Source organism: Streptomyces sp. NPDC005791, from assembly GCF_042871485.1.
Taxonomy (GTDB): Bacteria; Actinomycetota; Actinomycetes; order Streptomycetales; family Streptomycetaceae; genus Streptomyces.
In genome coordinates, this window is sequence record NZ_JBIAIP010000006.1 from 285,695 (window position 1) to 343,365 (window position 57,671).

At 70.2% G+C, this 57,671-nt stretch carries 31 protein-coding genes and 6 pseudogenes (2 of these 37 running past the window's edge); 23 read left to right on the top strand and 14 right to left on the bottom strand.

The features are described 5' to 3' along the window. Nucleotides 1-754 (top strand): annotated as a pseudogene (locus ACFYSH_RS14745) (IS5 family transposase); it begins 97 nt to the left of the window's first position. Here the strand turns inward: ACFYSH_RS14745 and ACFYSH_RS14750 are convergent. Next, nucleotides 724-1,713, bottom strand: coding sequence for a TIGR03620 family F420-dependent LLM class oxidoreductase (locus tag ACFYSH_RS14750; protein WP_388752647.1), 990 nt, complete (start codon nucleotides 1,711-1,713; stop codon nucleotides 724-726). The pseudogene ACFYSH_RS14745 and the gene ACFYSH_RS14750 overlap by 31 nt on opposite strands. Nucleotides 1,714-1,821: 108 nt before the next feature. Between ACFYSH_RS14750 and ACFYSH_RS14755 the strand changes: the two genes are divergently transcribed. Next, entirely contained in the window at nucleotides 1,822-2,427 is a 606-nt protein-coding gene (locus ACFYSH_RS14755) for a TetR/AcrR family transcriptional regulator (protein ID WP_388752650.1), read from the top strand. A 218-nt stretch (nucleotides 2,428-2,645) separates the two neighbouring features. Here the strand turns inward: ACFYSH_RS14755 and ACFYSH_RS14760 are convergent, their stop codons facing one another. After that, a complete protein-coding gene (locus tag ACFYSH_RS14760) occupies nucleotides 2,646-3,230 on the bottom strand; it encodes a hypothetical protein (RefSeq protein ID WP_388752653.1) in 585 nt (194 codons plus the stop codon). A gap of 724 nt (nucleotides 3,231-3,954) precedes the next feature. Between ACFYSH_RS14760 and ACFYSH_RS14765 the strand changes: the two genes are divergently transcribed. After that, nucleotides 3,955-4,155 (top strand): hypothetical protein, encoded by a 201-nt coding sequence (locus tag ACFYSH_RS14765; protein ID WP_388752655.1) that lies wholly within the window; start codon nucleotides 3,955-3,957, stop codon nucleotides 4,153-4,155. A 374-nt stretch (nucleotides 4,156-4,529) separates the two neighbouring features. Here the strand turns inward: ACFYSH_RS14765 and ACFYSH_RS14770 are convergent, their stop codons facing one another. The 3 genes from ACFYSH_RS14770 to ACFYSH_RS14780 are packed head-to-tail and all read right to left on the bottom strand — an operon-like array spanning nucleotide 4,530 to nucleotide 7,994. Beyond that, nucleotides 4,530-5,279 carry a hypothetical protein gene (locus ACFYSH_RS14770; RefSeq protein ID WP_359466589.1) on the bottom strand — a complete coding sequence of 250 codons (750 nt, stop codon included), beginning with the start codon at nucleotides 5,277-5,279 and terminating at the stop codon, nucleotides 4,530-4,532. Beyond that, a complete protein-coding gene (locus ACFYSH_RS14775) occupies nucleotides 5,266-6,831 on the bottom strand; it encodes a substrate-binding domain-containing protein (protein ID WP_388752658.1) in 1,566 nt (521 codons plus the stop codon). The genes ACFYSH_RS14770 and ACFYSH_RS14775 overlap by 14 nt, the downstream gene beginning before the upstream one ends. Next, nucleotides 6,828-7,994: a hypothetical protein gene (locus tag ACFYSH_RS14780; protein WP_388752661.1), complete on the bottom strand. Its 1,167-nt coding sequence runs from the start codon at nucleotides 7,992-7,994 to the stop codon at nucleotides 6,828-6,830. The genes ACFYSH_RS14775 and ACFYSH_RS14780 overlap by 4 nt, the downstream gene beginning before the upstream one ends. A gap of 625 nt (nucleotides 7,995-8,619) precedes the next feature. Here ACFYSH_RS14780 and ACFYSH_RS14785 point away from each other — a divergent pair. After that, on the top strand, nucleotides 8,620-8,862 hold the full coding sequence (locus ACFYSH_RS14785) for a bacteriocin fulvocin C-related protein (RefSeq protein WP_388752663.1): 243 nt from the start codon (nucleotides 8,620-8,622) through the stop codon (nucleotides 8,860-8,862). A gap of 2,806 nt (nucleotides 8,863-11,668) precedes the next feature. On the opposite strand, the gene ACFYSH_RS14790 is transcribed toward ACFYSH_RS14785, so the two are convergent. Continuing rightward, the gene (locus ACFYSH_RS14790; RefSeq protein ID WP_359466610.1) at nucleotides 11,669-12,157 is read right to left on the bottom strand and encodes a CAP domain-containing protein; all 489 of its coding nucleotides are present in this window, start codon (nucleotides 12,155-12,157) and stop codon (nucleotides 11,669-11,671) included. A 269-nt stretch (nucleotides 12,158-12,426) separates the two neighbouring features. Between ACFYSH_RS14790 and ACFYSH_RS14795 the strand changes: the two are divergent. Next, nucleotides 12,427-12,941, top strand: a pseudogene (locus ACFYSH_RS14795) (IS630 family transposase); the annotation flags it as partial. A gap of 883 nt (nucleotides 12,942-13,824) precedes the next feature. On the opposite strand, the gene ACFYSH_RS14800 reads toward ACFYSH_RS14795, so the two are convergent. Together ACFYSH_RS14800 and ACFYSH_RS14805 are read right to left on the bottom strand one after the other, a co-directional pair. Continuing rightward, a complete protein-coding gene (locus tag ACFYSH_RS14800; protein ID WP_388752666.1) occupies nucleotides 13,825-15,282 on the bottom strand; it encodes an NF041680 family putative transposase in 1,458 nt (485 codons plus the stop codon). Between the two features lie 447 nt (nucleotides 15,283-15,729). Continuing rightward, nucleotides 15,730-17,175: an aldehyde dehydrogenase family protein gene (locus tag ACFYSH_RS14805; protein WP_388752668.1), complete on the bottom strand. Its 1,446-nt coding sequence runs from the start codon at nucleotides 17,173-17,175 to the stop codon at nucleotides 15,730-15,732. A 248-nt stretch (nucleotides 17,176-17,423) separates the two neighbouring features. Between ACFYSH_RS14805 and ACFYSH_RS14810 the strand changes: the two are divergent. Further along, nucleotides 17,424-18,400, top strand: a pseudogene (locus ACFYSH_RS14810) (transposase); the annotation flags it as partial. Between the two features lie 205 nt (nucleotides 18,401-18,605). Here the strand turns inward: ACFYSH_RS14810 and ACFYSH_RS14815 are convergent. Continuing rightward, nucleotides 18,606-18,840: pseudogene (locus ACFYSH_RS14815) on the bottom strand (transposase); the annotation flags it as partial. 168 nt (nucleotides 18,841-19,008) lie between these two features. Between ACFYSH_RS14815 and ACFYSH_RS14820 the strand changes: the two are divergent. The 9 genes from ACFYSH_RS14820 to ACFYSH_RS14860 all read left to right on the top strand — a co-directional run bounded on the left by ACFYSH_RS14820 (nucleotide 19,009) and on the right by ACFYSH_RS14860 (nucleotide 25,714). After that, nucleotides 19,009-19,665: a hypothetical protein gene (locus tag ACFYSH_RS14820; RefSeq protein ID WP_359466616.1), complete on the top strand. Its 657-nt coding sequence runs from the start codon at nucleotides 19,009-19,011 to the stop codon at nucleotides 19,663-19,665. A 91-nt stretch (nucleotides 19,666-19,756) separates the two neighbouring features. Next, nucleotides 19,757-20,899, top strand: coding sequence for a tyrosine-type recombinase/integrase (locus tag ACFYSH_RS14825; protein ID WP_388752672.1), 1,143 nt, complete (start codon nucleotides 19,757-19,759; stop codon nucleotides 20,897-20,899). Continuing rightward, a complete protein-coding gene (locus ACFYSH_RS14830; protein ID WP_388752812.1) occupies nucleotides 20,899-21,063 on the top strand; it encodes a hypothetical protein in 165 nt (54 codons plus the stop codon). Before ACFYSH_RS14825 ends, ACFYSH_RS14830 begins: the two co-directional genes overlap by 1 nt. Further along, entirely contained in the window at nucleotides 21,060-21,233 is a 174-nt protein-coding gene (locus ACFYSH_RS14835) for a hypothetical protein (RefSeq protein WP_388752804.1), read from the top strand. Before ACFYSH_RS14830 ends, ACFYSH_RS14835 begins: the two co-directional genes overlap by 4 nt. 2 nt (nucleotides 21,234-21,235) lie before the next feature. Next, nucleotides 21,236-21,703 carry a hypothetical protein gene (locus tag ACFYSH_RS14840; RefSeq protein WP_388752675.1) on the top strand — a complete coding sequence of 156 codons (468 nt, stop codon included), beginning with the start codon at nucleotides 21,236-21,238 and terminating at the stop codon, nucleotides 21,701-21,703. Between the two features lie 658 nt (nucleotides 21,704-22,361). Next, nucleotides 22,362-23,249: a hypothetical protein gene (locus tag ACFYSH_RS14845; protein ID WP_388752678.1), complete on the top strand. Its 888-nt coding sequence runs from the start codon at nucleotides 22,362-22,364 to the stop codon at nucleotides 23,247-23,249. 49 nt (nucleotides 23,250-23,298) lie between these two features. Continuing rightward, nucleotides 23,299-23,577 (top strand): hypothetical protein, encoded by a 279-nt coding sequence (locus tag ACFYSH_RS14850; RefSeq protein ID WP_388752681.1) that lies wholly within the window; start codon nucleotides 23,299-23,301, stop codon nucleotides 23,575-23,577. Continuing rightward, complete coding sequence (locus ACFYSH_RS14855; RefSeq protein ID WP_359466637.1) at nucleotides 23,574-24,302, top strand: SDR family oxidoreductase; 729 nt, start codon at nucleotides 23,574-23,576, stop codon at nucleotides 24,300-24,302. The genes ACFYSH_RS14850 and ACFYSH_RS14855 overlap by 4 nt, the downstream gene beginning before the upstream one ends. A gap of 200 nt (nucleotides 24,303-24,502) precedes the next feature. Next, the gene (locus ACFYSH_RS14860) at nucleotides 24,503-25,714 is read left to right on the top strand and encodes a DUF6262 family protein (RefSeq protein ID WP_388752684.1); all 1,212 of its coding nucleotides are present in this window, start codon (nucleotides 24,503-24,505) and stop codon (nucleotides 25,712-25,714) included. A 7-nt stretch (nucleotides 25,715-25,721) separates the two neighbouring features. Here ACFYSH_RS14860 and ACFYSH_RS14865 read toward each other — a convergent pair whose 3' ends face one another. Then, the gene (locus ACFYSH_RS14865; protein WP_359466641.1) at nucleotides 25,722-26,804 is read right to left on the bottom strand and encodes a protein kinase family protein; all 1,083 of its coding nucleotides are present in this window, start codon (nucleotides 26,802-26,804) and stop codon (nucleotides 25,722-25,724) included. A gap of 238 nt (nucleotides 26,805-27,042) precedes the next feature. Between ACFYSH_RS14865 and ACFYSH_RS14870 the strand changes: the two are divergent. From ACFYSH_RS14870 to ACFYSH_RS14885, 4 genes and pseudogenes are all read left to right on the top strand, one after another. Next, nucleotides 27,043-27,249: pseudogene (locus tag ACFYSH_RS14870) on the top strand (Tn3 family transposase); the annotation flags it as partial. 175 nt (nucleotides 27,250-27,424) lie between these two features. Continuing rightward, nucleotides 27,425-28,609 (top strand): serine hydrolase domain-containing protein, encoded by a 1,185-nt coding sequence (locus tag ACFYSH_RS14875; RefSeq protein WP_359466643.1) that lies wholly within the window; start codon nucleotides 27,425-27,427, stop codon nucleotides 28,607-28,609. A gap of 71 nt (nucleotides 28,610-28,680) precedes the next feature. Next, nucleotides 28,681-29,454 (top strand): annotated as a pseudogene (locus ACFYSH_RS14880) (transposase); the annotation flags it as partial. A gap of 1,238 nt (nucleotides 29,455-30,692) precedes the next feature. Continuing rightward, the gene (locus tag ACFYSH_RS14885; RefSeq protein WP_359466645.1) at nucleotides 30,693-31,271 is read left to right on the top strand and encodes a hypothetical protein; all 579 of its coding nucleotides are present in this window, start codon (nucleotides 30,693-30,695) and stop codon (nucleotides 31,269-31,271) included. Between the two features lie 330 nt (nucleotides 31,272-31,601). On the opposite strand, the gene ACFYSH_RS14890 is transcribed toward ACFYSH_RS14885, so the two are convergent. Continuing rightward, the gene (locus ACFYSH_RS14890; protein ID WP_388752688.1) at nucleotides 31,602-32,369 is read right to left on the bottom strand and encodes a methyltransferase domain-containing protein; all 768 of its coding nucleotides are present in this window, start codon (nucleotides 32,367-32,369) and stop codon (nucleotides 31,602-31,604) included. Continuing rightward, nucleotides 32,370-33,779 carry a hypothetical protein gene (locus ACFYSH_RS14895; RefSeq protein WP_388752691.1) on the bottom strand — a complete coding sequence of 470 codons (1,410 nt, stop codon included), beginning with the start codon at nucleotides 33,777-33,779 and terminating at the stop codon, nucleotides 32,370-32,372. Between the two features lie 320 nt (nucleotides 33,780-34,099). Here ACFYSH_RS14895 and ACFYSH_RS14900 point away from each other — a divergent pair, with 320 nt between their 5' ends. Next, nucleotides 34,100-34,534: an SgcJ/EcaC family oxidoreductase gene (locus ACFYSH_RS14900; protein ID WP_388752694.1), complete on the top strand. Its 435-nt coding sequence runs from the start codon at nucleotides 34,100-34,102 to the stop codon at nucleotides 34,532-34,534. Nucleotides 34,535-35,370: 836 nt separating this feature from the next. Here the strand turns inward: ACFYSH_RS14900 and ACFYSH_RS14905 are convergent. Next, nucleotides 35,371-35,814: a Tn3 family transposase gene (locus ACFYSH_RS14905; protein WP_388752697.1), complete on the bottom strand. Its 444-nt coding sequence runs from the start codon at nucleotides 35,812-35,814 to the stop codon at nucleotides 35,371-35,373. Between the two features lie 29 nt (nucleotides 35,815-35,843). Further along, nucleotides 35,844-36,245: a hypothetical protein gene (locus tag ACFYSH_RS14910; RefSeq protein ID WP_388752700.1), complete on the bottom strand. Its 402-nt coding sequence runs from the start codon at nucleotides 36,243-36,245 to the stop codon at nucleotides 35,844-35,846. A 661-nt stretch (nucleotides 36,246-36,906) separates the two neighbouring features. On the opposite strand from ACFYSH_RS14910, the gene ACFYSH_RS14915 reads away from it, so the two are divergent. From ACFYSH_RS14915 to ACFYSH_RS14925, 3 genes are all read left to right on the top strand, one after another. Beyond that, complete coding sequence (locus ACFYSH_RS14915; protein ID WP_359466661.1) at nucleotides 36,907-37,125, top strand: MbtH family protein; 219 nt, start codon at nucleotides 36,907-36,909, stop codon at nucleotides 37,123-37,125. Between the two features lie 379 nt (nucleotides 37,126-37,504). Further along, nucleotides 37,505-52,021 carry an amino acid adenylation domain-containing protein gene (locus ACFYSH_RS14920; protein ID WP_388752703.1) on the top strand — a complete coding sequence of 4,839 codons (14,517 nt, stop codon included), beginning with the start codon at nucleotides 37,505-37,507 and terminating at the stop codon, nucleotides 52,019-52,021. Further along, a protein-coding gene (locus ACFYSH_RS14925) for an amino acid adenylation domain-containing protein (RefSeq protein ID WP_388752705.1) crosses the window boundary here: on the top strand, nucleotides 52,018-57,671 show its 5' portion. The gene runs 1,921 nt beyond the window's last position; only the first 5,654 of its 7,575 coding nucleotides appear in the window; the start codon lies at nucleotides 52,018-52,020; its stop codon lies beyond the right edge, outside the window. The genes ACFYSH_RS14920 and ACFYSH_RS14925 overlap by 4 nt, the downstream gene beginning before the upstream one ends.

Here is a 57,671-nt window from a genome sequence, read left to right on the forward strand (position 1 = left end):
GCTGCCACCGCCGCCGTGTCCCCGACCGGACGGTGTTCGACACGTGGTGCTCGCTTTGGTCCACGGCTCGGGCTGCGAACGGGTTTCCTGCCGCGGATGCTCAGACCGAACTATCCGTCGACGCGTCAGAGAATGGGCTGAGCAGGGGATATCCGAAGTGGTGCACGTCATCGCGCTGGAAGCATACAACCGGATGATCGGCCTGGAACCGTCCGAAATATCCGTGGACGGTTGCATCACCAAGGCCCCATGTAGCGGCCAAAGTGCGGGCCGGTCCCCGGTGGACCGCGGGAAGCAGGGCCTGAAACGCTCGGTCGCCACTGACGCCCGCGGCGTCCCGCTCGGCCTGGTCGCGGCGGGAGCCAACCGCCACGACTCGCCCCTACTCGGACCGACTCTCCATGCAGCCATGGACCAGGTCGGGCCGCTGCCGGACGACGTGAACGTCAATCTCGACCGGGGCTACGACAGCAACACGTCCCGCGCTCTGCTTCGGGAGTTGGGCTTCACCAGTGAGATCGCCCGCAAGGGCGTGCCCGCCCCGATCCAGGCCGGCAAGCGGTGGGTCGTAGAACGAACGCACTCGTGGATGAACAGCTACGGCAAGCTACGACGCTGCACCGAGAAGAACAGCACTGTCGTCGAGTTCTACCTCCACCTGGCGGCAGCACTCGTCACTCACCGCATGCTGATCCGCCACGCCACCATACACTACCGCTGGGATCAGCGTCCCACCACACGCCGGCTCAAGTGATCCATCTGCCGGGCGGTCTTATGTGGAGCGGCCTTCCGAAGCTGACGGGACACAAGGGCTGGGGCGAGCTCGCGCCATTCGCGATCCGGCAGTACCGCAGGGTCGGCGGTCAGTACTTGCAGGCAGACGTGGTCGGCTCCTGCGTCGAGGTGCTGTTGCACGCGTCGGCGGATCGCGTCCGTGTCCCCGTAGGTGACGATCGCGTCCACCAACCGGCGGCTGGGGCCGCCGACGATGTCCTCGTCGCCGAAACCCAGCCGTCGCACGTTCGCCTCCTGGTGCGGTGCCGTGGAGACGTATGCGGCGACGTGTGCCGTGGCCACCTCCCGCGCCCGGTCGAGGTCGGTGTCCAGTACGACGGCCTGCTCGACCCCGAGAAACGCGTGCGGCCCCATGATCTGGCGTGCCCGTGCGGTGTGCTCGACAGGGACGAAATACGGATGCGCGCCCCAGGTGCGTTCGGCGGCCAGCGCAAGCATCTTCGGGCCGAGGGCAGCCAGTACGCGGCGTGGAGCCGGGTCGGGTATCGGGCCATGGGCGGGTACGGCGTCCATGGCTTCCAGATAGGTGCGCATCGTGGTCACCGCTCTGCCGCGGACCGGTACGGGGTAGCCGTCCAGTTGATGCACGGTGTCATCGACCCGGTGCCCGCCCAGGCCGAGTACGTAGCGTCCGGGGAACGCCTCGCCGAGCGTGCGCGCCGCGGTGGCGGTGGCGATCGGGTCCCGGAAGGCGATATTGGCTATACCGGATGCGACGGAGATGTGACGGGTTGCCGACAGCAGCAGCCACGCCTGGCCCACCGTGTCGCGGCCGAACGATTCGCCGTACCAGATGGCTCCGTAACCCAACTCTTCTAGTTCCGCCGCCGATTCACGCACGATCCCGGCGGGCTGTCCTTCATAGGCAAAGGTCCAGATCCCGACCTGGCCGAGCTCGTCCCGTGTGCCGTCCGGCATCTGCGCTCCTCACGCCAATATTCCGGAGAACCTCTCCGGTTTGCGCTACGATACGGAGAAGTTCTCCGCTTGGCTACATCGTGGAGATAAGGGAGTTGACCGAAAGGCATGAGCAGGACGATGGCGCCCAGGTACAGCCATACCTCCGTTCAACCACCGCGGCGCACCGACGCGCGACTCAACCGGGAACGCCTTGTTGCCGCGGCGTGGGAAGTGTTTGCCGAAGCCGGCCCCCGGGCGTCTCTGAATGAGATCGCCCGCCGAGCCGGAGTGGGACCCGGGACTCTCCACCGGCACTTTCCGGACCGTTCGGCCCTGCTCACCGCCGTACTCAGAGACCGGGTCGAGGCACTGTGCGAGCAGGCGGAAGGGCTGCTCACCTCGGATTCCGCCGACGACGCCCTGGCTCAATGGTTGCGCGCATTCCTGGCTCATGCCCGTGCCAACCAGGGCATGGGTAGCGCTCTGATGGTCGACGAACCCGGCGCGCCGGGCCGCAACTGTCATCAGCTGATCCTGGACGCGGCGGCTGGTCTGCTCACTCGGGCTCAGCAACTGGGCACAGCTCGCGTCGACCTGGCCGCCGACGACTTGGTCAAGATCGTCGTCGGAATCGCGCTGTCCACGGCCCACCGCTCGGACCGCGAACAGTCCGAGCGGCTGCTGGCTCTGATTCTTGACGCCACACACGGGAAACCGCACCGAAGTAAGTGATCTCCGCATGCTCTGCACTGAGCTTGTACCGGCCGGGGCGCGCGTCAGCATGTGTGCCGACAATCCGTCCTCTCCCAGTTGTTGGCCTCGTCTTCAGCTCGGGCGGCGAGGTACTCGGCCCAGTCCCGTCCGGCGTGGGCGACCCAGCGAAGAACGCCGGCCCTGTCCGGTTCTTCGCGGCCTGACGGACCGCTGCCCCGTACCTGCGCTTCCGGCTCTCAGCTGAATATGTCCAGGAGGTCCGGCCAGGAGCTGTCGGCGCCGGGGCGGGCCCGCATCGGCCGCGGCTCGGGATAGGTTGCCGCTGCGGCCCGCGCGCGGACGATCTCCGGCCCGCCGCACGCATCGGTCGCGAAGGCGCCGAAAACCTTGGCGAACGCGGCCGGGTCGCGAAATTCCACGCCGAACGCCCGGCCGTCCCGCAGCGGTACCCACACCACCCGGTCGGACCGTATCCACTCCAGCACCGGCTGGTCGTCCGCGGTCGACCGCCCGTCCAGCCACAGCAGTGCCACGTGCAGCAGGTTCACCTCCTCCATCGGCAGCCGCTTGCGCCGTACGCGCAGTTCACGCGTCGTCAGCGTGACGCGCTGGTCCTTCCTCGGATACCAGACGACGCCGATCCCGAACGGCGCCCACAACAGAATCCCGATCACCGGCCAGACCAGAGCGTCGCCCCACGATCGGAGCAGACCGCCGTCCAACAGGTACAGGGCCCCGAAGGCCACAGCCCACTTCGCCGTCATCCGCCAGAACCCGGTGCCCTGCCGGTACAAGCCCCGCCGCTTCATCGTCATCGTCATGCCCGCACGCTATCCGCCACCCCGCAGCTCCCGTAGAGCCGGCTGCCCGTCAGAGGCACTCGACTGCGATGAGAACGCGCCGCGTTCACCGCGACAGGACACTTCGGACCGCTCGCCGCCGGTGAAATCGTGCCGCGGTGCCCGTGCACAGGCGATGGGCGGGGACCGGGCGGAGGTCGTGCACCGCGCACCGACCAGCACGGCCGACACCGGGTGGTGCGCATGATCTACGAGGTCGTCGCCTTCCAGACGTCGCGCGACCAGCTCAAGTGCACAGCGGCGATGGGGTGTTCCGCCGCTTATCGACATGCTGAAGGGAACCGTCGTGCGGAATGGCCGCCTGGAGGCGGTCACCTCCGTCTCCGGGGCGGCAGCTTCTCGGCCAAGGTCCTGGCCGAGCGCCTGCTGCTGGTCGTCCACGCCTACGGCACCGTGGCGGTCGGCGGTCGCAGCGCAAAGGCGCTCTCGGACCGGCAGCCTCGGAAGACCTGCGTGCGGCAACTGCATCGCTGGGCTGACCGACGCCACTTGGCTGGTGCCGGCCGGGTGGCGCACCTGGCCGCGCACGCCAGCACACACATCGCCTACGTCGGAGGCGAGGCCGCATCCTCCCACGCTTGCGCCCGCTTCGGCGGCTACCTCGACGGCCTGCGCGACACCGGCCTGCCCTACGGGAGAAACTCGTCTCCTGTCCACCGACGAGCGCAGCCCCGCCGAGCAGGACATGCATCGCCTGCTGCCCGCCGGCCGGGCCAAGGCCCCGGACGAGCTCGCCGACTCCCTGACCGTCATGGCCGGCGAGAACGGCCTACGCGTCGGCCATGACCTGGCTCTCACCGGCTTCGACGACACATCCGCCCTGGCCGGCAGTCTGACCACCATCCGCCGGCCCTGCGCGAGATGGGTCAGGCCGCCGTCCGTCTGATCACCGACATCCTCGACCGCCGCACAGGCTCAGGAAACGCCTTTGTCCCCACGTGCCTCATCGGCAGAGGATCCTGCGACTGCCGGCGTACTCGCGCATGTGCGGCGGTTTATGCGAATACGGAGGAATACGCAGAGCAAGCAGCCGCCGAATGGCGCTCATTGCCGTGCGAGATGACAGGGCAGATCAGGATGATGGAGCCTTCTCGCAACGCTTGGGGATGACCTGGAAGACCCGGTGCGCCTTGGCTCGTTCGAGGGGCTGGTAGCCGGGCTGCGGGGTGGCGTCGGCTGGAGCCCGGAAGACCTCCTCGTACCCGGTCGTACACCCTGCGCTTGCTCGCCCATTTTTCGACTTACGGTGCGCGGCGGCGGTCACCAGAAGATCGCGATCGCCTCCAGCGTCACCTCGCGGGTGTCCTCGCGCCAGCCGGTCATCTTGCCAAGGCAGCGGGCCGTGAACGTGCCGGCCGGAATCGAGCGGCGCGCGTTGCCGGGTGCTACGACGCGCATGTACACCGGGGGCTGCTCGGCGCCGTACTCGGCCCGCAGGACGAAACCCTCCGCGACGTCCGGCACGCCGGTGAACACACCTTTGACCGAGACGAACTCGCCGATGCGGCTCAAGGTCACCGCACGGCCGTCGGCGAGGTTGTCGGCGAGGTTCCGGTTCGGGACGACAGTCAGTGTGGTCAGGTCGGCGTGGACGATGGCGTCGGCGCGGTCGAAGGCCTCCATGACCACGCCGATCACGTTGATCGGTTTGTCCTTGCGCACGAACTTGCGGAAGGTCTCCTGGCTGACGTCCCGCTTCAGCCGGAAGCGGAACAGCCACGTCAGTACCCGGCTCCAGAAGCCGACACTCGTGTCGACCTTCGTCCGCAGCTCGACAGCCTCCTCCAGTGCGGACCGGTAGTTGCCGAGCTCGTACAGGTCCATCACCGCCTGCTCGTCCAGGTACAGGCATATGCTGTACGCCGACTGCCAGCGCCGCATGTGCCTGCGCCGCTCCCGGGCATGGCGCACAAGGACCACTGCGAGCAACACCGTGCCGACGGCCGTCACCAGCCAGACCGTCATCCACGGCCACCAAAGGCTCCACCACAGAGCGTCAGTGACAGCCACGAATCTCCTTGAATGCCTCGGAAAGGGACGAGCTGGTGGCGTCCACCATCCGCCCGCCCGTCCGCGCCGCGGCGCGCCGCAATTCGCCTGCGTCGGCGTCGCCGAAGTGGACGGGGTAGGTGTGGACGGCGGTGCGTACGGCGGCGGGCATTGCGTTGTGACGGCGTACGAACTGCGCATAGGGCAGGCCCGCGTTGTTCTCGCCGTCTGTCATCAGGACGACTGAGACGGAGCGGTCGGGGTCGGCGGCCAGTTCACGGGCGGCGGTGCGGTAGCCGCGGTCGAGAGCGGACCATAGGGCGGTGGCATCGCCGTAGCCGCCCCTGGCGACGGTGTCGGCGAGGGCCGTCAGGTCCTTCGAGCCGGTGACGGTGACGGTCTTCTCCGACAGTACTCGGCCGCCGAACCTGACGACGGTCAGCCGCTCGCCCCGGTGGAAGCGGGTGAACTTCCCGGAGGCGGAGGGGTCCGAGCCGCTGAGTCCGGCGAAGGTTTCACGCAGGGCGGCCATCCGGGTGCCGCGCATCGATCCGGAGAAGTCGAGCAGGAAGATCACCTGGCTCGTGGTGCGGCGGTCGGGGTCACCGTAGTCCGCCAACAGGGCTTTGACGACGCCGGGCTGGTCGGGATAGAAGAGCGCGTTGCCGACCGGTTCGCGCAGCCGCGCGTCCCGGGTGACCGCCGTGTTCACGGGGCGGCGCAGAGTGTGCTGCATGATCCGCCGCTGCACCGAGTCGCGCCGCAGCCACTGCGTGACCTTGTCGTACGCGGTGCGGTGGGCCGGGTCGAGCAGGAGCAGCGGGAAGTCAGCCAGAACCGTGCCGTCTTCGGGGCGGACGACCTCCAGACGGTCGTCGAGGCGGCCGGCGGCGTTGAGGGCGAGTAGATCGGACTCGTATGTGATGAGGGCGTCGGTCTCGTCCTGGTGGCCGGCGTAGGAGTCGACCAGGGCGGGGCCGGTGTCGGCAGTGAGGGTCTGGCCGGAGCGGAAGCCGCGCAGTCGGTCGCAGGAGACGTCCTCGAGGCGCAGCGCGGCTCCGGTGCCGGCCGCGGCGGTGGCGACACCGACGAGGGCGGCGAGCCCGCTGCCGGCGTGCCGCGGGTCGGCCATGCCGAAGCGGACGGTCCCGGTGGCGGCGGCGTCCGCGATGTCCGCCCACGTGAGCCGACCGCCGGGCACCTGGGCGCGCAGCTTACGCGCCACGACCGGCTTCAGGCCGATGACGACGGGGGACGTCATGGTGGAGGTCCGCTGTACCCCCCGGGTCGCGGTCTTGTCCGTGAGACGCAGGTAGCGGTCGGAGGACAGCCACGCGAGGTCGTACCTGTCGCGGTCCGGGGTCTTCGTCTCGGCGTCGGTCCGGTGGTCCAGGCGAAGGTCGACGCCGGTCTCGTTCTTCAGGTCGCCCAGCAACGGGGCCAGTACGGCGAGATCGGGACTGGCGAGCACGTGCAACCGGACCGTTTCGTCGCCGCCGTCGCCTGAGCAGGCGGTGAGCAAGGTGGTGACGAGGGCCAGGCAGAGCGCGAGCGAACCCGCACCGCGCCTCACCAGCTGCCCGTCCGGTCCGGGCAGTCGCCGACGATCTCGATCATCTTCTCCAACAGGGGCAGGCTGGGCAGGACCGCCCGGGTGTCGTCGGAGGAGTTGGTGGGCACCGGGATACGCCGCTCGGTGAGGAAACGGGTGAGCTCGTCGCTGGTCGCACCGCTGGTGGCGTTGCGGGCCCGAAAGCCCAGCTCCATGGCGCGGTGCTGGAGTTCGCGGTCCTCGCTGACCAGTTCCCCGAGCCGGGCGCCGTCACCGGTCAGCGCGACCAGCTGGGGTTCGGTGACGAAGCGTGTGGACGGATAGAGCAGGACGCGCCCGTCGTCGGTCATGCCCTTCTCGGTCTCGTACTCGATCTGGTGGGCGAGGAACTGGTGCTCGTAGATCACCGAGACGGGGGCGATGCTCTGCCCGTCAGGGGAGAGATACGTTTCGGCCCGTTCGGAGGACGGCAGGCCCTGTTCGACGAGGAGCGGCTTGATCTTCCGAGCGAGTTGCTCGGCTTCGGCCGCGCTGTCCGGCGCGTCGTTCCCATGTTCGACGAAGGCCACGAGCCCGAGGTAGGTGCCGGCTGAGTTGGCCTCGCAGATGTCCGAGGTCTGGGCAAGGATCTTGTTGCCGTTGCGGACATGGTCGTAGCGGTCGATCTCGTCCCAGCGGTAGCCGTTTTCGGCATCGCGCTGGACGCCCTTCCTCTTACCGTGCGCTAGATCGAGGAACTGCCGCATGTCGAGGGTGTAGTACATCGCCAGGCCGCCCTCTCCCGGCAGGCGCTTCGCGACGCCTTCCGCCGCGAGCACCTCGGCGTAGTCCCGGTAAGTGGCCAGCACGATAGGGCTGACGAACGGACGGTACAGCAGCACCGGACGGTTCGCCCGGGCGCGCTCCCGGCTGATCAGGTCGGCGGCCGGCTGGCCGGAGGGGAAGACGACGTCATATCCCTCGTAGTCCTGCTTGGCGATCTCACGCGAGCCCATGTTGGTGATATGCACGCGAAAGCCGTGCTTCATGAGCAGCCGCTCGACCACGGGGTCCTGGAAGAAGTCCCTCTTCGAGGCCATCTTGGCCTCTATGGTGACCACCTGCCGCAGGGGCAACAGCAGGTTGCCGGAGGCCACGAGCAGGGCCAGCCCGACGACCGGGACGGGCAGCGCCGATGCAAGCACTCTGAGCAGGCGTCGGCGTGGGGGTCTGGTGACGGTTAACCGCGGCTCTTCGGTAGCGGGTCTGTTCGCGGGCACCTGAGTCTCCCCCTCCATGACACCTGCGTACTCCTCGTGGATCCGGGTCAGCATCGTCGGTGATGGCGGTGTACCCCGAACGACCGGCCCCGGAACGTCGGTTGAACGGAGGGCAAAGCACACGGCGAAGGTCGGTGGGGGGCTACCCGCCCGGCCGCGGCGGTTTCCTCGAGGCGGCCGCACGAGCTGCCGGGCGGGACTTCCACCGTCACACCGTGATTGCGTGTAGGGAAGGGAGCCGGAGGCGATGTCACGGTAGCCGGTAGGCGGCGCCTGACGGCACGTCGGGGCGTGGTGGGCTTGTGGTCCGGGGCCTGAGATCAGGAGCCGTGGTGGGCCGGCCGGTAACGCCGGTGATCTGGCCCCGGATTGCGCAGCGGACGGTCTTCTCCGCCCGTTGATCACGAGCGTCATCATGTGGCGGCATGGTCGGAAGTGCAGCCGAATCCAGGGAGCTGGCCGCCGGACGGCGCTGGGCCCGGGCGAACCTGAGCCGCGTGTCGGACAGTGCGACGAGCTGGCCAGAATGCCTGCGGCCCACAGGCCAGCCGTGTTCGCTGCACTGTCACCGAGCGTCCGGAGCAGCCTTTGGATCGAGCAGGTGAAACGTTACCGGCGAGCGCACTCCCACATGTCGCCAGAGCAGGTCGGTGTGCTGGACGAGTTCGGGGCGATCGTCGCGGATGAGGCGACCTGCACCCGCGAGGACGCGGACATCCAGGCCCGAATGAAGGCGATCGAGGAAACGGGCATCGCCTGGTTCGGACACACGCCGAATGCGCGCGGGCCGTGACGCCGCGATGCCGTCATCGCCGGCCACACCCTGCCCTGGAACTCCGGCGTCGTCGAAGGACACGTCAACCGGATCAAGATGCTCAAGCGTCAGATGTTCGGCCGGGCCGGGCTTCGATCTCCTGCGTAAGCGCTTCGGCGGGCGTCTACGAGGCCTCAGTCCATGTGGCGCGGATCCTGCTTGCCGTACTGGTACATATCGTGCCCTGCCTGGACGCCGGGCCGGGTACGTACACCCGCCTCCGGCAAGAGACGGACTGTAACGGCGTCGCCCTTGGCCGAGCCGCACAGAACGCCGGCGTCCTCGGCGAAACCATCGCCGCACTGCTGGACGGCGGAGAACCGAGCGCAAACTGCGCACCGGGCTGACAGCGGCTCACTCACCACCCGGGGCGAGCGCGATGCCAGGGCCGAGGACGAAGACTTGGGAGAACGACTCCGACGTTGTCAGTCCAGCGTCGCACCGAGCGGCCAATAGGAAGTAGGCACCGTGCGCTCCATGACTGCATCCCTCCCCCCGCAGACTGCTCGCCGCAATCGTCACCCTCGGCGCGCTGTTCACGGCACCGGCCTCGGCCCGCGCTCCGAGCGCGGCGGGACTCCTCGACATCACCTGTACGCCGCCCAGCAGCGAAGCGACTGCCTACAACCCGCCGCTCACGCTGACGCCCCGGGACGTCACTTTTTCTTCCAGCATCCAGTACGGGCCGTGCCTCTCACTCAGCCACCCCAACGTGACAACCGGCTTCCGCTCCATCCAAGGGAGCGCTCCCGACCGGACCTGCCTGACTCTGTTGGACCCCGCCGTCTCGAACTCCACCGTCACCCGGTATGGGTGGAGCGGAAGCTGTGGCCGGATGGGGCACTCAAGAAGGCCCGCTTCCGGCGCGTGATGCTTACCGGCGCCGACCGCTATCGGCCGCCAGATCCGCAGTGGTCGGTGACCATCCACGAGCAGCTCCAGGACATGATCGGCATCCCGACACCATCGACCGTGGCGCCGGCGACGTGCCGGGCCCCGACCGAGCCGGAGTTGCAGCTGGTGTCCGAGGAGTTGGCGGTCGACCGCCTCCGTTTTGCGAGCCGGCCTGCATGCCGACCGGGGTGCCCTGGCGGAGGCGCGGGGCCCGCCAGGTGCTGCCGCACCGTGAGGCGAGGTCCTGCTGTCGCCACCACGGCGGCGTCTGGCACATGGGCGACGCGATGGCGCTGCAGATCCTCAAGCCGGCCCGGGCGCAGGCAGCGGACCCCGGCATATAGCAGTTCGCCACCACTCACGCGGCCGCGGCCGACACCACTCAGCGGCATGGAGGCGTTGGCCACCCTGCTCAACGCGGCGGACGCAATGCAGCCGCCAGCGAGACCGGCTACATCAACGACCAGAACCGGATGCAGACCATGCTGGAGGCAGATGCACGCTCCACCGTTGTTCTGCACCACGTCTGCGAGCCGTAGCGCCCGGAGCCGTGCGTCTCCGGCCGTCCCGTCTCCGCACCGAAACCCGGCCCGCGGCCCGCTCGCCGGCCCGCGACAGTCACGCCGGGCGCAGAGCAACGCCGGCGACACAGCCCTTGCCCGGGCCTGGGCCGCAGAGGGCGAAAGGGCAGTGCTCCGCGCGTACGGGCAGTGCGAGGTAAGGGAGAATGAGGTCATGGCGATGTGCAAGAAGTGTGGCGCGGGAAAGCGCCGTTGGCCCCGTTCCTGTTCCCGGTGTCGTTCCCGGTCGGACCGGGGGGACGCGGCCATGGACGCTGCCGAGCTGGCCGTGGAGGCAGGACTGCTCGGGTGGATCGCGAGAGGAGGCATGGGAATCGTGCGGCTGTTGCTGCGCTTGGTCGGGTGACCCGGCCCACGCGGACGCGCCGGGCCCGGCTCGCGGCGCCCGTGTGCAGTCCTCCGGCCCGTTCGCCGCCTGGTGCCCACGCCCCACACCAGGCCCCGTCGTTCGCCTTCGCGGGCCCACGCTCCTGCCATCGAGACCGTTGCCGGGCGGTGTTTCAGAGGATCCGGGCGTCCTGGCCGGAGCCGATCCCACCGCGTGAACCGGTCATCTCTCCACTCCGCTTGGCGCACTGCCGCGAGCCCGGAAGGCTCGCCCCCGGCAGGCGATGCCAAAGGTGAACAACGGAGGCTGATCATGGACGCGGACGCGGGTTCGTTGGACTGGGCGAGGGACTGGATGTGCGCTACTTTCACCCGCGGTTTGGGCCCCGAAGAGGTGTTCGCCCGGTACGGGGCTGATCCGCTGCGGGCGCGCCTGCTCGATTGGGACGCGGCCTCGGATCTGGTTCCGGGCGAATCGGGCAACGGGCCGGTCTCGCTGCTGCGGGCCGGCAGGATCGGTGTAGGGGCCTTCTGCGGCACTGGGGAGGCGGTATCGGCTGCGGGGAAGAGCCGATCGCGGAGTTGTCTCGGGGAACTGAGACGTACAGCGTGGCGACGACAGGGAATCGACGTCTTCCAGTAATGCTGCGACGGCGAGTGCGTCGAGTACTTCGAGCCCGGCATGGAACACCCCCCAGTGGAACCGCTCGGCCCCTGGTGAGACCGAGTGGAAACGGCGCTCGCCGCACACGAAGGCGAGGGCGCCGGGGTGGCCCTCGTACTCGACCACCTCGGCATCACCCTGGACGACGCAGCCCTCGCCGGGCCCTGGCCCAGCCTGGCGCTCGCCGGGAACGACGCGCCAGGCACACCGGTGGGCGATACCTGCGCGGGCGAGGGCCCAGTTCCGCCGGGACTGTCCCGGATGTCGGCCCTTCAAGCGGCTTGTCCTGAATGGCAGGACACTAGGTAGTTCTGAGTCGTTACTTCGTGCCCATGTCTAGCGTCCAGTAATGCTCCCATGGGCCGCCTTGCTCGTGGCCTACACCAGCCTCGAGTGTTGCGCACCTGAGGATGCCGTTGCGATGTCCCCAACCAAATCTTTCATCATCTTGCATCCAGAAGCGCACCGCCGCCTCCGGGGTCGTGAAACCTACGGCTACGTTCTCTGCCCGCCAGGTGCGATAACCCGCCTGATCCATCGGCTCTCCGGGGTCCCAGACTAGTTTTCCACTAGGACCTCTGTGCATGTTGTCGCCGGTCGTAACCCAGTCCTTGGGTTGTCCTTTCAAATAGACGGTGTGGGCGCGCGCTATCTCCGTCAACTCTGCTGAAAGCGCAAAACCTGTTGTGCACGCAGACGTTATTGCACCTGCAGGATTTCCGTGAGGCGGATAATTGCCCGGATGTGTACGTGCGTCGTTGATCAGGTCGAATAGAACGCTTATTTCGAGGGCCGGTTCGATAGTCATGCGTGTCTCCTGGGGGAGAAGTAGTCCGTTGCGCGTTGCATCAGTAGCCTCGACCGCTTGATCTGACCGATTGAGCTAATTGGTTCGTCCGGGAGTTTCGGCTATGCATGGACGCCATCAGCCGCACTTACGCTCAGGCTTGGGAAGGGCTTCACCTCATAGCCAGGAGCGCATCCCCGTCGCACTTCTCCCTTCCAGGTTAGATGGGATGTGAGATACGCACCTCCCGCGGCGGTGAGGAACTGCTACCAGGCGGCGGTGCGCTTGGTGGTGCGCCTGGCGCTCCACGCGGGGGCAAGCACAAGGATTCTCACCGTGAGCCCCGCCGGCGGGGCAGGGCGACCTACAACCGCTACGGCGGAGTGCGACGTGGGTTCGCCGCCCCGGACCTGGCCAAGGGCAAGCTCCACGGCCACAGCAAGCCCTTCAAGAGAAGGACCCAGGCCCTGGTTCTGCCGGTATCTCCGCAGCCTGTACCCGCCCGGGGCCCGGATCGCAGAGTCAGTGAAGAGTTCTCCCCACACCTGACCACGAAGAAGTGCCAGCGCGTCGGCACCCGGGCTGCGGCGAACAACGCCGAGGTGGCCCACACCCCGACCAACAGCTCCTGGCCCCACCGCATCGAAGCCCAGTTAAGGCCCTGCGCTACTTCACCCTCGACGGCACCGACCACGCTGACCACAATGCGCAGGGCGGCATGATCCGCCACTACATCATCTGGCGAAACCGCCACGCCGACGATCGGCGCCTGCGCGCCGTCGTCGACAGCGCAAACGTTGCCTGACGCGCACTAGAAAATGCGCCCGGTAGATTGTCGTGTCTCAGCCAACCTGAGACACAGGACGCCCTGAACGCACCCGTTGCGGCGAGAGCCGTACGCCTTGTCACCGCTGACGTGACCAGGCCGGGTGCGGGCTGCTCGCCCTGCCCACGGATACGGCACCTCGAACACCGACACTTCCCCAGTGAGGCGGAACACCGCTGAGGCGCCGATCGGCGGGATCGCCGGGGCCCTGGCCACCCGTCCTGGGGCCGCTACGACGCGGGGCGGCTGCGCTCGGCCGGCCGTTCCAGGCCGCTCAAGCCGGCGCCGCCGGCACCTTCGCTGACCACCTCACCCCGGCCGGCCCCGGCCATCCCTGGACCGGTGTGCTGTTCACCGTCTCCTGGCGTAGCCGCGAACCCTGACCCGGATCCTCGTCGCCCCGACCAGATCGCAGAGATCAGCGCCAGACGGGCGCGAACGGGGGAGCTGCCACGGCGTCGCGGCAACCGCAACCTCGCCCGTACGGGCGAAGCAGCAGTCGATGCCGTACGCCTCCAGTTCTTCCTCGAACGGGTGAAGTTCTCGGCGACCAGCCGTTGCAGCCGGGAGATCTCCCCGGGCCAGTGGTCGGCGCCGTCGGCCGGTCCGTGGATGAGGGACAGGGAGGATATGTCGCCGTTGCAGCCGCTGGCGGCGTGACGGCAGACGTCTCCTAGGGCGTGTTTCGAAAGTCCCGCCTGCCTGGCGACGCCTGGCACGCACGCTCGCCGCGTTGTCGGGATCACCCCGATACATCCAGTATCGGGGCGACCCTCCGCCTTGCGATCGCACGCACCAGACGCCGCCAGGCCCGCCCTTCGGGCGGACGGCGCTACTTTCGAAACACGCCCTAACTTGATCTTTAACCTGTGCGGCGTGGACGAAGGGTCGTTGACTTCTTCGTTCGTCGCTTCGCGGGGCCGGGTTTGCCGACGGTGTGGACGTCATAGCGTGCAGTGGGTTGGTTGTTCTTGCTGCCGGGTGGCCGTCCCGGGCCTGGCCGAGAGGATTTCGGTCCTCTGGCCGGGCAAGCGGCCTTCGGCCGCAGGTGCCGAAAATCGCGGCGGACTCGGGCAGGGGTAAGTCTGTCCGCGGGACTTGGCTTTTCCCATGGTCGGTGCAGGTCGGCCGCCAGCGGGCGAGCGAGCCGGAGCTGAGTGAAGACCGCGACGATCAGCCAGGTCCAGCGGTCGGCGGCTTCGGGGCTGCGGATCTTCGGGCAGGTCCAGCCCAGAGTCTGCTTGAACAGGCGGAAGGTGTGTTCGATGTCGAAGCGCCGCAGGAATGCCTGCCAGAGCGTGTCGACGTCGGCTTCCGTGGCATCGGTGCCTGACCACCACAGCCAGACCGGCTTCGGTGTTGCCCCGCTGGGCAGGTGGTCAACCTGCAAGCGGATCACGGTGCCCTCGATGACCGGCAGGGCACCGAGGGCAGCCGTCCAGGCCGAGCGATGGGTCAGTCTCGGATGGAGCCGGTCCCAGGCCCGTGCGATGGCGGTGCCGTAGAGGCGGGTCTCGGTCACAGTCTGGGCATCGGGAGTGTTCCAGGTGGCGGGGTCACCGAAGACGAACTCGCCGCCGTGGCGGGGCGGACGGCCCCGGACGCCCGGCTCGCGGCATGGGACCGCACGTCGCAGGACTCGATCCGAACGCATCCGCCCCAGCACCTGCACCGGCAGGTCCTGCAGAAGGAAGGCCAGGCGGGGCACGTCATGGCCGGCATCCACCACGATCAGGATCTCCAGGTCGCCGTCCTTCCACTGCCCGGCCGTGATGAGCCGCTCGACCAGCTCGCGCATCTGCCTAGCGGTAACAGTGGCGGCGTCATCCCCCGGTGCCAGACGTAGCGCGTCCAGCGGTGCGGTCCAGGAACTGCGGCCGGTCTCCAGAGCGCAGATCACTGAATACGGCCAGCCGGGGACAGGGATGTGCTGGTCTTTGCCCCGCCCATAGGTGTGGCACAGGATCCGCTGCGGTGAAGTGTGAGCGCTGGGCCGCAGCCAGCAGGTCAGGTCGGCGGCCAGCACCAGCCGGCCGTCCGCCGCCCGCGGCAGCGGCACCGCCGCCAGGGCCCGCCTCAGCCGGGCGACATCGACCCGGCCCGCGGACAGGGCGTCGTAGAGCCCGCCGTGCCCACGCCGGTGTTCACCCACCAGCGACAGTTCCACCAGCGACCGGACCGGACCATCGGCGCACAACACCGCGTCCGCGAGTTCGAACAACGCATCCGCACGTTTGGTCAGACAGGAGTAGAACTCACCCCGGAAGCGTGACAGTCCCGCAAACGGATCCTGCCGGGCAACGTGATGCGACAGACTCATACCCACGGCCTTCGTGCTGAGCTTGCGTGTTCCTTGGTCGGATCACATGCTCAGCCGAAGGCCGCCTGCGTGTACCTCAGTTACCAGTCCGAGTGATCAAGTAAGACGAACCGTTCGGACCCCGAGGTTAAAGATCAAGCTAACAGCGGCAGGACGTAGAGCCGGGGAAGCGCGCCTTGGCGAGCAGGGCCCTCCACAGTGCTGTGCATCCGCCGACGACGGCCGGACAGCAGCGGGTGCCCCCGGTCAGACGGGGAACGGGCGGAGGAGCGTTCGGCCGGTCCAGTCAGTACGCCGTCGGGGCGGTCATGCGCAGCCGGGATCGGTAGTTCGGGGCCCTGCATAACGCGGCTCATGGGCTCCTTGTACGCGGGCTGGCCTGAGACGCGGCCCTGCCACGCGCGGGACGTAAACCGGGCCGGACACCAGGGACGTCGAATACTCGGCTCAGAGGCTGATGACCCCCGTGCGGGTGTCGGTCATATCCATCAGCGTCCACTTGCCGCCGATGCGGCCCCAGCCGGTGGAGCGGGCGCCTGCACCGCCGAACGGCATGTTGATGTCCCACCAGTTGTTGGACTCGTTGACGAGGACCTGCCCGACCTCCATCTCTTCGAGGAAGCGGAACGCGGAGGCCATGCTGCGGGTGAAGACGGCGCCCTGCAGGCCGAGCGCGTCGTCGTTGGCGATGCGTAGCAGATCGTCCTCATCGCGGCCGGTGATGATCGGCACAACCGGCCCGAACGACTCCTCCTTGGACAGCAGGCTGTCTTCCGGCACCCCGTCCACCACGGTGAACTCGTAGTACAGGTCGGTGGGCATGCCGTCGCGGCGGCGGCCGCCGACGAGGATCCGCGCGCCGCGCTCGCGGGCGTCGGCCATGTGCCGATCCATCTTGGCCGCCACGCCCTCGTTGTTGAGCGGGCCGAGCATCGTCTTCGCGTCGAGCGGGTCGCCGAGGGTGATGCGCTGCGACTCGCGCAGCACCGCCTCCACGAACGCGTCATGCACGTCCTGATGCACGACGACGCGCTCGGTGGCGCAGCACACCTGGCCCGCGCATGGGTAGGCGCCGTCGACGGCGGCCTTCGCGGCGGCGTCGATGTCGGCGTCGGCGAGGACGACGAGCGGGCCGTTGCCCGAGCACTCCATCAGCGAGCGCTTCAGACCGGCGGCGCTCTGGATCTTCGCGCCGGTGGCGGAGGAGCCGATGAAGCCGATGGCGTGAATGCCGGGGTTGCGGACCAGTGCGTCACCGAAGGCGCCGTCGCCGGGCAGGATGCTGACCAGGCCGTCGGGCAGACCCGCCGCGGCGAGTGCCTCCATGGCCTTCAGCACGGTCAGCGGGGTGTTCTGCGGTGGCTTGACGATCAGGGCGTTGCCAGTGGCAAGGCCTGGGGCGGCGAACTCCGAGAACATCAGCAGCGGAAAGTTCCAGGGCGTGATGATGCCCCAGGTGCCCACCGGCCGGTGGAATGTAAACATCCGCTTGCTGTTGTCGCGGGAGAGCAGAGTCTCGCCGTTCAGCCGCACCGCGTCCTCGGCGTGCAGCCGGAACAGCTCAGCAGTCTCGGTGATGTCGGCGACCGACTCTGCGAGAGGCTTGCCCTGCTCGAGCGTCTGCAGCCGGGCAAGCTCGTGGCGCCGTTTGTCGATCTCGTCCGCGATACGGCGGCACATCTCGGCGCGCTCCCAGACGTTGGTCCTGGCCCACTCGCGCTGCGCGGCGTGCGCGGCCGTCACGGCGGCGTCCAGATCGGCCTGCACGGGGCGCGGTAAGGTGCCGACCATCTCGCCGGTCGCTGGGCTCAGCACCTCGTAGGAGTCGCTGCCGGCGCCGTCGGTGAAGCCACCGTTGATGAACAGCTGCTGGTACAGAGGCGGGGTGGGCATGACGGGTCCTCTCGGCGTGTAGAACTTTGCGGCAACTCAAACATCAGCAAATGGAGGCCGTCAAGACTGCTGAAACGGCAATTGATAAAGCGCAGGATTGTTTATGCGGCAATCTGACGCTTGGTTTTCAATGGTTCTACAGGAGCCGCATGTCAATTTCAGCCAACGTCCCCACCGCAGGGCTTCGGCGTAGTAGGACCTCGTCCTTTTTGATCACGTGAGGCCGAGATGGGTGTGGGTGCGGGTTTGTAGACGTGTTGCCCGGCCGCACCGTTGAGGCACTGGAGGAGTGGTTGCGTGAGCATCCGGGCGTTGAGATCGTGTGCCGGGACGGCTCGGCCGCCTACGCCGAGGCGATGCGCCGGGCACTGCCCGAGGCGGTGCAGGTCGGTCGGTGGCACATCTGGCATAACCTCGCCGAAGCCGTCCGCAAGGAGGTCGCCGCGCACAGCATCTGCCGGGCGAAGAGCGGCCCACCGCCCCGCGAGGGGGTGCAGGCCGCCACGACGCGTGAGCGATGGCATCACGTTCATGACCTGCGCACACGTGGAGTCGGCCTGCTGGAATGCGCACGCCGGCTGAACCTCTCGCTGAACACGGTCAAGCGCTACGACCGTGTCACCGAGCCGGAACGCCTCATCCGTGCTCCCAAGTATCGGCCCACGCTCGTGGACCCCTACCGTGATCATCTGCGGCGGCGACGCGAGCAAGACCCTGCCGTGCCCGTCCTGCACCTGTTGCGGGAGATCAAGGAGCTCGGCTGTCGCGGGAGTTCCAACCTGCTCCACAAGTACATCAACCAGGGACGTGTCGAAGCCGAACGCCCCGCGCTGTCCCCACGTCGCCTCGCCCGCTACCTCCTCACCCACCCCTCGATCACCGCAAGGAACACCAGCAGGGACGGATCGAGGCCGCCACCACCGCCTGCGCGGAAATGTCTGCCCTCGCCACGTTGATCAGTTCTTTCGCCGCACTGCTGAGACCCGTCGAGGGGAACGCGGAGCGACTCAGCACGTGGATTGGCACCTCGCTAGCCGAGGAACTGCCCCACCTGCACGCCTTCGCCCGTGGTCTCGAGCGGGACCGCGCCGCCGTGAATGCCGCTCTGACCAGGGCATATCACAATGGCGGAACTGAAGGCGTCAACAACAAAACGAAGCTGATCAAGGGACAGATGTACGACCGGGCCGGTTTTCCCCTCCTTCGCCACCACGTCCTTCTGGGACGACTTCACCTTCCGTCACCACCGCAAGTGAGACAGAGCCGTTCACCGTACAGCCCCGGGCGCCGGGTTCCACGACTCCGGTCGGGGTGATACTGCTCGCGGGGACGGAAACGTGCTGGTCAGCCTGGGTTGCGGAGTGCTTCGAGTCGTGCCAGGGCATTGGTGATCACGTCGGTCCAGGGCCAGTGGCGTGCGAATCTCAGACGACATCCGCGAGGCAGTCCCCGCCCAACGCGACCACGAGAGCCACATCCAGCAGGATCTTGCCCGGATCGTGCACCGCCCTCGGACGCAGCTACGGCGTCAGCGCCGCCAAGCGCCTGGTCCAGCCCGGCCTTGCGGACCGTTTCGACCAGCAGCACGGCACCGGCCTGGGACACCACCGCCCGGCCACCACCCTCAACGCGGACGCGAGGATAAGACCCGATACGCTTCTTCACCTGGGAAGTGCCTCCGACGGTGGCAGGAACAAGGACCTCGACAATCCTCATTCTTGCTGGTCAGAGGCACTTTTCGCTTACCTGACCACCCGTCGGACAGCCCGCTTCATGAAAGCGCGAGGCTAAGTTCGACCCCACCCCACCCCACCAGCGAACGGACCCCCCTCCATGACCAACGGCCTCACCTGGATAGGCGCCCACGCCCACACCGCCACGCCCGTCCCCGGAATGCGCGGCGGCATCTCCCTCACCCTCGCCCGAGGCATCAACCCTGACGAGTTCCTCATCAACCTCGGGGCCGACCTCGATCAGCTCGCCGCCCGCACCCCGCTGGCCGAACTGCGTAGCCAGCCCACCCCGCCCGGCCACGACCCCACCCGCTACGCCTACGCGATGTACGGCAGCGAGGGTGAGTGGACGTACGTGCTGGAGAACGACCACGCCGCGACCTGGGCAACCGGCTTCCGCCGTGTCCCCTCGATGAGGCCCGGCCCGGGTGAAGAGATCCTGTGCGCCAGCCGGAACCTGTACAGCCCGCCCGCCGCGATCCTGCACGTCGAAGGCGACGAGGTGATACGGCGCGCAGAATTCGGCACCACCACCGGCCACGAGTCGGCGTTGGACGCGGCGCTCACCGCCGCCGGTGCCGTCTTCCCCTCCATCCCCGACGCCACCGCCGACGAGGTGACCGCCTACTACGAACAGCACGGCGCGCGCCTGCCCACCCTGGTGTTCACCGCGCTGGGCGCGTACACGGGGCTGAGCATCGACCAGGCTGCCGCACAGGCCGGGGATCTCCCCGCCGTCCACCTCCTCACTCCTTGAGCGACTCTGTCGGGGATCTTGTGCGCGCGGCTCATTTACCTTGCCGCCACCAGCATTCCCAGGTCAGGCCGCGGGCCCATAGACCATCGAGGTGAGCACGTACCCACATCGCGCCGTGGTGCCCCTGGGGTTACATCTGGCGGGGGCGGCTCACCTGGAGCTGGTCTCCGGGGTGGTCCAGCTGCGTCCGCAGGACGCGATGGTCGAGGCGATGGTGCGGGGCTGGCGGGCCCAACAGGCCGCTCGCGGGCTCCGCGGAGACACGGTCATCGCCCGAGAACGGCTCGTACGCAGGTTCCTTGAGTACACCAACGAGTACCCGTGGGCCTGGACTCCGGGGCATGTGGACGAGTGGTCGCTCTGGCTGGCCAGCGAGAAGCACCTCGCGCCGTCCACGATCCGCAGTTACCAGGGCAGTCTGCGCCTGTTCAGCGAGTTCTCGATCGACGGCCGCTACGGCTGGGCAGTTGCCTGCGAGGATGCCTTCGGCACCCACCCGATAGCGATCTGCCACGAGTGGAACACCATCGCCCACCTCAACGACTACGAGGGCAGTGCGGAGGCGAGGCCGTTCACCCGCGAGGAGATCCAGCGCTTCCTCGACTACGCCGACGACCAAGTCGACCGGGCGGTGCGGGCCAAGCGCGAGGGGGCCCTCGCCGCCTACCGGGATGCCACGCTCTTCAAGGTCATCTACGAGTGGGGGCTGCGCCGCACCGAAGCGGCCAAACTCGACTTGGTGGACTTCGGTCGCAACGCCTCGGCCCCGCATTTCGGTCGGTACGGCACGCTCGACGTCCGCTACGGCAAGGCGAAGAAGGGCCAGCCTCCCCGGCGCCGGAACGTACTGTCGGTGATGGACTGGGCGGTGGAGGCGGTCGCCGACTACGTGGAGAACGTGCGGCCGCGGTTCGGCTGCGAGGACCATCCCGCGCTCTGGGTGACCGAGCGGGGCGGCCGGATCAAACCCGCGGAAATCAACGCCCGGTTCGTCACCTACCGCGACGCGCTGAAGCTCCCGAAGCAACTCGTCGTCCACTCCGCTCGCCACGCCTACGTCACCCACCTCACGGAGTACGGGGTTGACCGGCGGTTTCTCCAGCAGCAAGTCGGTCACGAGAATGACAGCTCCACCGCCATCTACACCCACGTCAGCGACGACTTCATGAACACCATGCTCCGCAGGGCACTTGCTCCCGCGCTCGCCCCGACCTCCGCAGACAAGGACCGCTGATGGCCGCGAAGCTGGACTACCAATGGCACCTGCGCAAGATCATGGCCGACCGCGGACTCTTCTCCACCACGGATCTCATCCCGCTGCTGCAAGAACGCGGCATCACCTGTCCTCCAGCCAGGTCTACCGGCTCGTCGTCGAGTGCCCAGAACGGCTCAGCCTGAAAATTCTCATGTCCCTGCTCGACATCCTCGCCTGCACCATGGACGACCTCATCGTGCCCGTGGCCGCAGCCGGCTCCGAATCAACTTCCGCAACGAAGAAGGCTGTTGGAGCCGAGACTGACATCGGTGGCCTGCGGCCCAAGCGAGCCCGAATCCGCGGGCTCGAGTGACCGTGACCGCACCCGGGCACTCCGAGCGGGCCGTCACCGATCCGGTCGGGCTGATCGTGGACCTGATCGGAGCCGTCGAGCACGCCCTGGAGCCCGACCGGATCCGCGCCGTGGTCATCAGCGTCGCGGGCGGCCGCTCGAAGTCACGCCGCCTCGCAGCGCATCTGGCCGAGCATCCCAGCGTGCTGACCGACGGGCGCTCTCCGGCGCCCAGGGCCGTCGGCGACCTCCTCATCGCCCTGCGCGAGGCGGGAGCTCAGACAGTGTCGCCGCCATGTTGTGCTGAGTGCGGCAGACAGTTGCGCACCCTCCAGCGCCGCGGCCAGGACTGGTACTGCTGGAACCGCGGACTGCTGCCCGAGCCGTGTACTTCCTGCGGAAACACCCGCCGGGTCGCTTCACGCGACCGGGCAGGGCGACCACGATGCGGCAAGTGCCGGACGCCGATGGACGCGACCCGATCACGGTGATCGGTGCCCTGATCACCGAACTGGACCCGCAGGCCCGGCAGGAAGTGATCGCCGACGTGGTCCACCGAGCGGCACCCCGCCCCTCCTACCAGCAGAAACTCGCCTGGGCCCTGGAGTCCAACCCTTCCCTGCTGACCGGGGACGGCCATCTCGCACCCCACCGCGCGATCCTCCGGCTGATCGATCTGCTGCACGAGGCCGGCGTCACCGGGATCGTCCGGCCGTCCTGCCCCGGCTGCCACAGATTCGTACGCATCGACAAGCCCCTGGACGGACAGCGGGTCTGCCGCATCTGTATCTCCCACTCCCGCATCGAGGAGGGCTCAGGCTGCGGAGCCCGCCGAGAGCCTGCAACCCGTGACGACCAAGGCCGTCCGCTGTGTCCGAACTGCCTGGTCAACGACCCTGCGAACCTTGAGCAGTGTGTCCGCTGCGGCCGACGAAAGGTCGTGAACACCCGCACGCCGGACGGTCCGTTCTGCCCGAGCTGCCCCTCCCTCCCTACAGCGACCTGCAGCATCTGCGGCAATGAGAAACCCTGCGGCGCCTCCCGCACCACGGGCCGACCGTGGTGCCCGGACTGCCAGCATCGCTCAGCACCGTGCTCGGCCTGCGGAGCCGTCGCGGCCGTCGTCTCCGGCACTCTCGACCAGCCCCTTTGCGAGGACTGCACCGCCCTGAGGTCTGGCACACCTGCCCCACCTGCAACGATCCCGACTACCCGCACCCCGGCCAGTGCGCTCGCTGCCTCCTCAACCGGCGCCTGGGCGAACTCCTGGGCCCTCCGTCCGATGCTCTCCATCCGGGTCTCGAAGCCCTGCGGAACGACATCGCCACCGCCGAGCACCCCATCACCGCCAGGCGATGGCTGAACAAGCCCTCCGTCTCCCCGGTCATGGCCGACCTCGCGGCCGGCCGACGAGCCCTGACTCACCAGGCCCTCGACGAGCTGCCCGACAGCCCGCCCCTCGCCCACCTCCGCCAAGTCCTCGTAGGCGTCGGTGCCCTGCCTGAGCGGGACGAGTACATGGTCCGCCTCGAACGCTTCCTCACCAGCCTCCTCGCAACCCAGCACAACCCCGAACAGCGCAAAGTCCTGCACCGGTATACGATTTGGCACTTGGTACGGCGACTACGCCGACGCACCAACGGCCTTCCCCTCACCCCGCAGCAGTTCATATCCGCACGTCAACGCACCCACGCGGCCGTCGCCTTCCTGAACTGGCTGACCGCCCACGACCTCACCCTGAAGACCTGCCGACAGGCCGACCTCGACTTGTGGCTCACCGACGACTTCGCCACCTACCGCCAGACAGCCGGGCACTTCATCCGCTGGGCCCGCACCATCAAGCTCTCCACCGTCCACGTCCCCGCCATCCGCTGGAACGGCCCCACTCAGCCACTCGATGACGAGCACCGCTGGAACGTCGCACGCCGGCTCCTGCACGACGACACCCTCAAGCCCGAAGACCGTCTCGCGGGACTCCTTCCTCCTCCATGCCCAAGGACTTTCGGCGATCAGCCGGTTGACCATCGAGGAAGCTGAGATAGCTGCCCACGAAGTACGTCTCCGCCTCGGCGATGCACCCGTCCAGTTGCCCGAACCCGTCGCCGAACTGGCCCGCACCGTTGCCGCGAACCGCAAGGGCCACGCGAGCATCGGCGCTCTGGCACCGTCTCCATGGCTCTTCCCCGGCGGCCAGCCCGGACGCCCGATCAGCACCACCCAGCTGACCCAGCGGGGCATCCATACCGACGTCGCCGTCGCCTGGCAGCGACTCTCCGCGGGCGACTGGGCCGCCTACGCGGCCGAGGTCAGCCGCCGAACTTCACCGCAACAACGACCGGTCCACGACCAAGGAGCAAAATCATGAGATTCGACAACCACCGCGTCGTCATCACTGCTGCCGGCCGCGATTTCGGGCGAACTCTGGCGATCCGGCTCGCAGACCTCGGCGCCGAGGTCTTCCTGTCCGCACGCAGCCTCGCTGCCGCTGAGCGTGTCCGCGATGAGATCCAAGACCGAGGCCATCAGCGGGTTCACGCCTATGCCTGCAACCTGACGGATCCCGCCTCAATCAGCGACTTCGCTTCCAGCGTCGCCCAGCACACCAACCACGTCGACATCCTGATCAACAACGGCTCGCGCTACCTCGAAGGGCCGGACCTCCAGTCAGCCTCCGACGCCGATGTCGTCGACACCATCGCATCTGGCGCCACGGGCACGGTCCTGACCGTGAAGAACTTCCTCCCTCTCCTGCTCAACTCGGACAAGCCGGATGTGGTGACGATGATCTCCGCCTGTGGAACGGCCGGACATCACCGCTCGGACGCACACGACGCCTTCTACGCAGCCAAGAGCGCACAAGCCGGGTTCACCGAGGTCCTCTCCAAGCGCCTACGGCCCCAGGGAGTCCGAGTGATATCGCTCTACCCGCCCGACTTCGACAACACCGACCCGCTCTCCGAGGAGTGGAAGACCACTCCTCGGGAGGCCAAGGATGCCCTCACCGCCCAGTCGCTCGTGGAGTGCATCCTCTTCGCAGTCGCCCAGCCCCGTGACTGCTTCATCAAGGCATTCCACTTCGAACAGGTCTGAACGCTCGCATACTCAAGCAGCTGACGTCGAATCCCGGGCCGCACACCAGAGGCTCCAGATCAGAGGCATTCGGACAGTTCCAATCCGACGTCACCATTACACGTCACCGAGCTTGCCGAGCTGCGGGCCGTGGCCGACTGGGCGAGACTCACCGCCAGCTGGCGGACTGCGCTGGATACCGAACCGATCGGACCGTGCTGATGAGCACCAAGCTCTTGCTGGAGAACATGCGGGACACCTCCGGCTTCTTCCAGCAAGACGTGCTGGAAGTAGCGTGGGCTGCCGTCCCGGAGCGGTTCCGCACGGTGGATCTGGTCTCGGACGGCCTGGAGCCCGCGGACCTCGGCGCCTTCACCCTGGGCAGGCAACAGCACAGCCTCCGGCTCCGTTTCTTCCGGCTGCCCGCTCCGATGGACCGCGAGATGGCCTGGTGCTGCTGGCGTCTGGTCGAACTCGGCGGCCGGGTCCCGGTCGGATCCTTGCAGTCGCTGATCAACTCGCTGGCCAGGGCGGTGGAGGAGCACCCTGACCTGCGCGGCTCGCTGATGCGACGCACCCCGCGAGAGTGGGAGCGGATCCTGGCCGCGGCCTACGCCCGGCACTACGGCCGACTTCCGGGCAAGGGTTCGGGCCTCAACACCGGGACCGTGCCGCGGCGTTACTACCAGATCCTGTGGACCGCCTACGACCAGCGCCCCTGGTGGCAACGCGAGGTCTGGGACCCCGTGCTGGACCCGCGGATCCCGCTGCGGGCCCACGAACCGCTGGGCGATCACGGCCTGTACTTCCAGTCCCTCCAGCCGCTCTGGCTGCGGAACGGCTTCCAGTGGTACCGCAAGGTCTGGCTCATCGGCCAGCACCCCGCCCCTCCCACCTGGCTGTGCGATGAGCCCGCCGAGGTGAGGGCGTTCATGCTGGACTACCTCAGCCATGTCCGCGCCCAGACCGCCAGGCCAGGGCCGAACCGGGGCAAGCCGCTCTCACCGCTGCGCGTGAACGACATCATCACCGATGGGAGCGCCGCCGCCCAGGCCCGCGCCGAGCAGGGCCTGCGGGAGATGATCCGCCAAGGGAAGCCCATCACTTTCCGCGGCCTCGCCCAGACCGCAGGCGTCTCGCTCGACTTCCTCTACCGGCGCACCGAACTCCGTCGACGAGTCGAGCAGTTGCGGACCCAGCAGCGAAGCCACCCGCCACAGCCGGTCACGCAGCCGCCCGACGACTCGCCCAGCAGCGTCGTGCGCACCTTCACCGCCCAGCTCGCCGGGCTCAAGCGGCGGCACCGCGACGAGGTCCAAGCCCTGCGGCGGGCCCTGGAAACCGCCCGGAGCGAGAACCTCGAATGCCGCGCCGCCTCGGCCCCCGGCGCACCACCCATCCCGAAGTATCCTGACGGCGATCTTCTGCCGTAGTCCGGCCTCAGTGGGGCGCCGCGACCGCAGTGGTGCGCCAGGCCCGCCCGATCTCGGCGGTCGGAAATGGCGTCCGCTTGCTCTCGGTGAGTAGACAGCGGGCGAACTCGCCGAAGATCACGGCAGCTCGGGAATGCCGGTCGATGATCGTGGCGATCTCGCGTGGGACGCCGTCGGGCCGGTGGCCGGCGATCCACTCGCGCAGGAACGCCTCGTGTTCCATATCGCCGCGCAGGCCATTGGGCAGGTGGTGGCGGAGCAGATGACTCGCAGTATGGCAGCGGTCATACGAAAGATGGTCGGTGAGGAACTCTGCCTCGGCCGCTGACAGTTCGAAGCCGGAGCTCAAGGTGAGTCCGAAGTCCGCGAAGTACAGCAGTCGACCGTCGGTCAGGACATTGGCGAAGTGGGCGTCGAAGTGGACGAGTCCGTGCGAGCTCATGAAGGCAGTCCCTCGAGAAAGGGCCTCCTCCACCCACAGGTACGGCGAGCCCTCCCCGCCCTCCGGCGCGGCCGTCCGGTAGTCGTGCAGCCAGTCGCCAAGTGTCTGCGGGACGTGTTCCAAGAAGAGCACCAGGCTGGACGAAGACCGGCCGATGGCCTCCAGACGCTCCCGCACGGCCGATGAGCCCTCCCAGTGCGCGACCGCCCCGTCGATGCCCCCGAACTCGTCGGCGAACCCTTCGGGAGGGGAGTCGGGCAGGATGCGCCAGTGGTACATCAGCGGAAAGCCCTCGTACTCGTTCCCGAGGACCCAGTTGGTGGTCATGACGTGCACGGCCAGCTCCCGCCAGGCCCCGAACCCTGCTGAGCCCACCCCGTACTGGTAGAACATGGGCAGTCCGAAGAGGTTCGCCGTCGACCGCGCATTCTTTGGCCGCAACTCGGTGTCCGTCAGGGGGACCCGCTTGACGAACACCCGCGTGCCATCGATGTCCAGCTCCGCCGACCTGCCGCCGATGCCGGACCCGAGCGGGGCCGCGGCGGCCACGACCTCGCCGAGCCGACGGTCACTCAGCAGGGACAGGCGCGTGGCGACGGTCCCATACGCAGCGAGCCGCGCGGCATACCGCGGGTCCGGATGGTGCATCGACGACTCCTCGGTGCCCAGAGCCAGGCTTCGGCGCTCCCGCGGACGTGGTCGACCCTATCCGTCGGGACTGTCGAAGGAGCAGGTACTCGAAGCCGCCCGGCGCGACAACGCTGCCTCAGGCCACGACGTATCCCGCCACGAGACCTCCTGACATCGATCTCTTGCGGACACGACCACAAACGTTCTAGCTGCGCGAACACCCACTGTTCAGCCGTTTGCCCCGGATACCAGAGGGACGACCCGGTACATCGACGCCGCCATCGCCCAGCTGCGCGCCGAAGGTCACGAGATCCGCGACGAGGACGTGGCGCGGCTGTCCCCGCTCAAGCACAAGAACCCCAACGTCCTGGGCCGCTACAGCTCCACCGCCACTCAGCCGGCGGGCGACACCCTGCGCCCGCTACGGGATCCGGTTGCGGCCGGGCTCGAGGACGACGAGGACGGCGCGGAGGACCGACAGGCGTCAGGAAGCGACCAGGGCGCCGATCGAGAACCGTCACACCGCGCTCGGCAGGTCGCCACCAGACTGGTGACGGCCCGCGATGGGGGGATATCCCCCTTCCGATCCTGGGGTGCGCCGGATCGTGCCCCGTTGGGGGCGAAACTAGCGTCCAGTCATGACTTCGCCACTGCGAAAGCACCTCGCCATGGCACTCGGTATCGCTGCGCTGCTCGCCGCCGAGGTGGCCCCCGCCGTCGCCCAGCCCGCTGGGCCCTCCCTTCTGAAGCAGTTGCGCCAGGACACCGAGGCGATCCACGCCCTCGGCATCAGCGGTGTGCAGGCTCGCGTGATCGCGCCTGGCGGTCGGCAGTCGGTCGCCACCAGCGGCACCGCCGACCTGAACACCGGCCGCCCGGTCCCGTCCAACGGCTACTTCCGCATGGCCAGCACGTCCAAGACGCTGGTCGCCACCGTGGTCCTCCAACTGGAGGCCGAGGGCGCGCTGTCCCTGGACGACACGGTCGACCACTGGCTGCCAGGAGTGGTGCGGGGGAACGGCAACGACGGCAGCCAGATCACCATCCGCCAACTGCTCCAGCACACCGGTGGAATCCGCGACGACCTGCCCGGATACACCACGCCGGAGGAGTACTACCAGCAGCGCCACGCCGTCTACAGCCCCGAGGAACTGGTTGCCCGGGCCATGGCCCACGAGCCGGCGGACTTCTTGCCCGGCAAAGGCTGGGAGTACTCCAACACCGGCTACGTCCTGATCGACATGATCATCCAGAAGGCCACCGGTCAACCCACCCACCGGGAGATCGAAGACCGCATCCTGCGCCCCCTCGGCCTCGATCGGACCCGGTGGATGGGCACCTCACCCACCGTGCCCCGGCCGCACGCCAAGGCTTACCAGTTCTTCGGCCCCGGTTCCCGGGTGGACGTCACCGATCAGGTACCGGTGGACTACGAGAACCTTTCGTGGGTCACGACCACACAGGACGAGAACGACTTCTTCCGCGCGCTACTCGCTGGCCGCCTGCTACCGACGCGGCAGCTGGCCGAGATGAAGCAGACCGTCCCCGTGAGCGCGCAGGTCCAAGAGCTGTGGCCCGACGGCCGATACGGGCTCGGCCTGGTTGAACGCCCCTTGAACTGCGGAGGAAGCTACTGGAGCCACGAGGGCGGGGACGGCGGCTACATCACTCTCAACGGCGTCACCGACGACGGCAGGCGAAGCGCCGTGGTCTCCATGTCCGAGGCACGCGGCGACACCAAGCAGCACATCCTCGAGCAGGAGAACGCGGCCAGTGACCTGATCGACCACGCACTGTGCACCGGGGGCCCCAGCACCCCGTGAGCGGAGGCGAACTCAGGCACAGCTACAGAGACCTCTGGCCACGGGAGTCACGCACGGTCATTTTCATACATCGCTCCGACCGCGTTATGCGCCTGCCGAAGCCACCCCGCCGACCGGGGACGAACGGCCGGCCGCCCAAGCACGGCCCGGAGTTCCGCTTCACCAAGCCGGAGACCTGGCCCGAGCCCGCGATCACCACCGTCACCGACACCACCAACTACGGCAAGGCCGAGACGCGGGCATGGGACCGGGTCCATCCCCGGCTCACCCACCGTTCCTCATGGCTCGACCACGACGGCGAACTACCCTTGGTCGAAGGCGCGTTGATCCGCTTGAAGGTCGAACATCTGTCGAAGGACCGGGACGCTCCGCCGGTGTGGTTGTGGTCCTCGAAGACCGGTGCCATCCCGGACGATGTGGACCGTTTCTGGCAGGCGTTCCTCCGCCGCTTCGATCTGGAGCACACCTTCCGCTTCGCTAAGCAGACCCTCGGCTGGACCACCCCGAAACTCCGCACGCCCGAGGCGGCGGACCGCCGGACCTGGATCCTGATCGTCGCTCACACCCAACTCCGGCTCGCCCGCCCTCTCGCCGAGGACCTCCGCCGGCCCTGGGAGAAGCCCACCGCCTTCGGCCGGCTCACCCCTGCCCGGGTCCGCCGGGGGTTCAGGAACATCCGCGCTCACCTCGCCTGCCCGGCCCGCGTTCCCAAACCCCGCGGCGCCGGCCCCGGACGGCCACCCGGCGCCAAGAACAGGCACCGGGCACCCCACTACGACGTCGGCAAGACCGTCAAACGCCCAGAGACCCTCAAGGCCATCGGCAAGCCCGGAAGATCTTGGTAGACAAAGAACAAGCTAGGCGGCTGGGCTGCAGCTGCAGCCGGTAGTGCCTCGGTCCACAGATTTGCGGGCGGACAACGTGCTGCTGACCGTGGACCAGGTCATGGTCGTCGACTGGCCTTGGGCCGCAGTCGGGAGCCGCGTGGTTCGGCGTGCTCGTTATGGGCCCGAGTGTGATCATGCAGAGTGCCCCGGAGGCGATCGACCTTCTCGAGGAGCACCTTGAGGCCCAAGGTGCTCCTCCGGAGGGGTGACCACAGTCCTGATCGCCATGGCTGGCCTTTTCCTTCACCAGTCCGTCCAGGCCGCGCCGGGGCTGCCAACCGTGCGTGAGTTTCAGCGGGCTCAGGGCGAAGCTGCGCTCCGCTCGCTCCGCCGGCGGGCACAGGCTGGTTCGAGGAGGACGCCTTCGACAGGGACGACCTGGTTGAGCCTCAGCCATGGGACCAGGCCGCAAGCCGACTGTCCTCGGGCGCATGGCGGAGACACCAACGCTTCGTCCCGTTGGCGCCAGGCTCCGTCATCCCGGGCATGCCTACGGCTCCCTTCATCTGCGTCAGCCCGGTCAACATGGTCGAGGCCGCACATGATCACGGTGGCCGTGTTGTAGCGGTCGAGGATCTGGCGGGCCTCGGCGGTGTAGCCGTCGCGGCCAAAAGTCCGGTCAGCGGATCGGGTCGGGCGGCCGCCAGGCGTCGGGGCAGTGCGGGCGGCTGACCCGGTGGTGCGGGAGTACCGCACCGTCCCGGCCGCCTTGGGTGGCCGGGACGACACAGAGATGGGGCAGTTCACAGCCTGACCGCTGCCCGGTACTGGGCGTACAGGTCGGCTTCGCGCTCCGGGTCATCGCTTTCGTCGGCGTTGTCGCAGCACGGACAACGCGGTGCGAACGAGTGGGACAGGTCAAAAGCCCCGTGCTTCCCGGATCCACCACACTGCAGGCATCAGACGTCGGCCGCGCCGTTGAATGCCCATACGTGCCGCACTGTGGGCAGCGGGCGCAGGCAGTGAGGACGGCCTGGAAGGCCGCTTCCACGGCGTCATCGTGTCGTCGGGCGGCATGGGGCGGGCTCGGTGACGTCCGGGCGCACCGACCCTCGTGGGCGGACCGGCCGGTGCACCGCGTCGCGTGACGCCTTTCGCCCGGATGCGCCTCCCCTGTGGTGGACGGGTGCCTCCCCACCGAGCGTGGGGGAGGACCCGTGGAGACCCGCAGGTCCTCCCTCTGCAGAGGAGCAACGATGTCGGAACGCAACACCGCCGTACGCAGCATCCACGATCTCGGCCTGGCTGCCTGGTTCGGCGGCTCGCTGATGGGAGCTGTGGGACTGAACGGCGCAGCCACGAGCCAGGGCACGAGTGAGACGGACATGGCCAGGATCGCCAGCGCCGGCTGGGCGAAGTGGACGCCGGTGAACGCTGTGGCCATCGGGCTGCACCTCATGGGCGGGACTGGTCTGCTGTCCGCCAACGCCACCCGGGTACAGACCCAGCAGGGGGTGGCGACCTCGACGGTGGCGAAGGCCGTGCTGACCGGCGCCGCACTGGCGGCCACCGCGTACAGCCGGGTTCTGGGCAAGAAGGTGGAGCTGGCGAGTTCCAGCGACCCCGAGGACCTCGAGAAGGCCGCTCACCATCCCGTGGACCTGCACAAGGCCCGGCAGCACCTGACGATCATGCAGTGGGCGGTGCCCGCCCTCACCGGTGCGGTGGTGGTTCTCAACGCGCTGCACGGGGAGCAGCAGCGGCCCCTCCAGCAGAAGGTGGGCATGATGCAGCGGGCGGCGTCGCAGGTGCACCTGGCTCACCTCGGCCACTGATTCCCCGGCCGGCGGTGGAGCAGGTCCCCGGTCCGTCGACGAGCGACCGACCGGGGACCGTTCTCCCGTTCGCGTGACCGTGCCGCACACACCGTCGACCGGCAACCGGCTGCGGTCGTAGCGGCGGTGCCCGTGGGCACCCGTCTCCGGGGCGACGCTCGGGAAGCCGGGGTGCAGTGACGGAGAGGCTGCGCGCGCGGGAACGGGCGGCGGCCGAGCGGGCGGCCTGATGGGGGAGCTGACCGGGGCTCTCGCCGAGGCCGCCACTGTGCGCCACGTGGTGGACGCCGTTGCGGCCCGGGCGCTGCCTCCGCTCGGTGCGACCGGGGGCTATTCGCGGCGGCCCTTCACTCGTCGATTGACGCACCGAAGCGCGCGTCGGTTCCTGAAGCGCCGAGCGAGCCTCCGCCGTAGGACCACGATCCGGTACTCACCGTCCCGGTCGTGGAGGCGGCAAGCCACCAGACCACCCCGTCGTCGGTGTTCTCGCCTGGTGCCGCAGCCAGCAGCTCGGAGCGGCCGTCGGTATCCGTGTTCGACGAGCCGGACCTGTCCGCCCCATCGTCTCTCTTCTCCGCTGTGCCGGGCACGTCCGCCAAGCTCTGGTCGAAGGACTTCGCGCCGACGGCGGTCAGCCCCGCGGCTGAACCGCGCAGGATCCGCACCCTCACCTGCATCGGCCACGGCGCCGATGTCCTCACCGGGCACGCCCACAGCCAGGTCGGCGTGGCCGTCACCGTCCATGTCGGCGAGGGAGACATCGGCACCAAAGGCTTCGCCGAACTCGGCAGTGTCCTGGTCGGCGGCGAGCGCGACGGCGCTGGGGGAACAGTCGATGCCGGTCGTGCGGTAGTCGAGCTGGGCAAGGCGCCGGACCAGAGAGCCGGAGCCGCAGCCGATCAAGGACGGAGCGGCGGGGCCGGCGGCACCGACCAGAGCGGCACCGGCGTTGGTACCGGCGCTGTCGGCCACCGAGGACGCCGCGCCGAACTTCGCGTTCGCGTCCCGGAGCTGGTCCGGATCGACGACAGCCGGCACGGATACGCGAGAGCGGGCCCGCCCTGAAGGACGGACCCGCTCTGCCGGGCCGGCTAACACTCAGTTCTTGCCCACCGGGTTCAGCACGATCGCCCCGGAATCGTTCGCCGGCTTGCCCTCGTTCGGCATCGTGTACGCGAAGAACGCCCGGCCGGTGGCGTTCTTGATCACCTCGTTGACGTGGAGGCCGAAGGTGAAGGTGCGGGAGGCGTCCTCCAGGATCGGCGTGTCGAGGTGACAGAGGTAATCGCCCTCGGCGCCCTCCCAGCCCGGGCTGCAGCCCTCGGGAACCGTGGTGACCGTGGTACCAGGGGGAAGGTCGACCCAGAAGGTGACCGGTTCGCCACCGGAGCGCAGTAGGGCCAGCCAGGCGGGGCCGTGGTTGTCGAAGCCGATGTCCACCGACACCGTGCTGCCCTTGCGGGCCCGCAGCCGCTCACCGGTCAGGTCGAGGTCGAAGGTGTTCGCCGTCGGGAAATCCATCTCCGGGTAGCGGGTGTAATCGGTCGGGTCCGCGTCCGGCACACGGACCAGCTCCAGCGCCGACCCGTCACCCGCCTGGTAGTCGCCTTCGGTCAGCAGCTCCCGCGCCTGCTCGGCGGGCACCGCGCTGAAGCTGTAGGACATCGCGTCGTAGAGCGCGAAACCGGCGGTCTCGATCGGGAAGGGCGCGCTCAGCCCGTATGTCACTTCACCGGCGAACTCGCTGTCGAAGATGCAGAGCGCCGTCGAGCGTCCGAGCACGTCGTCGGCGTCACGCGGCTCGTACCAGCAGTTGCTGAAGGTACCGGGGAAGGACAGGCCCCGGCTGCCGGAGATCCGCAGCACGACGCCGTCACCGCCCAGCCCGCCGACATTGCGGAAGCCCAGCGGTGCCTGGAAAGTGTCACCGGCCTGGAAGCCCACGGGCTCGGTCAGCTGCTTCATCAACAGCTCCGGCCCACCTACCAGCACGTCCACCGTGTGCCCGGTGAAGGACAGACCCTCGCCCACGGCCGTTATCTCGATGGCGCCGACATCGCCAGCGGCGCTCCCGCCGGTCACATCAAGGCGGATGCCGCCGAGGTCGTTGTAGTCCTGGCCCGCGTAGATCTCGTAGTTGCTGCAGGTGGCGACGAGCCCGTCGACGGAGCACCCCTGCCACCCGCCGAGCTGGGAGAAGTCCACCGCGGCGATGCCGACCAGGGAGCTTGCGTCCACAGTGACCGTGTACTCGCCGGTGTGGATCGGCCAGGTGACGCCGTCCTCGTCCGGTACCGGCTCGCCGGGCGCCCGGAGGCCCAGCTCGATCTGCGGCTCACCCGGCTCACCGGTCTTCGGGTGCAGCGGGAGGTTCACACTGTCGGGGCCGGTGATCGAGACCGGCAGGGGTTCCTCCTGCGCATGAACAGGACTGGCCAGCGCCGTGCCGGCCAGCGCAGCCAGCACAAACGCGGAGATGGTACGCCGCGCGACGACGAGAGGATTCATGAGACCTTCCGCGATTCGGACATCATGCGCACCGGATCGGTGGCGCGTACTCATGACCTACGAACTGTCTGAAAGGTTGCTCTGAAACGCGATGGGCCCACCCCGGAAGGAATCCGGGACGGTTCAGTCTGGGACTCCTCATCAGCGGACGGTGCAGGCGTGTTGCGCTGGGCTCCGGGTGGAGCGTTCGGTTCGAAAGAGTCCTACCAAGCCAGGGTGTTCGCCGGACTTGACCTCGATCACGGTTGAGGTTGTTGGGTAGGTGGTGGCGACGATCGCCGCCACCACCTCAGCAGTCCGGAACGGAGAAGGACACCGTCATGACGAGCGACATCCTTGTAGTAGGGACGATTTCGCCGGAGACGCAGGCCGCGGTAACCGGTGTGGTGAAGGGACTGGAGAAGGCCTTCAACGCTAAAGACCCAGTCGGGCTGAGCGTGCAGTTCACCGAGCATGCCTCCTGGACCAACGTGAAGGGCACGCGTCTTGACGGCAGGGAAGCGATCGCCGAGTTCAGCGCTTCGGCGATGAGGAGCTTTCTTCGCGAGACCTTCGCTCGGTACGACGTGCTCAAGATGTTGCAGATAGCACCCGGGGTTATCGCTGTGAACGTTGCACAGACACCCACCGACAGCGCAGGCACCCCTGTCCGCGGTCCGCAGGGAGCGACGCTCTACGTGATCGCCGAGCAGTCGGACGGCTGGCACATCGCGGCCGGACAGAACATGGCCGTCGGCCCCCCGTCGACTGCATGACATCCCGTCCTGTTTCGGTTCTGCCGCCCAGCCCATGGGGAGACCACCCGAAAACCCACTGATCGAAGGGCTGGAGTGTGGTTGGGCGCGCTCAACCGTCGCTGAGAACGCTCAATCCTCTCCGCGAGAGATCACATCAGACGGAGGTGGTGCAGAGCTCGGTGACGATTGCGAACGAGGTGGTCACCATGGGCACTGCCATGGCCGGTGGCATCACGGCCTGCGTGGTCTGGCCGTGAGGAGGAAGGTGTGGAGACCGGCGTCTCGGACCCCACGCCTCCCGCCCGGCTTCCGTATCCGCGTCTGTTGCAGGGCCTCGCTGAGATCCACCCGGCCACCCTCGAACCGCCGATGGCTCCCGCACCCCCCCCCCGCGGTGCCGGCCCGGGGACCCGCCCCCGCGCCGACCGCGTTCACGCCCGTCCCCAAGACGCTGCTTCGGCTCGACCCCTTCGGTGCCGGTTGTGTGCTCAAGCTTGCCGATCGGCAGCCAGCACTTGAGCGCGGAGAGGTAGGCGGCGTTCACGTCGGGCGGTGACCTTGAGGTCGCCGGGGGCCTTGAGGGAGTAGCCGGGGTGGTGGAAGCGGGGGCGTGCTTCCCAGATCTGGTCCGGGCCTTCTTCGACGGCTTCTTCAGGATGTCCGGGAGGGCGGGGTAGGCGGTGTAGTCGTAACAGGCCGTCGCCCCGGTCTCGTTGAACAGGTGCATCACGTCAGGGATCGCACGCTTGATCAGCGCCTTGAGCACGGCGTCCGTGTCGCCGCCGGCGCGCTCGAGTTCCGGGTGCACGGCCCGGGTGAGGAGCCCGGTGGTTGCCTCCTGCGCCCGGGCGGCGCTACGGGCACGCGCTCCGGGCGGGCTGCCAGGGGCACCGGAGCCGGCGAGACGAAGGCCGGAGCGGGAGCAGCCGGCGCGGCGGCGCCGACGAGGCCACGGCGGCCGGACCGGGCGGCTGGCACAGGGCCCCGGAGTGCAGAAGACGGCCGTCGGTCGACTGATAGGCGGTAGTGACACCACAGCGGCTACAGGGTCTCGGATCGCCCTCGACGGCACGCCCGTCCGGTCCGCGCAACAGCCGGTCGCGGGAGAGTGCGTCGACGCCGTCGTGGACGATCGGTTCCACGCCGACGTCGGTGGCCTCCGCGGTGAGCCCGGCGGCCATGGACAGCGACAGGTCGTCCATGCGGGAGCTGGCTTCGGAGACGTGGGTGAAGTCGGTCAGGAACGGGGCCCAGGAGTTGACCTCCAGCACCATCTCTGGCAGGTCGACGGCGGGCATCCGCTTCTCGACCTCCTTGTGGAGCTCGATCAGGGAGGCGGGCTCGTCCTGGCGGTCGAGGCCGGTGAGGATGATGCGGTCGCGTCCGCCCTGCTGCTCGATCCGTACGGCCGGGTTGGCGGCCAGGCCGTCGGCGAAGCCACGGTGAGCCGCATCGACCGGTCGGTCCAGCCTTTGAGGATTTTGTCGGGTTTCGGTTCGAGATCGAGTTCTTCACACACCCGTGAATGGACAGCGCCCCATGGGTCGTCCTCCAGGAGCCGGGCGTTGGGGTCGCCCCACTTGCGCAGGCCGGGAACGTACACCTCGTGCCGGTGCAGCCCGGTGCGCAGGGCTTCGGTGCTGGCCACGATGAACGCCCGCTTCTCGACGCTGCCCACCGGCATCGGCGGGGGCGGGAAGACCAGACGGCGCCAGGCGGAGGTGAGCACCTTGGCCGGGACCCCCAGGCTTGGATGGGGCGGCGGCGCGCCTTGAGGGACTTCACGAAGCGGAGCGCGTCCCACACCGGTTCGCCGGCCGCGCTCGCCGCGAAGCTGGGCATGTCCAACGCCGGCTTGTCGGCCGCGCCGGCCTCGATGGCGAAGGTCTGGGCAGTCCCGCCGGCCGCGGTCCACGCCGGCGAAGTCCGCCGCACAGGGGAGTGCGCGACCGGCCGATGTGTCCGGATGCTGGTCGGCCGGGGGCGCGCGCCCGGCGCATGGGAGCTTGTTCCGTTCGCCGGGTGGAACAGGAGCGCGCGGGCGCACACCGGGGAGCTATCCGAAAGCGTGTGGTTCATATCAAGTTCTACCCGCACTATTAGGACATCCGAGTGGCCGGATGTTTCCGCGCGGGTCCGGTTGGCATATACCTCGGGCGGATGTGCTTCCCGGCGCTCGGACGGGTGTTTGAAAGCAACAGGACGAATATGTGCCTCTCTCGGCCCTTGTTCCTCTAACGTGATCGGCGTGAACGGGTGATGTCGGGTTGGCCCTGGACAGCCGCGGAAGTGGGGGGCTCGACGGGGCGCATTGGGAACGACCGGCACTCACGCCCGTGCATAACTGATGAACATGTCGAGGAAAGAGCGAGAACAGTGGGGGGACGGCCGTGACCAATCCTTTCGATGACGAGTCGGGACGATTCGTGGCGCTGGTGAACGACGAGGGTCAGTACTCACTATGGCCCGCCCATATCGACGTTCCCGGCGGCTGGCGCGCCCAAGGGCCCGAAGGATCGCGTCAGGAATGTCTGGACGTGATCGAAGGCGCCTGGACCGACATGCGACCCGCCGGTCTGGTGCGGGCGATGGAGGCCGACGCCGGATAGGCCGGCGGTCGGGTCGGGGTCGCTTCCCCAGGTCGAGCGGCGTGCGGGGGATCCGACGTGATCGATTCCGCTCTTGTCTGAGCGGAATCGATCAAGTTTGATCGGGCGACTTTCGCTCCCTGATTGCAATTGCTCATGTCGCCTCCATGTGGTGTCCATGAGGCATTAAGGACTTCCTGGCGTCTGCCTTTGATGGGCAAAGACGTCGCGTCCCCGTCCGGCAACCGCCGCCGGTGTGGGCCCCCTTGCGTCGTGGGTGTGCGACGTACCTCTCCGCTAGCTGCGGTCCCGGTTCCGAGGGCCGTCGCACAGGCGTGGTCGGTTTCACCCGGCCCTTCTTCACCGTCCCCGAAATCTCTCCCCAAAGGTGTGGACCGGTATGCAGGAAAATCGTTCTCTCCCGATGGATACGGCTCCCGAAGAACTTCTCGAACTGACCACGGCACAGCAGGGCGTCTGGTATGGGCAACTCGTCGACCCGGACAGCCCGAAATACAACATCGGGGAATGCTTCGAGATCCGCGGTGACCTCGACGAGAAATTGTTCGCCGCAGCGGTCGGACGGGGCGTGGCCCTGTGCGACAGTCTCCAGCTGGAGTTCGTCGCCCAGGGGGAGACGGTGCGTCAGCGCGTCGCCCACCGCCCCGCGGCCGGCTCGGGCCGGCTCCACTTCGTCGACCTGTCCGGCGCCGGCGATCCCGCCGACACGGCCGAGCGCTACATGGCCGACGAGATGTACACCGTCGACCGGCTCGACGCCCCGCGCCACCACTTCGCGCTGCTGCGTCTGGGTGCCCGGCTGCACTACTGGTACGTCCGCTTCCACCACATCGCCGTAGACGGCCTCGGCGGGGCCGTCTTCGGCCGCTTGGTGGCCGACCTCTACGGGCGTGCGGTACGCGGCGAGGACCTCGCGGCGGCCCAGCTGCCCGCCGCACCCCTGCACGAGCTCATTGCCGACGAGGCGTCCTACCGGAGCTCGGGCCGCTTCGACACCGACCGGGACTACTGGACCGGCAAGTTCGCCGACCTGGCAGACACCGCTGCCGATGCCGGAGACGACGCGCAGGCGCGCGGCGGCAGCGCGCTCATCCGCCGGCGACACGGCACACCGGCACCGGGGGCGGCCGGAGCGGACGTGCGGATGCACACCGGTGAGACCCTGCCCGTCACCGTCCTCGACGATCTGCGCGGACTCGCCGCCGACCACCGCACCAGGTGGCCCGCCGTCCTCGTGAGCGCGGTCGCCGCCTACGTCGGCCGGGTCACCGGGGCGCAGGACATCACTGTTGGTCTCGCCTCCAACGGCCGTCACGGCGGGCTGCGGCACATCGTGGGTATGACCGCCAACATCCTGCCGCTGCGGCTGACCGTCACCTCCGACATGACGGTCGGCGCACTCGTACGTGCCGTCGCCGCCGAGATGGGTGGCGCCCTGCGCCACCGGCGCTTCTCCCGCGAGCAGCTCGCCCGTGAACTGAACATGAGCGACGGTGCGGCGCGCCTGACCGACGTCGTCGTCAACATCATGGGATACGACTACGACCTCGACTTCGGCGGGAGCCCCGCCGCCTCCCGCGTCCTGTCCATCGGACCGGTCGACGACGTCTCCCTCTTCGTCTCGGAACGGGCTGAGGGCAAGGGGCCGTTGATCGGCTTCGACGCCAATTCGGAGTTGTACCACCCCGAGGACGTGCGGCTGCTCCAGCAGGCGCTCGTATCCTTCCTGTCCGCCCTCGCCCGCGCGGACGCGGGCACGGCTCTGCGCGACCTTCCGTTCCTCGACGACACCGCGGCCGAGGTGCTGCTCGCCCAGGGACGTGGCACCGGCCTGCCGGCCACGACGGCGGCGGCGGGCCTGCCGGAGGCGTTCGGCGCGCAGGCCCGGCTCACTCCCGACGCCCCGGCAGTGGTGGACGGTGCCGCCACGCTCTCCTACCGGGAGCTGGCGAGGGCGGCGGAGGAACTCTCCGGCGCTCTGGCCGGCTGGGGCATCGGCGCCGAGGACGGCGTCGGTGTCCTCCTGGGCCGGTCTGCGGCCGTGGTGTCCGTCACTCTCGGCACGGTCGGCGCGGGCGCCGCGTACGTACCGATGGACGCCGCCTGGCCGGCCGAGCGGCTCGGCCGCGTGGCCGAAGTAGCGGGCATCCGGGCCCTGGTGGTCGACGAGGCCGCCGCGTCCCGGCCCTGGGTGCGGGAGACGGCCGCCACCATGCCGGTCCTCGTCGTGGACGCCCTCGGCGGCGTCGTACGCGGCGCTCCGCCACGGCCGAGACCCCTGCCGAGAGCGAACCGCGCCGACCGGCTCGCCTACGTGATGTTCACCTCCGGCTCCACCGGCCTGCCCAAGGGTGTCGGTGTCACCCACGCCGACGTCCTCTCGCTGGCCGCCGACACGGCCTGGAAGGACGGCGCCTGTGAAGCGGTGCTGATGCACTCGGCCTACGTGTTCGACGCCTCGACGTTCGAGATATGGGTACCGCTCCTGAACGGCGGCCGTGTGGTCGTCGCTTCCGGGGGCGTCCTGGAGGCGCCGGCCCTCAGAGACGTGGTGGACCGGCACGCAGTGACCGCGCTGTTCCTGACGACGGCGCTGTTCAACGTGGTGGCCGAGGCCGACCCCGCGGCGTACGCCGGGCTGCGCCTCGTCGCCGCGGGCGGCGAGGCCGCCACCCCGGACCTGATGCAGCAGGTGGCCGCCGCCGCCCCCGGCACGCGCGTCCTGCACGTGTACGGCCCCACGGAGACCACGACCTTCGCCACCCGCCACCAGGTCGCGGCCGACGTGCCGGGCGTGCCGCCCATCGGCCGGGCCCTCGACGGGATGCGCCTGTACGTCCTCGACGGTGCCCTCGCACTGGTCGCGCCCGGCGTCGTGGGGGAACTGTACGTGGGCGGCCACGGCGTCGCCCGTGGCTACCAGGGCCGCGCGGCGCTGACCGCCACCCGGTTCGTCGCCGACCCTCACGACGCGCACGGCGGCCGGATGTACAGGACCGGCGACCTCGTGCGCTGGACCGCGCGGGGCGACATCGAGTACGTCGGACGCGCGGACGGGCAGGTCAAACTCCGCGGGTTCCGCATCGAGCCGGCCGAGATCGAGAACGTCCTGCTCACCGACCCGGAGGTGCGCGGCGCCTGCGTCCTGGTCCGCGAGGACAACCCGGGCGACCGGCGGCTCGTCGCCTACGCCGTGCCGGCACCCGGAGCCCGGCCGGACGACTCCGCCCTGGCCCGCCGTGTCAGGCGCGCCCTGCCGGCGTACATGGTGCCGTCCGTGTTCGTCCTCCTCGACGCGCTGCCCCTGAACCCGAACGGCAAGGTCGACCGCCGCGCCCTGCCCGCCCCTCGTGCCACCGCGACCACCGGGCGCGCCCCGCGCACGGCCCACGAGGAGGTCCTGGCCGGCCTGTTCGCCGATGTCCTGGGCGTCGACGCCGTCGGCATCGACGACAACTTCTTCTCCCTGGGCGGCCACTCCCTGCTTGCCACCCGCCTCACCGGCCGCGTGCGGGCCGCCCTGGGCGCCGAACTGAGCATGCGCACCCTCTTCGACCACCCCACGGTCGCCTCCCTCGCGGCGGCCCTCGACACCTCCGGGACGGCCCGGCCGGTCCTCGCCCCGCAGCAACGGCCCGAAGCCGTGCCGCTGTCCTTCGCGCAGCGGCGCCTCTGGTTCCTCGACCGGGCCGAGGGACCGAGCGCCACCTACGCCATCCCGCTCGTGCTCGAACTCGAAGGCACCCTCGACACCGAAGCCCTGCGTGGCGCGCTCGCCGACGTGGTGGCCCGGCACGAGAGCCTGCGGACGGTATTCGCCGAGCACGACGGTGTGGCCCGCCAGGAGGTCCTCGGCACCTCCGCCGCCGAGGCGCTGCTCCCCCTCGCCGTCGAGCTGCCCCCCGGCGGGGAGAGCCCCGACGCCTGGGCCGAGAGCACGGTGCGCCGCCTGTCCGCGGTGCCCTTCGACCTCACTGGCGACATCGGTGTCCGTGCCCACCTGCTCCGCCTGGGCCTCGCCCGCCACGTGCTGCTCCTCGTCCTCCACCACGTCGTCGCCGACGGCTGGTCCCTCGCCCCGCTGAGCCGTGACCTGGGCGCCGCCTATCGCGCCAGGAGCTCGGGCACCGGCACGCCCGACTGGCCGGCGCTGCGGGTGCAGTACGCCGACTACGCCCTCTGGCAGCGCCGGCTGCTCGGCGACGACGGCGATCCGGACAGCCTGGCCGCGCGTCAGCTCGCCTTCTGGCAGGAGGCGCTGCGCGGCGCCCCCGACCTGCTCGACCTGCCTCTCGACCGGCCCCGACAGGCCGTGGCCGGCCACCGGGGTGACGCGGTCCCCTTCGCGCTGCCCGCCCCCGCGCACGCCGCGCTCACCGAGCTCGCCCGCTCCGCGGGCTGCACCCCCTTCATGGTGCTTCAGGCGGCCCTCGCCGTGACGCTGCACGCCCACGGCGCCGGCACCGACATACCGCTGGGCACCGCGGTGGCCGGAAGGACCGACGAGGCACTCGACGACATGGTCGGATTCTTCGTCAACACCGTCGTCCTGCGCGCGGACCTGTCGGGCGACCCGACCTTTCGCGAGCTGCTGGAGAGGGTCAGGGATTTCGACCTCGCCGCCTTCGGCCACGTCGACGTGCCCTTCGAACGGATCGTGGAGGCCGTCAACCCCGAACGGTCCGGCGACCACCACCCGCTCTTCCAGACCATGCTGGTCCTCCAGAACCAGGACCGAGCCGGGCTGGATCTCCCCGGTGTCACTGTCCACGACCGGTCCCGGCACACCGGGGTCAGCAAATTCGATCTGACGTTCTCGCTCACCGAGTTCGCCGAGGTCCCCGAGGTCGCTGAAGTCACTGACATCACCGGAGCCGCCGGTGCCATCGAGGCCGCCGAGCCGGCCGAAGCCGTGGTACCCACCGATGCCGGGCGCACATGCGGGAACGCCTCCGCCGGCGCGGGCGGCATCGGCGGCTACCTGGAATACGCCACCGACCTCTTCGACGAGGCCACCGCACGCGCCCTGTGCGCCCGCTTCGCCCGTGTCCTCACCCTCGCCGTGACCGAACCCGGCCGTACCGTCGGCGACCTCGACCCGCTCGCTCCGGAGGAGCGGGACCGCCTCCTCGGCCAGGGGCGCGGCGCGGAGCGTCCGCCACCCGTCCGCACCGTGCCCGAGACGGTCCGGGAGTGGGCCGCGCGCACCCCCCACGTGGTCGCCGTGCGTGACGCGCACACGAGCCTCACCTACGCCGAGCTCGACGCCCGTGCCGACGCCCTCGCCCACGTGCTGCGCGAGCGGGGCGCCGGCCGCGAGGACCGGGTGGCCCTCGCCGCACCGCCGTCCGTGGACACCATCGTCGCCATGCTGGCCGTCCTGCGGGCCGGAGCCGCCTACGTGCCCGTCGATCCGGGGTATCCGCCCGCCCGCATCCGCCACATGCTCGACGATGCCCGGCCCGTCCTGCTGCTGACCACCACGGCGGCCCACGCGGACCTGCCCGCCTGCGACGTACCGTGGCTAGCCCTCGACGACCCGGCGGCGCACCCCGGGGGCACCGCCGTGGCCGGCGTCGGCACACCCCACCCCGCGGATCCCGCGTACGTCATCTACACCTCCGGCTCCACCGGCCGCCCCAAGGGCGTGGTCGTGACGCACGAGGCGCTGGCCAACCACACGGACTGGATGGCGCGGCACCTCGACGTCACCCGGGAGGACCGGGTCCTCGCCCGCACCTCCACCAGCTTCGACGCCTCCGTATGGGAGTTGTGGCTCCCGCTGACGAACGGCGCCGAAGTCTGCGTACTGCCGGACGGCGCCAACCGTGACCCCCGCACCCTCCTCTCCTGGATGAACCGGTTCGGCGTCACCGTCGCCCAGTTCGTGCCCTCGCACCTGACGCTCGTCCTCACCGAGGCGGCGCATGCCGAGCCGCTCCCCGCCCTGCGTGCCGTCCTGTGCGGCGGAGAGCCACTGCCGCGTGCCCTCGCCCACGACGTGGCAGAGCTGTGGCGCGCCGAGGTGCACAACCTCTACGGGCCCACCGAAGCCACCATCGACGCCACCGCGCACCGCGCCGGCGGCCCGGGGGGCACCGGACAGGACGACGCCGGCACGCCGTCGGAGACGGTGCCGATCGGCCTCCCCGTCGACACCATGCGCGCCTACGTCCTCGACGGCCGGCTGCGGCCCGTACCGCCCGGCGTCACCGGGGAGCTGTACCTCTCGGGCCCCAACCTCGCCCGCGGCTACCTGGGCCGGCAGGCACTGACCGCCGCACGGTTCGTCGCGGACCCGTTCGAGGCGACCGGCGCCCGTATGTACCGGACGGGCGACCTCGTGCGGTGGAACGGGCTCGGGCTGCTCGACTACGTGGCCCGCGCCGACGACCAGGTCAAACTCCGCGGCTTCCGCATCGAGCTGGGCGAGGTCGAGGCCGCGGTGCTGGCGCGGCCCGGGGTCACTGCCGCCTGTGCCGTGATCCGGGAGGACACACCCGGCCGGCGGCGGCTCGTCGCCTACGCCGTCACCGGCGACCCGGCCCTGCGCCCCGCCACCTTGCACGACGCCCTCGCCGAGACCCTGCCCCACTACATGGTGCCCGGCGCCGTCGTCGTACTGGAGGACATGCCCCTCCTGCCCAACGGCAAGGTGGACCGGCGCGCCCTGCCGGAGCCCGAGCCGGACACCGGCGTCACCGCCGGGGCGGGGCGCGGCACCCTCCAGGAGGATCTGCTCGCCGGGATCTTCGCCGATGTCCTGCACCGGCCCCGCGTGGGCCCGCACGACAGCTTCTTCGACCTCGGCGGGCACTCGCTGCTCGCCATGCGCGTCATCAGCCGCGTGCGCGCCGTCCTGGGTGCCGAGATCGACGTACGGACCCTCTTCGAGCACCCGACCGTCGCGGGCCTCGCCCGCGTCCTCGACACGCCGGGCCGGGCCCGCCCGCCGGTGGTGCCCGCGGCGCAGCGTCCCGACCCCCTGCCGCTGTCCTACGCACAGCAGCGCCTGTGGTTCCTCAACCGGCTGGAAGGCCCCAGCTCCGCCTACAACATCCCGCTCGTCCTCGAACTCCACGGCTCCCTGGACACCGACGCCCTGCTCGACGCCCTGCACGACGTCGTGGAGCGGCACGAGGCGATGCGCACCCTGTTCCCCGAACGGGACGGCGTGCCGCACCAGTTGATCCTCTCCGCCGACGCGGCCGCACCCCGCCCGCCGGTCACGGTCCTGGCCCCCGCCGATCTGGAAGGGGCCGTCCTGGCCGCCGTGCGCGAGCCCTTCGACGTCGTGGCGGACGTGCCGCTGCGCGCGAGGCTGCTGCGCTCCGCACCCGGCCACCACGTCCTGGTGCTCGTCCTGCACCACATCGCGGCCGACGGCTGGTCCCTCGCCCCGCTGGCCCGCCACCTCGGCGACGCCTACCGGGCCCGCACCGCGGGCCGGGAACCCGAGCTCACGGCCGGCACCCCGTACCAGTACGCCGACTACACCCTCTGGCAGCACGCCGCCCTGGGCGACGGCGGCACACCGGGGAGCGTGCTGAGGCGGCAGCTCGACCACTGGCACACCGCTCTCGCGGGTCTGCCCGGACTGACCGACCTGCCGCTCGACCGGCCGCGCCCGGTCACCACCGATCCGAGGGGCGACGTCCACTCCTTCGACGTGCCGCCGTCCGTGTACGCACAACTCCTGCGACTGGCCCGCGAGTCGGGCAGCAGTCTGTTCATGGTGCTCCAAGCGGCGGTGGCCACCCTGCTGCACCGTCACGGCGCGGGTGAGGACATCGCCTTCGGTTCGCCCGTCGCCGGCCGCACGGACGAGGCGCTGGAAGACCTGGTCGGGTTCTTCGTCAACACGCTCGTCCTGCGCACCGACCTGTCCGGCCTCCCGACCTTCCGTGAACTCCTCGTGCGTGTACGGGAGTTCGACCTGGCCGCCTATATGAACCAGGATGTGCCCTTCGAGCGTCTGGTGGAGAGCCTCAACCCCGTCAGGGCGCAGAACCACCACCCGCTGTTCCAGACGATGCTGGTCCTGCAGAACCAGGAGACCGCGCGCCCCGACCTGCCGGGTCTCACCGTCGAGGACCGGCTCGTCCACAACGGCCTGAGCAAGTTCGACCTCACCTTCGCCTTCACCGAGGAGCAGGGCGAGGGCCGCCTCACGGCCGGGATCGAGTACGCCACCGCCCTCTTCGACCGGACCACCGTCGAAACGCTCGCGGTCCGCCTGGTCCGTCTCCTGGAGCAGGCGGCCGCCGACCCCGGTCTGCCCCTGGCGGACTACGACCTGATGACACCGGACGAGCGCGTCCGTGTCACGCGCTGGGGCACCGGACGCGATCTGCCCGCGGGGACCACGGACGCCACCCTGCCCGCCCTCTTCGGTGACCGCGCACGCCGCACCCCGGACGCCGTGGCCGTGACCGGCGACGACGGGACCCTCACGTACGCCGAACTGGACGGAATCTCGGACGGCCTCGCCCGCGCCCTTGCGGGCCTCGGCGTCGGACCCGAGTCAGGGGTCGGGGTGCTGCTGGCCCGGTCGCCTGCCGTCGTCTCGGTCTCGCTCGGTGCGGTCCGGGCAGCCGGTGCCTACGTCCCGCTGGACGCCCGCTGGCCCGAGGAGCGGCTCGAACAGGTCGCCGGGGTGGCGGCCGTGCGGGTCCTCGTCGTCGACGAGAGCGCGTACGCCTCCCCCTGGGTGGCCGCGGCGGCCACCCGGATGCCGGTCGTGGTCGTGGACCGGCTCGGCCGGATCCTGCGGGGTGCGCCCGAGCGCCCAGGCCGCCCGGCCGCCGTGCCGGGCCCCGGCACCCTCGCCTACGTGATGTTCACCTCCGGCTCGACCGGCCTGCCCAAGGGCGTCGGAGTCACGCACGCCGACGTGGCCGCCCTCGCGGCGGACTCCGCCTGGGACGACGGCGCCGCCGACGCGGTCCTGCTGCACTCGGCATACGTCTTCGACGCCTCCACGTTCGAGATCTGGGCCCCGCTCCTGCGCGGCGGCCGGGTCGTCGTCGCACCGGGAGGCGTCCTGGAGGCCCGTGTCCTCGACGATGCCGTGCACGACAACGGCGTCACCGCCGTCTTTCTGACGACGGCCCTGTTCAACGTGATGGCCGAGACCGGCCCGGGCGCCTTCTCCGGCCTCCGACTCGTCTGTGCGGGCGGGGAGCTGGCCTCTCCGGACGCGATGCAGCGGGTCGCGGGCGCAGCGCCCGGCGTGCGTGTCCTCCATGTGTACGGGCCCACGGAGACCACCACCTTCGCCACCCGCTACGACGTCACGGCCGGCCTGGCCTCCGGCCCTCCGCCCATCGGGCGCGCCCTGGACGGCATGCGCAGTTACGTACTCGACGGCTCCCTGGGCCCGGTCCCGCCGGGAGTCGTGGGGGAGCTGTACCTCGCCGGAAGCGGGGTGGCACGCGGATACACCGGGTTCCCGGGGCTGACCGCCGCGCGCTTCGTGGCCGACCCGTTCGGTCCGCCGGGCGGCCGCATGTACCGCACCGGCGACCTGGTCCGGTGGACCCACGACGGCAGGATCGCCTACGTCCACCGCGCCGACGGGCAGGTCAAACTGCGCGGCCACCGCATCGAACTCGGCGAGATCGAGGGCGTGCTCGCGTGCGGCGAAGGCGTCTCCGACTCCTTCGCCGTCATCCGCGAGGACACTCCCGGCGACCGGCGGCTGGTCGCGTACGTGGTCCCCGCCGGCGCCGCGCGCCCCGACCCCGGCGACCTCGCCCGGGTGGTCGGCCGGTCCCTGCCCGCCTACATGGTCCCCTCCGCGTTCGTCCTGCTCGATGTGCTGCCGCTGACCCTCAACGGCAAGGTGGACCGGCGTGCGCTGCCCGCACCCGAGCACCAGGCCCCGGTCCGCGGGCGCGCCGCCCGCACCGTCCCCGAGGAGATACTCTGCGGGCTGTTCGCCGATGTGCTCGGCCTGGCCGCGGCGGGAGCCGACGACAACTTCTTCTCCCTGGGCGGCCACTCCCTGCTCGCCACCCGCCTCGTCGCACGCATCCGCACCGCCCTCGGCGTCGAGGTCCAGGTCAAGGCCCTCTTCGAGCACCCCACGCCCGCCGCGCTCGCCGCAGCGCTGGACGGCGCCGAGGAGGCCAGAAGACCCCTGGAGCGCGCCCCGGGCCGCCCCGATCCGCTGCCGCTGTCCTTCGCGCAGCAGCGGCTGTGGTTCCTCAACCGGTTCGAGGGACCGAGTGCCACCTACAACGTCCCCCTCGTGCTGCGTCTGGAAGGCCCGCTCGACGCGGACGCCCTGGAGAGCGCCCTCGCGGACGTCGTCGGACGCCACGAGAGCCTGCGGACCGTCTTTCCCGACACCGACGGCGTGGCGCGCCAGGTCGTCCTCGACGCCGGTGGCGCAGACCTCGACCTGACACCCCGCGAGACCGGCCCCGCCCAGCTCGACGAGGTCCTGCGCACCGAGGTGTCGCACGCCTTCGACGTGAGTGCCGAACTTCCGGTACGGGCCCGGCTGCTGAGGCTCGGCGACGACGACCACGTCCTCGTGCTGGTCGTCCACCACATCGCGGGCGACGGCTGGTCCCTCGCCCCGCTCGCCCGCGATCTGGGCGAGGCGTACCGGGCGCGTACCGAGGGCGTGGAGCCCCCGTGGACGGAGCTCGGCGTCCAGTACGCCGACTACACCCTGTGGCAGCGCGCGCTGCTCGGCGACGAGGACGCCCCGGACGGCCAGGCCGCCCGCCAGCTGGAGTTCTGGCGCACCGCCCTCGCCGGCGCCCCCGACCTGCTAGACCTGCCGTACGACCGTCCCCGTCCCACCGTCACCGCACACAGCGGCGACGCGTTCGCCTTCCCCGTCGGCGCGGAGACCCACCGGGCACTGGCGGATCTCGCCCGGGCCCGCGGGTGCAGCCTCTTCATGGTGCTCCAGGCGGCCCTGTCGGTACTCCTCTCCCGGCACGGCGCCGGCGAGGACATCCCGCTCGGCACCGCCGTCGCCGGACGCACCGACGAAGCCCTCGACGATCTGGTGGGCTTCTTCGTCAACACCCTCGTGCTGCGCACCGACCTGAGCGGCGATCCCACCTTCAGCGACGTACTCGACCGCGTCCGGGAGTTCGACCTCGCGGCCTACGCCCACCAGGACGTTCCCTTCGAGAGGCTGGTGGACACCCTCAGCCCGGTCCGGGCCCAGAACCACCACCCGCTGTTCCAGACCATGCTCGTCCTGCAGAACCAGGCGGACGCGGTGGTCGACCTGCCCGGTCTCACGGTGACGCCACAGCCCGTGCGCACCGGCATCAGCAAGTTCGACCTGACCTTCACCTTCACCGAGACACGTGACGGCGCAGGCGGGCCCGCCGGACTCGACGGCGTTCTCGAGTTCTCCACCGAACTCTTCGCCCACTCCACAGCGCACGCCCTGGCCGGCCGACTGACCCGGCTGCTCGCCTCGCTCGCCGCCGACCCCGGGGGACGCGTCCACGCCGCCGACGTCCTGGACGCGTCCGAGCGGCGGAGTCTCGAGAGCGCCGCGCACGGCCCGGTACGGCCAGGGCCGGCGGGCACGGCCCCCGAGGGCTTCCGTGCCCGGTGCGCCTGGAACCCTGCGGCCGTCGCCGTGCTGGACGGCACGAACCGCCTTACCTTCGGCGAACTGGACGCGCTGTCGGACGACCTGGCCCACCACCTGCACAGCCGGGGCATCGGCCGCGGCGACCTCGTCGCCCTCGCCTTGGAGGGCACCGCCGACCAGGTCGTCGCGATGCTGGCGGTGGCCAAGGCCGGGGCGGCGTACCTGCCGGTCGACCTGGAGTACCCCCAGGCGCGCATAGCCCACATGCTCGACGACGCCCGTCCGGCACTCCTCCTCACCCACGGCACCGCACGTGCCGCGCGGTACGGCGCGTCCGTCCCCTGCCTCGCCCTCGACGACCGTGCCGCCTGGTCCACCGGGGGCACGGTCCCGCAGGCCGCCGCCCCGGACCCGCGCGACGCGGCGTACGTCATCTACACCTCGGGTTCCACGGGCCTGCCCAAGGGCGTCGTCGTCACCCACGCCGCCCTCACCAACCACATGGCGTGGATGGCGGGGCACCTCGGCCTCACCGAAGACGACCGTGTCCTCGCCCGCACCTCGCCGAGCTTCGACGCCTCGGTCTGGGAGACGTGGCTGCCGCTCCTGCACGGCGGCTCCACCTGCCCCGTGCCGCCCGCCCTCAACCACGACCCGGCAGGGCTGCTGGCCCGTATGCGCGAAACGGGCACCACCCTCGCCCAGTTCGTGCCCTCGCACCTCTCGGTCGTCCTCACCGAGACGACGCCCGACGAGGCGCCCGCGACGCTGCGGGCCGTCCTGTGCGGCGGTGAACCCCTGCCCCGACACCTGGCGGAGCGCCTCGGGCGGGCCTGGCGGGTCGAGGTGCACAACCTCTACGGGCCCACCGAGACGGCCATCGACGCCACCGCCCACCACCACAGGGGCGGGGACACGGACGCCCCCACGGGGGAGGGGAACGTACCGCTCGGCCGCCCCGTCGACAACACCCGTGCATACGTCCTGGACGCCGGTCTCCGGCCGGTGCCGCCCGGCGTCACCGGCGAGCTCCACGTCGCGGGCGACGGCCTCGCGCGCGGCTACCTGGGCCGCCCGGGTCTGACCGCCGCACGGTTCGTCGCCGACCCGTACGGACCCCCCGGCAGCCGCATGTACCGCACGGGCGACCTCGTCCGACGGGACGCCGACGGCCTGCTCAGCTACGTCGCACGGGCCGACGACCAGGTCAAGCTGCACGGCTTCCGCATCGAGCCGGGCGAGATCGAGGCCGCGCTCACCGCGCTCCACGGCATCGCCGCCGCATGCGTCCTCGTCCGCGAGGACCGGCCGGGCGAGCGGCGGCTGGTCGCCTACACCGTCTCCGACGCGCGGGGCGGCGCGGTGGCCCTCACGGACGGTGAGCTGCGCGCCCGGCTGATACCCGTCCTGCCGCCCTACATGGTGCCCGCCGTCTTCGTGCCCCTCGACGCGCTGCCGCTGCTGCCCAACGGCAAGACCGACCGGCGTGCCCTGCCCGTCCCGGAGCGCCCCGCCGCCACCCGGCCGGGGGGAGAGCCGCGCACCGCACAGGAACGCGTGCTGTGCGAGGTGTTCGCCTCCGTCCTGCGCGCGCCCGCCGTCAGGACCGACGACGACTTCTTCGCGCTCGGCGGCGACAGCATCCTCTCCATCCAGCTCGTCAGCCGAGTCCGCGCGGCCGGCCTCGGAGTCACCCCGCGCGATGTCTTCGCCCACCGCACACCGGAGGCCATCGCGGCCGTCGCCACCGCGCTCGGCGAGGACACCGCCGCGCCGGACGGGCAGGGCACCGGCGAGATGCCGCCGACGCCCATCGCCGCCTGGTTCCTGGAGCGGCCCGGCACCACGGACGGCTACAACCAGTCAGGGGTGCTGCGCACACCCGCCGGGGCCGACGAGGACACTCTCGTAGCCACCCTGCAACTCCTCATCGACCACCACGACATGCTCCGTCTGCGGACCACGCGCTCCGCCGACGGCGCGCCCGTCCTCGAAGCCCTGCCGCCCGGGTCCGTGCCTGCCCGGCACCGCCTCACCCGCGTCGACGTCGAGGGTCTGGACGCCGACGCCGTCCGCGCCGTCGTCACCGAGGCGGGCGAACCGGCGCGCAGACGGCTGCGGCCCGCGCACGGCGAGGTGGTCGAGGCCGTCTGGTGCGACGCCGGGCCGGGCAGGCGCGGGCACCTGCTTCTCGTCGTGCACCATTTGGCCGTCGACGCGGTCTCCTGGCGCATCCTCGCCGCCGACGTGGCCATCGCCTGGCAGGCCGCCACCGGGGCCCCGGCCGCCGACGGAAGACCGGCGGCACTGCCCCCGGCCACCACGTCCTACCGGCACTGGTCGCAGCTCCTCTCCTCCCAGGCGCAGGAGCCCCGGCGCGAGGCGGAACTCGCCCTCTGGCAGGAGACGTCGACGACCCCCGATCCGCAGCTGGGGTACCGGCCGCTCGACCCCGACCTGGACACGGCCGACCGGACGCGCACCCTGGTCACCCACCTGCCCGTCGCGTGGACGAAGCCCCTGCTCACCACCGTTCCCGCCGCTTTCCACGCCGGGGTGGACGACGTCCTGCTCACGGGCCTCGCCCTGGCCGTCTGCTCCTGGCGCGCCGAACGGGCCGCACCCGGCGGACCCCGGCCGGGCGGCACCGCCGTCCTCCTCGACCTGGAGGGCCACGGCCGCGAGCAGATCGCCGACCACCTCGACCTTTCCCGTACGGTCGGCTGGTTCACCAGCCTCTACCCGGTCCGGCTCGACCCCGGACCCGTCGACGCCCGCTACCCCGGACGCTTCGACGCCGCTCTGGTCGAACGCGCACTCAAGCGGGTCAAGGAACAGCTGCGGACCATCCCCGACCACGGTGTGGGCTACGGAATGCTGCGCCACCTCAACCCGGCCACCCGTCCGCTGCTGGCCTCCGCGCCCCACCCCCAGATCGGTTTCAACTACCTCGGCCGGTACGCCGCCCCGTCCGAGCCGGCGGACGGGCGGGACGGCGCCGACTGGGACGTGCTGCTCGACGGCGGAGGACCCCGCAGCCAGGATCCCGACATGCCCGTCCACCATGTCCTCGACATCAACGCGCACGTCGAGGACCTGCCGGACGGTCCGCGTCTGGTGACCCGCTGGACCTGGCCCAGCGACCTCCTCAAGGAGGAGGACATGGAGTCCCTGGCCGACGCCTTCAGCCGCGCCCTGCGCGCCGTCGCGGAACACGCCGAACGACCCGACGCGGGCGGCTGGACGCCGTCCGACCTTCCGCTGGTCGCTCTCGACCAGGCCCAGCTCGACCGACTGCAGAACAAGTGGGGTGGACGCAAGTGACCGGCTTCCGACTGGAAGACGTACTGCCGCTGACGCCGTTGCAGGCAGGCATGCTCTTCCACGCGCTGTACGACTCCCGCGCCGTGGACGTCTACACCGCGCAGTTCGTCTTCGACCTCGAAGGCCCCGTGAGCGTCCCGGCCCTGCATGCCGCCGTCGGCGGTCTGCTGCGGCGGCACGCCAACCTGCGGGTCGGTTTCCTCCACGAGGACCTGGACGAGCCCGTGCAGGCCGTCGCCGCCGAGGTGCCTGTACCGCTCGAGGAGCTGGACCTGACCGGAGCGTCCGGCACGAGCACGGCCCAGGAGCGCCTCGACGCGTTCCTCGCCGCGGACCGCACCCGCCGCTTCGACCTCACGACTCCGCCGCTGATGCGGTTCACCCTCGTGCGCACCGCCCCGCAGCAGCATCGGCTCGTCATGACGAGCCATCACATCCTGCTCGACGGATGGTCGATGCCCCTGCTCGTACGGGAGCTCTTCGAGCTGTACGCACACCGGGGCGACGACAGCGCACTGCCGCGCGTCGTCCCCTACCGCACCTACCTCGCCTGGCTGGCACAGCAGGACCGCGCCGCCGCACTCGAGGCCTGGCGCGCCGCCCTCACCGGAATCGAGGCTCCGACCCTGCTCGCCGGGCGCGGCGGGGCGGGCGCCCCGGGCGTCGGCGACCTGCCCGAGGCCCTCGTCCTCGAGCTGGACACGGCCACGACACACCGGCTGCGCGATACGGCCCGCGCCCACCGGCTCACCCTCAACACCCTGGTCCAGGGGGCCTGGGGCCTGCTGCTCGGGCACCTCACCGGGCGCCCCGACGTCGTGTTCGGCACCACGGTCTCCGGCCGCCCGCCGGAGATTCCGGGCATCGAGTCGATGGTCGGCCTGTTCATCAACACCGTGCCGGTACGGCTCCGCCCGGCTCCGGGCGAGACCCTGGCCGCGCTCCTGACCCGGCTCCAGGCGGAACAGGCCGGTCTGCTCGGCCACCAGTACGTGGGCCTGACCGAGATACGCGGCGTCACTGGCCTGGACGAACTCTTCGACACCCTGGCCGTGTTCGAGAACTACCCCATGGACGCCGAAGCCCTCGGCACCGCGCAGCAGGGACTGCCCGGCCTCGCCGTGACCGGGTTCAGCGGCTCGGACGCGGCCCACTACCCGCTCACCCTCACCATCGCCCCGGGCGACGCACTGAAGATCACCTTCGGCTACCGGACGGCCGTCCTCGAACGCGAGGAGGTGGCCCGTACGGTGGCCCGCATGCGGCGCCTGCTGACCGCGATGGCCGAAGGGCTCGACCGTCGCGCCGACGCGCTCCCGGTGCTGCTGGACGGGGAGCGCGAGACGCTGCTCTCCCAAGGACGCGGCGCCGAGCTCCGTGGCGGCAACCCGGACGAGAGCATCCCGTCCGCGCTCGCCCGGCGCGCTGCCCTGCACCCGGACGCGGTCGCCGTGTCCGAGGCCGGTGACCACCTGACTTACCGGCAGCTCGACGCGGTGTCCGAGGCGTTGGGTGCGGCTCTGACAGGTCTCGGCGTCGGGGTGGAGGCCCGCGTCGGTATCCTCGTGGGCCGCTCCAGGGCCCTGGTGACCGCCTCCCTGGCGACCCTGCGCGCGGGCGCCGCATACGTGCCGCTCGACCCGCGCTGGCCCGCCGAACGGCTCACCCGCGTCGCCGAGGTGTCGGCCCTGCGCGCCGTGGTCGTCGACGAGGCAGCCCCCACGCACCCCTGGGTACGCCGACTGGGCCCCGACGTACACGTCGTGACCGTCGACGCCGCGGGCCGGGTCCGGCAGGGCGCACCAGCCGCTCCGGGGGCCCTTCCCGCCGTCACCGGCGGCGCCCGGCTCGCCTACGTGATGTTCACCTCCGGTTCCACCGGCCTGCCCAAGGGCGTCGGCATCACCCACGCCGACATCACCGCCCTCGCGTCCGACCGGACGTGGGGCGACGGCGCGGCCGACGCGGTCCTCATGCACTCGGCGTACGTCTTCGACGCCTCCACCTTCGAGATCTGGGCGCCGCTCCTCAACGGGGGCCGCGTCGTCGTGGCCCCCGAGGGCACCCTCCAGCCCGCGGTGCTCCGAGACCTCGTCAGCCGGGACGGTGTGACGGCGGCGTTCCTGACGACGGCCTTGTTCAACGTCATCGCGGAGACCGGCCCCGACGCCCTCGGCATGCTGCGTCTGGCCGCCTCCGGAGGCGAGAACGCGGCCCCTGGAGTCCTCCAGAGCCTCGCCGCCGCGCACCCCGGCACCGCCTTCCTGAACGTCTACGGACCCACCGAGACCACCACCTTCGCCACCCTCCACCGCGTCCGCCCCGGCGACGCCCCCGGCGGTGTGCCCCCCATCGGCCGGCCGCTCGACGGCATGCGCGCCTACGTCCTCGACGCGGCGATGGCGCCCGTGCCGCCCGGCGCGGAGGGCGAACTGTATGTGGCGGGCGCCGGTGTCGCGCGGGGCTACCTGGGGCGTCCCGGCCTCACCGCCACCCGGTTCGTCGCCGACCCGTTCGCCGGCACGGGGGAGCGGATGTACCGCACCGGTGACCTCGTGCGCCGGAGCGCCGACGGCACCCTGCACTACGTGGCCCGAGCCGACCAGCAGATAAAGCTCCGCGGCCACCGCATCGAGCCCGCCGAGATCGAAGCGGTCCTGCGCACCGACCCGGCCGTGCGTGCCGCGTGCGTCCTGGTCCGCGAGGACGTGCCCGGCGACCGCACCCTGACCGCCTACGTCGTCCCCGCCGCCGGACGCACCCCGGACCCGGACCTGCTCGCGGCGCACGTCGGACGGCAACTGCCCGCCTACATGGTGCCGGCCGCCATCCAGCCGCTCGACGCCCTGCCGCTGACTCCCAACGGCAAGCTCGACCGGTCGGCGCTGCCCGTGCCCGCCTCCCGGGCCGGCGCGGTGGGCGGTCAGCCGCGCAGCGCCCACGAGGAGATCCTCGCCGGGCTGTTCGCCGACGTGCTGGGTGTGGCCCGCGTAGGCCTCGACGACAGTTTCTTCGCCCTGGGCGGCCACTCCTTGCTGGCCACCCGCCTCGTCGGCCGCGTCCGCACCGCCCTGGGCACGGAGACCGAGATCCGCACCCTCTTCGAGAACCCCACCGTCGCCACGCTCGCCGGCGCTCTGCGGGACGCCGGCCGCTCCGCCCGTCCCGCCCTCGTACCGCAGGAACGCCCCGCCGTGCTCCCGCTGTCCTACGCACAGCAGCGCCTGTGGTTCCTCCACCGCCTCGAAGGCCCCTCCGCCACCTACAACATCCCCTTCGCCGTGCGCCTCGACGGAGCGCTCGACACGGAAGCCCTGTACCAGGCCCTCCGCGACGTCACCACCCGGCACGCCGCGCTGCGTACCGTCTTTCCCGAGTACGACAGCCGGCCGTGCCAGCACATCACCGCCCCGGACGACGTCCGCCTCCCGTTCACCGTCGAGGTGACCGACGAGGAAAGGCTCCCCGACCGGATCGGAGCCGCCGCGACCGCACCGATCGACATCGAGAGCCGTCTCCCTCTCCGGGCGACCCTGCTGCGCCTCGCCGACGACGCCCACGTGCTGGTCCTCGTGGTCCACCACATCGCGGCCGACGGCTCGTCCCTGGCGCCCCTCACCCGCGACCTCGGCGTCGCCTACCGTGCCCGGACGCAGGGCCAGGCGCCGGCCTGGACGGAACTCCCCGTCGACTACGCCGACCACACCCTCTGGCAGCGTCGCCTGCTCGGCGACGGACACGACCCCGAAAGCCTCGTCTCTCGACAGCTGGCCCACTGGAAAAGCGCTTTGGACGGGCTGCCGGAGATGGTCGAACTCCCCCGGGACCGGCCGCGTCCCGCCGCACCCCGGCACACCGGCGCCACCCACGGCTTCGCCCTCGGTCCCACGACCGCGCGGGCGGTGGCGGACCTCGCCCGCGCCTGCGGATGCAGTGTCTTCATGGTGCTCCAGGCCGCCCTGGCGACCGTCCTCTCCCGGCACGGTGCGGGCGATGACATCCCGCTGGGCACAGCCGTCGCCGGACGCACCGACGAGGCGGCCTCGGACCTCGTCGGCTTCTTCGTCAACACGCTCGTGCTGCGCACGGACCTGACAGGTGACCCCACTTTCCGCGAACTGCTCGACCGCGTGAAGCAGTTCGACCTCTCCGCCTACGCGCACCAGGACGTGCCCTTCGAGCGCCTGGTGGAACTGCTCAACCCCGCACGCTCGCAGAACCACCACCCGCTCTTCCAGACGATGCTCATCCTCCAGAACCACACCGCCGCCGCGCCCCTGGACCTGCCGGGCCTCACAGCCGTCGGATTGCCCGTCGATCCCGGAGTCAGCAAGTTCGACCTGTCGTTCACCTTCACCGAGACCTACGACGCCGACGGCAGGCCCAGCGGTATGCGGGCCGCTGTCGACTACGCGACGGAGCTCTTCGACGCGGCGACGGTCCGCGACCTCGCCGAACGGCTCGTCCTGCTGATCGCCTCCGTGACCGCCGACCCCGACCGCCCGCTCAGCACCTACGACGTGCTCACCCCCGCCGAGCACGCCCGTATCGCCGCCTGGGGGGCCGGGCCCGACGAGAACGTGCCGGAGTCGACGGTTCCCACGCTCTTCGGACAGCGGGTCCGGCTCGCCCCGGACGCCCCTGCGGTCCGCGACGCCGGAACCACCCTCACCTACGCCGAGCTCGACGCCCGCGCGGAGACCCTCGCCCGTCACCTCGCGGCGCGGGGCATCGGCCCCGAGGACCGGATCGCCGTCGCCCTTCCCCGCACCCACGACCTCGTCGTGGCCCTCCTCGGAGTCCTCAAGGCGGGGGCGGCGTACGTGCCGCTCGACCCGGACTATCCGGCCCAGCGCCTGTCGTACATGCTCGACGACGCCAGGCCGCGCCTGCTCCTCACCACGCCCGCCATCCACCGCGGGCTTCCCGACTCGCAGGTGCCGCACCTGTACGCGGGCGACCTCACGGAGAGCCCGGCGGCGGCTCCCAGCGGCGCCGCCCGGGCCCTGCTCCCGGCGCACCCGGCCTACGTCATCTACACCTCCGGCTCCACCGGCCGCCCCAAGGGCGTCGTGGTCACCCACCGGGGCGCCGGCGCCATGGCCAGGACGCAGAGCACCCGGCTGCGCGTGGGCCCGGGCAGCCGGGTGCTGCACATGGCGTCCGTCAGCTTCGACGCCGCCTTCTGGGAGCTGTGCATGGGACTGCTCTCCGGGGCATGCCTGGAGATCGACGAACGCGACGCCCTGCTGCCCGGCCCCACCCTCGCGGCCCTGGTCCGTGAGCGGGGCATCACCCATCTCACCCTGCCGCCCGCCGCCCTCGCGGTGATGCCGCCCGGCTCGGTGCCCGCGGGGACCACGATGGTCCTCGCCGGCGAGGCCTGCCCGCCCGCCCTGGTCCACGCCTGGGCGCGGGACCGGTTCCTCGTCAACGCCTACGGCCCGACCGAGACCACCGTCTGCGCGACCATGAGCACCTTCCAGCACGCGGACGGTCCACTCGCCCCCGGCCGCACCGTGCCCATCGGCGTCCCCGTCAACGGCACCCGCGTCCACGTCCTGGACGGCCGACTGGCCCCCGTGGCGCCCGGCGTCGTCGGCGAACTGTACGTCTCCGGAGAGGGGGTGGCCCGCGGGTACCACGGCCG

What these genes read in the sequence shown, in the direction of transcription:
- ACFYSH_RS14750 (WP_388752647.1), bottom strand. Translation starts at nt 1,713, where the DNA reads ATGCCGGACGGCACACGGGACGAGCTCGGCCAGGTCGGGATCTGGACC.
- ACFYSH_RS14755 (WP_388752650.1), top strand. Translation starts at nt 1,822, where the DNA reads ATGAGCAGGACGATGGCGCCCAGGTACAGCCATACCTCCGTTCAACCA.
- ACFYSH_RS14760 (WP_388752653.1), bottom strand. Translation starts at nt 3,230, where the DNA reads ATGACGATGACGATGAAGCGGCGGGGCTTGTACCGGCAGGGCACCGGG.
- ACFYSH_RS14765 (WP_388752655.1), top strand. Translation starts at nt 3,955, where the DNA reads ATGCATCGCCTGCTGCCCGCCGGCCGGGCCAAGGCCCCGGACGAGCTC.
- ACFYSH_RS14790 (WP_359466610.1), bottom strand. Translation starts at nt 12,157, where the DNA reads ATGACTATCGAACCGGCCCTCGAAATAAGCGTTCTATTCGACCTGATC.
- ACFYSH_RS14800 (WP_388752666.1), bottom strand. Translation starts at nt 15,282, where the DNA reads ATGAGTCTGTCGCATCACGTTGCCCGGCAGGATCCGTTTGCGGGACTG.
- ACFYSH_RS14805 (WP_388752668.1), bottom strand. Translation starts at nt 17,175, where the DNA reads ATGCCCACCCCGCCTCTGTACCAGCAGCTGTTCATCAACGGTGGCTTC.
- ACFYSH_RS14820 (WP_359466616.1), top strand. Translation starts at nt 19,009, where the DNA reads ATGACCAACGGCCTCACCTGGATAGGCGCCCACGCCCACACCGCCACG.
- ACFYSH_RS14830 (WP_388752812.1), top strand. Translation starts at nt 20,899, where the DNA reads ATGGCCGCGAAGCTGGACTACCAATGGCACCTGCGCAAGATCATGGCC.
- ACFYSH_RS14855 (WP_359466637.1), top strand. Translation starts at nt 23,574, where the DNA reads ATGAGATTCGACAACCACCGCGTCGTCATCACTGCTGCCGGCCGCGAT.
- ACFYSH_RS14860 (WP_388752684.1), top strand. Translation starts at nt 24,503, where the DNA reads ATGAGCACCAAGCTCTTGCTGGAGAACATGCGGGACACCTCCGGCTTC.
- ACFYSH_RS14865 (WP_359466641.1), bottom strand. Translation starts at nt 26,804, where the DNA reads ATGCACCATCCGGACCCGCGGTATGCCGCGCGGCTCGCTGCGTATGGG.
- ACFYSH_RS14875 (WP_359466643.1), top strand. Translation starts at nt 27,425, where the DNA reads ATGACTTCGCCACTGCGAAAGCACCTCGCCATGGCACTCGGTATCGCT.
- ACFYSH_RS14885 (WP_359466645.1), top strand. Translation starts at nt 30,693, where the DNA reads ATGTCGGAACGCAACACCGCCGTACGCAGCATCCACGATCTCGGCCTG.
- ACFYSH_RS14895 (WP_388752691.1), bottom strand. Translation starts at nt 33,779, where the DNA reads ATGAATCCTCTCGTCGTCGCGCGGCGTACCATCTCCGCGTTTGTGCTG.
- ACFYSH_RS14900 (WP_388752694.1), top strand. Translation starts at nt 34,100, where the DNA reads ATGACGAGCGACATCCTTGTAGTAGGGACGATTTCGCCGGAGACGCAG.
- ACFYSH_RS14905 (WP_388752697.1), bottom strand. Translation starts at nt 35,814, where the DNA reads ATGCCCGCCGTCGACCTGCCAGAGATGGTGCTGGAGGTCAACTCCTGG.
- ACFYSH_RS14920 (WP_388752703.1), top strand. Translation starts at nt 37,505, where the DNA reads ATGCAGGAAAATCGTTCTCTCCCGATGGATACGGCTCCCGAAGAACTT.